Below are 48,537 nucleotides of genomic sequence, written 5' to 3' on the forward strand. Positions count from 1 at the left end.
ATTTTCGAATGGGTTCGGTCCGGAGCACCGGAGAGGTTCTTTACCTCGAATCCGATATATATCTGTTAAGAACGGAAGCTGTACCGCCATGCGCTCGCCCGGCCCGCTTTCGCTTGGCGTGGGGGTTTTCGGGCGCGGCCGCGCTGGGATCGGTCAAGAAAATCCGCGGAAAGCTCTGTCTCGTAGTCGAGATATATTGTTGAATCTGCAATGATATGGGCATGTTGAAGATGGCCATACTCGGATTCCTGCGGGACTTCCCGCTCCACGGCTACGACCTCAAGAACCGGGTCGCCGCCCTGGCCGGCCACGTCCGGCCCATCGCCGACGGCACGCTCTATCCGACCATCAAGAAGCTCGAAGAGGCCGGCTGCCTCACCAGGCGCACCGCGCCCGGCTCGGTGGCCGCGCCCCGCCACATGCTCGAGATCACCCAGGAGGGCACCGACCAGCTGCGCCGCTGGCTGCGCAACCCCGAACCGGTCTTCATCACCGACGACAACAAGTGGTACGTGCTCCTGGCGTTCCTCCACCACCTGGACAACCCGCGCGAGCAGTCGATCGTGCTGGCCCGCAGGCGCGAATACCTCGACCAGCCGACGCAGCTGTTCTACGACGAGCAGGGGCGCCCCGTGCCGCCCGAACAGCTCGACTCACCGTTCCGCAAGGGCCTCATGCAGATCCACCGCTCGGTCAACCTGAACGAGATCGACTGGCTCGACGGCCAGATCGCCGAACTCGACCGCCGCGCCGGCTACACCGTCGCCCACGGCGCGGCGGAGCGGTCTTGAACCGGTCTGGCGGCACGGCGCCGGTCAGTTGAGGATGTTGGCGAGCAGCACGAAGAAGACCACGAACAGGACCACCACCGCCGTGCCGGTCACCAGCACCGCCGGCTCCTGGTGCAGCGGGCGCTTGCCCGCCGCGGGCTGCTGCTGCGCCGAGGGCTGGGGGTGGAGGATCGGGTTCTGCGGAGGCAGCATCTGCGGCGCCTGCACCGGAGGCCGGGGGCCCGAGGGCATCCCGCCCGACGGCGAGACGGGGCCGCCCGAGGTCGGGCCGGTCGGCGGCAGCTCGGTCGGGGCCGGCCCGGTCGAGGCGCGCACGGCGCCCTCGACGACGACGGTCTCGGGCTGCTCGAAGGTCTGCGGCGGCACCCCCAGCTTGGTGTGGATGAGCTGGGAGATCATCGGGATGCGCGAAGAGCCGCCGACGAGGAAGATCCCCACCAGGTCGGCCGGGTTCAGCCGCGCCGAGCCGATGGCCTTCTGCAGGCAGTCGACGGTGCGCTCCAGCGGCGGGCGGGCGATGTCCTCGAACTCCGCCCGCGTCAGGTGCGCGTCGACCTCGAGCGCCGGCAGGTGGATGTCGGCGCTGGCGGTGCGCGAGAGCGTCTCCTTGGCGCCGCGGACGTCCTCGTACAGCATGCGCCGGTAGCGGCGGTCGCGGTCGTCTGAGGGATTGAGCAGCCGCCGCCAGTCCTCGGGGTGGGAGACGCCGTAGGTCTTGCCGAGATGCTCGACGATGCCGTGGTCGAAGTCGAGGCCGCCGACGTCGCCGACGCCTTCCTCGGCGAGCACTTCGAAGCCGGTCTGGGTGCGGCGCACCACGGTCGCGTCGAAGGTGCCGCCGCCGAGGTCGTAGATCGCCAGGCTGCGCCCGGGCGGGACGGCGGTGCCGAGCACGGAGGTGAAGTAGGACGCCGCCGCCACCGGTTCGGGGATGAGCTGGGGCGCGGGCAGCCCGGCCAGGCGGGCCGCGTCGACCAGGATCGAGCGCCGCCGCTCGCCCCACCGCGCCGGGTGGGTCAGGCGGACCTGTCCGGGCATCTGACCGGCCTGCCGCTGGGCTTCGAGGGCGACCTGCTGGAGGACATAGGCGAACACCTGCGGCACCGGGATCTCGGAGGTGCCGAGGAACACCGAGCCGTCGTCGATGCGGCGCTTCGGGTTCGGCTCGAAGCGGGCGGGGTCCATGCGGGCGTTGCGCTCGGCGTCGCGTCCGACGAGCATGCGGCCGTCGGAGTTGTAGTAGACCGCCGAGGGCAGGATCGGGGCGCCGTCGAACAGCAGCGGGCGGACTCGGCCGTCGGCCGAGCGCAGCACGGCGACGGTGTTCGAGGTTCCGAAATCGATTCCAAGCACGTGCATGTGAGAACTCCTTGTCTGACCACACCTTACTAAGCTCGCCCACCCCGGCTGTGACCCTGGGGGCGCTTTCACCGGGCGTCGGCGAGCGTTTGCGCCGCGGCCGGCGTCGGCCGTCCGAGAGGAGGCGTCCGAGCTCGGCGCCGTCTCCCCCGTCCGCCCGAGCGCGAACGCATCGGATGCTACCTGCGGGCGGATGCGGCGGCTGCGGCGGCGCTGGCCGCGGTCGAGTATGGTGCTGTTGGCCTTCACGGGAGCGGCGGGCCTCCAGGAGCCGCGGCGGCGGTGCGCACTCGGCCGTGGCGGAATTGTGACGGTGTTGTGTCACACTTCAAGGGGAGGTCCGTGGCATCCGGACGCCCGTCGCGTCACACTTGGGGGTCGACGTCGGGAAACATTCAGCCGGGCCACGGTGTTGAGAACAGTGGAACTCCGCAATTCGGCGTGATCGGCGGAGAGCGCTGACTGGCCGGTCAAGCGTTGTTCAGGGCAAGTGCTCAAGAAAGTGCAGGGGAACATGGGCGACAGAATGCTGAGGGGCTCTCGTCTCGGCGCCGTCAGCTACGAATCCGACCGGAACACGGAGCTGGCCCCGCGCCAGACCCGCGATTACGTGTGCCCGCAGGGCCACCGCTTCGAGGTGCCCTTCGCCGTCGAGGCCGAGATCCCGCTGACGTGGGAGTGCCGGCTCGACGGGTCGACGGCCAAGCTCGTCGACGGCGAAGAGCCCGAGACGAAGAAGACGAAGCCGCCGCGCACGCACTGGGACATGCTGCTGGAGCGCCGCTCGATGGAGGAGCTCGAGGACATCCTCGACGAGCGTCTCCAGGAGATGCGCGCCCGCCGCGGCGAGAGCTGACCCACGGCTCGCGAATCGCTTCGACGCGTCTCGCGCACGAGAAAGGCTCGCACGCCTCGCTTGAGAGGCCTGCGAGCCGTATTTTTTGCCTTCTTGCGGGTGTTTCAGCACTGTTCGCGCGGTGTGGGGGCTTCGGGTCATTCGATGGGGCGGGGGCCATCGCCGTCGCGTCGGGGCTCGGGGCCGTCCTCGTCGAGCACCTCCCCTTCGATGACGTCGCCGCCGCTCCCGAACCGCACCGGAGGTGTCCTGGAGGCGATGGTGCGGCCCAGGCCGCGGAACAGCAGCCTCGAGGGCGGGAAGAGCAGGAGCAGGCCGATCAGGTCGGTCACGAAGCCGGGGGCGATGAGGCACACCGCTCCGGCCACCGCGTAGCCGTTCGGCATCTCGCGCGAGGGGTCGCCGCCGGAGTTGAGGTAGTCGCGCGCGGCCCGGAAGGACTTGGCGCCGACGTACTGGATGAGCACCACGCCGATGACGCTGGTGCCGAAGAAGATCAGCAGCGTGTAGAGGATGCCGATGAGGTAGACCAGTCCGATGAACGCCGCGGCCTCGGCGATGATCCAGGCCGCCAGGGCGACCCGGAGGGGATAGGGGGCCCTGGCGGGCGCGTTCGGCTCTCGGCGTTGCGTCACGCCTCAATCCTGCCACGCCGGAACGCGTTCCGCAGTTGCCGCGAACGGTGGACGAGGCCCCAGCGGGTCACATTGCGCAGCGCCTCGACGGTGATCGACCGGTTCATCTTGGAGGCCCCGGCGCGCCGCTCGGTGAAGGTGATGGGCACTTCGGTGATAGTGAACCCCGCCTTGACCGCCCGCCAGGTCAGGTCGATCTGGAAGCAGTAGCCGACCGAGGTGACCGTGCCCAGGTCGAGTTTGTCGAGCGCGTCCAGGCGGTAGGCGCGGTAGCCGGCGGTGACGTCCTGGACGTCGAGGCCGAGCATGAGGCGGGTGTACATGCCCGCGCCGCGGGAGAGCGCGAGCCGGTGGAGGGGCCAGTTGCGGACCCGGCCGCCGGGGATGTAGCGCGAGCCGATGGCGACCTCGGCGTCTCCGAGGGCGGCCAGGAGGCGCGGCAGGTCGGCCGGGTCGTGGGAGCCGTCGGCGTCCATCTCGACGACGGTCCGGTAGCCGCGCTCCGCGGCCCAGTCGAACGCGGCGAGATAGGCCGCGCCCAGGCCCCGCTTCTCGGGCCTGTGGAGGACGTGGACGCGGTCGTCGCCCGCCGCGAGGGCGTCGGCGAGCTCGCCGGTGCCGTCGGGCGAGTTGTCGTCGACGACGAGGATGTCGATCTCCGGGCACGAGCGGCGGGCGGCCTCGACGGTGTGCTCGAGGTTGTCGCGTTCGTTGAAGGTGGGGACGGCGACGAGCGCCGGGCCGGGCGCGGAGGGGCCTGGCCGGTCCGGTGTGGTGCTCATGACGTGCTTTCTGTGCTAATCCGCGGGTGTCGCCGTGGCCTCGGCCCGGCGGCTGCGGAGGTTGAGCGCGATCGCGGCGGCCAGGGCCACCAGCGCGGCGGCGGTGAGGACCGCTTCGGGCAGGATACCGGCCCGGGTGGCCGGAGTGGACTCCGTGGAACGAGTGAGTTCCTTCTGGATGACGGCGGCGGTGTTGTACTCGGTCGCCTGGGAGGTCGCTCCCGTGTGGTCGGTGAAGGCGGAGATGCCGACGGTGGAGGCCATCAGGCCGTCCCTGCCGTGCTCGATGGAGCGCAGCTGGACCATGGCGAGCTGCTGGGCGGCCTCCTTCTCGTCGAAGGTCGCGTTGTTGGTCTGGACGGCGAGGATCTCCGCGCCGTCGCGGACCGAGTCGGCCGTCTCGGCGTCGAAGGCGATCTCGAAGCAGATCAGACCGGCGAGGGTGACGTCCCCGACGGGGACGATGCCGGGCTCGGTACCGGCCTCGAAGCCGGCGACGGAGTCGATGCCCTCGGCCATGCGCGGGTCGATCCATCCGGCGACGGTGCGGAAGAAGTCCTTATAGGGCACGTATTCGGCGAAGGGCACGGGGTGGCGCTTGGCGTACATGAAGACCGGCCCGTCCTCGGGGTCCCACACGATGACCATGTTGTAGCGGGTGCCGTCGTCCTCGTGGACGATGCCGCCCAAGGCGATGGGCGCGCCGACGGCGGCGGCGGCCTGGCTGATGAGCGCGTGGGCGTCGGCGTTGTTGAGCGGGTCGATGTCGGAGGCGTTCTCGGGCCACACGACGATGTCGGGCCGTTCGGCGGTGCCCTCGTTGACGGCGTCGGCGAGGTCGAGGGTGGCCTGGACGTGGTTGTCGAGGACGGCGCGGCGCTGCTCGTTGAAATCGAGGCCGAGGCGGGGCACGTTGCCTTGGACGACGGCGACGTTGACCGTCTGCCCGGCCGGGGCGGTGGCGTCGATCGGCAGGGCGGCCGGGGCGACGGTGAGGACGGCCGCGGCGGCGACGAACGCGGCGCCCTTGCGCCAGTCGGGCCTGCGGTACAGGGCGGTCAGCAGCAGGCCGCCGGCGAGGGCGACGACGAAGGAGACCAGGGGCGCGCCGCCGAGCCAGGCGGCGGCCGCGGCGGGCGACTCGGCCTGGCTGAAGGCCAGGCGGCCCCAGGTGAAGCCGCCGAAGGGCTGGCGGGAGCGCAGGGCCTCCTGGGCGACCCAGGCGACGCCGGTCAGCGGCGCCCAGGCCCAGCGGTAGCGGTCGATCAGGCGCGAGCAGACGGCGAGGCCGGCGCCGAGGATGCCGGTGGCGAGCGCTTGGAGCGCGGACAGGAAGAGCCACGGCCACTGGCCGACCTGCGTCGAGGACCAGGCCAGGAGCGGCATGAAGAACGCCAGGCCGTAGACGAAGCCGATGCCCAGGCCGCCGCGCAGGCGCCTGCGGTGGACGGCGGTGCCGAGGCCGGCGACGGAGACCGCGGCCAGCGGCCACCAGCCGTAGGGCGGGAACGCGAGCACGGCCAAGCCGCCGGAGGCGAGGGCGAGGACCAGCGCGGCGGGGAGGGACAGGCGTCGGCCGCACGGCGAGTCGGCGAAGACGGCGAGCCTTCGCCGCTCGCGCCGGTCGGCCGGGGTCGGCTGCTCGTCCGCTTCGCGGTCCATGACGGTGCTCAAGAGGCGCTCCTTGTCAGTGGGGCTCGTCGGCCCTCAGGGCGGCGCCGGCGAGCCTTGAGCGGGCACTGCCGCGAGGGGGTCGCTCAAGCCTACCCGCGGGCATGGCAAAGGGGCGTAGCCGTGTCTTGCTACGCCCCTCGCACGGGTTTCTCCCAGTCCCTGTACGGCCGGTGTCCCCGGCGGCGTCGGCTGGTGATCTTCGGACCAACTGGCAGCCCTCTGGCTGAGCGGCGGCGAGTTGTTGTCTAGGGATCACCTACGTCTGCTGCGGGTCCACCACCGGCGACCGGCTCGCCTTCCTCCGCCGACCCCCGCGATCTGGACCTGGCCGCCGACGGCAATGCGGCCGCGTTGCCGTCTTGTCCAGTCTGCGTGGGAGCAAAGCAAGTCGAGTCGCCCCCGACGTTCGGCGAGCTTCCCTCTCGGGTCGTTCGCCGAGGACCAGACCACCGTAAGCCAATCAGTGCCGCTGGCGTCAACCGGGTCGGAATATTGATCGAGTATTTTTTCTCGCATTCGCGGAGGCGGTCTCGTCGGCGCTGGTCAGCCGCGTCGGTAGATCAGGTGTCCTGCGGCGACGGTCATGTCGCACTGCGGATCGGGCGCCTCGGGGTCGCCCAGATCGGGCAGGCCCGGGTCCGTGCGGTCCCACACGGCGAAGTCGGCGCTCATGCCGGGGCTGAGCGCTCCGGCGTCGTCGACGCCCAGGGCTCGCCAGCCGCCTCTGGTGGCGGCGGTGAACGCCGTGGTGGGTGCCAGCCGCATGGCGGGGTTGTGGTGGTGCACGGCGGCTCTGACGCCGCCCCAGGGGTCGAGCGGGGTCACCGGCGCGTCGGAGCCGAACGCGAGGGGCACGCCGACGCCGGACAGGCGGGCGAAGGGGTTGGCCGCCAGGGCGGCCTCGCGGCCGAGGCGGGCGTTGTACATGCCGTCGGGCCCGCCCCAGGCGGCGTCGAAGGCGGGCTGGACGGAGGCGTGGACGCCGTGGTGGACCATGCGGGCGATCATGGCGGCGTCGAGCAGTTCGGCGTGCTCGATGCGGTGGCGGGCGTGGCGGATCTCATCGATGCCGACGGTCCGCTCGGCGAGGTCGAGGCCGTCGAGGACGGTGGCGATGGCGGCGTCGCCGATGGCGTGGAACGCGGCGCTCAGGCCGACGCGGTGGCAGTCGGCGAGGTGGTCGCGGACCTGGTCGGCGGTGAGGTACGGGGTGCCGCGGGTGGACTCGTCGTCGCGGTAGGGGCCGCTGAGGTAGGCGGTGCGGGCGCCGAGGGAGCCGTCGGCGGACAGGTCGCCGCCGCAGCCGTGGGCGCCGAGGTCGCGGGCCCGTTCGGCGGCGCACAGCTCGCCCCACCAGCCGTGGACGGCGGGGTTGCCCGGCCGGGAGCCGAGCTCGATCAGGCCGGTGAACTCGGCTTCGGTGCGGGAGTCGGAGGCGACGGGGACGGTGTGCTCGACGACGGCGGCGATGCCCAGGCTCGCGGCGCGGTCCAGGGCGGCCTGGGCGAGGGCGAGGCGCTGGCTCACAGGGGCGGCCGCGGCCAGGTAGCCGCGGGCGGCGCGGTGGGCCATGCGCTTGAGCGGGCCGTCGCCGACGGCGTGGTCGAGGGTGTAGAGCTCGGGGTAGGCGTCGAGCACGCGGGGCCCGGCGATGCCGACGTGCCCGCAGGCGCGCGAGAGGTAGGCGAGCCGCCCTCCGGCGGCGCGCTCGACCTCCTCGCCGGTGGGCGGGGTCGGATCGTCCCAGGCGGTCTCGTCCCAGCCGCCGGCGAGGACGATCGCGTCGGGCGGGAGCGAGGCCGCGAAGCTCGCGACCTTGTCGAGCACCGCCCGGGCCGAGCCGAGCCCGGCCAGGTGGAGGCCGACCAGGGACGAGCCGGTGCCGGTGAGGTGGACGTGGGAGTCGACGAAGGCCGGGGTCACCAGGGCCCCGTCGAGGTCGACGGTCTCGTCGGCGCGGGGGGCTTCGGCGTCGGGGCCGACCCAGGCGATCCGGGCGCCCTCGACGAGCACCGCGGTCGCGTCCGGGCTGGTCGGGCTCAGGACGCGACCGCCGCGCCACAATGTGGTCAGGAGACTCATGCCTCCCAGTGTCTCAGTCGACCGGGTGCAGCACGCGGTGGAGGAAGCCCTGGGCGCGTTCGGTCTTGGGTTCGGAGAGCATCTGGGCGGGCGGGCCCTGCTCGACGATGACGCCGCCGTCGAGGAAGACGACGCGGTCGGCGACCTCGCGGGCGAAGCTCATCTCGTGGGTGACCACGAGCATCGTCATGCCGTCGGCGGCCAGGCCCTTCATGACCGACAGGACCTCGCCGACCAGTTCGGGGTCGAGCGCGGAGGTCGGTTCGTCGAACAGCATCAGGGCCGGGCCCATGGCCAGGGCGCGGGCGATGGCGACGCGCTGCTGCTGCCCGCCCGACAGCTGCGAGGGCCTGGCCCGCTCCTTGCCTTCGACGCCGACCTGGGCCAGCAGGCGGCGCGCCTCGGCTTCGGCCTCGGCCTTGGGGCGGCCGAGGACGCGCCGCTGCGCGATGGCGATGTTGTCGAGGATGGACAGGTGGCTGAAGAGGTTGAACTGCTGGAAGACCATGCCGATGTCGCGCCTGGCGGCGTCGAGGTCGACGTCGGGGTGGGTCATGTCGTGCCCGGCGGCGTGGACGGTGCCGGCGGTGGGCTCCTCGAGCAGGTTGACGCAGCGCAGGAGCGTGGACTTGCCCGAGCCGGAGGGCCCGATGAGGCACACCACTTCGCCTTCGTCGATGTCGAGGTCGATGCCGCGCAGGACTTCGTTGTCGCCGAAGCGCTTGTGGAGTCCGCTGATGGTCACGAGACGGTTGCTCAACGGTGGTCCCCCTTGTTCTCGAGGCGGCGGGCCAGTGCCGAGAGCGGCACGGTCAGCAGCAGATAGAGCAGGCCGCCGACGAGCAGCGGGGTGGCGTTGGCGGTGTCGGTCAGCTCGGAGCGGGCGAACTTCGTCAGCTCCATGGTGGAGGCGGTGACGCCCAGGACGTACACCAGGGAGGAGTCCTTGGTGAGCATGACCAGTTCATTGGTCAGGGGCGGGATGACGATGCGCAGCGCCTGCGGGAGCACGACGCTGACCATGGTGCGGGTGTGGCTCATGCCGAGGGACCTGGCGGCCTCGACCTGGCCGCGCGGTACGGCCTGGATGCCGGCGCGGACGCTCTCGGCGATGTAGGCCGAGGAGGTCAGGCCGAGGCCGATGGCGACCTGCCCGTAGACGCCGCCGGGCCAGGTGATGCCGGGGAACGCCTGCGGGACGGCGAAGCCGACCAGGAACAGCACGAGCAGGGCGGGCAGGCCGCGGAAGATCTCGACGTATACGGCGGCGAACCACCGGTAGGGGCCGAAGCCGGAGACGCGCATGAGCGCGATGAGGACGCCGACGATCATGCCGAACACGAACGCGAGGAGCGTGTAGGCGATGGTGTTGCCGAAGGAGGCCCACACTTCGGGGAACATGTCGGCGGCGATGTCGAGCCGGAGGAAGGAGTCGGCGATGCGGCCCCAGTCGGCCAGCGCCGCGACGAGGGCGACGACGGCGATGGCGACGGCGTACTGGACGGCGCGGGAGAGACGGCGCTTCTGGCGCACCGTCATCCCGCTGCGTTCGGTGGCGGCCACTACTCGATGTCGCCTTCGGTGTAGGGCTCGTGGAACCACTTCTCGTAGAGCTCGGCGTAGGTGTCGTCGGCGAAGGCCTCGTCGATCATGGCGTTGACCTCGTCGAGCAGTTCGGTGTCGTCCTTCTGGACGGCGAAGCCGTAGTACTCGTCGGTCTCGATGGACTCGGTGAGCTCGAGGTTGTCGGCGACCTTGATCATCTCGGTCCAGGTGGCGAGGTCGGCGATGGAGGCCTGGGCGGCGCCGGAGGTCAGGGACGAGACGATGTCGCCCATGGTCTCGAAGGACTTGACCTCGAAGCCGTACTGGTCCTTGATGGAGTCGGCGTAGGCCTCGCCGGTGGTGGCCGACTGGACGGCGACGGTGGCGCCGTCGAGGTCGTCGAGGCTGGCGACGCCGGAGCCGGCGACGGTCACGAAGGCCTGGTCGGCGCGGAAGTAGGGCTGGGACAGGCCGAGGGCTTCCTCGCGTTCGGGCGTGATGGAGATGCCGGCGGCGGCGATGTCGCAGGTGCCGGCGTTGAGCGCGGAACCGGACTGGATCGAGTCGAAGTCGATCTCGACGACCTCGACGGTCTGGTCGAGGCGCTCGGCGAGCAGGTTCATCAGGTCGATGTCGAAGCCGACGACGTTCCCCTCGTCGTCGCGGAACTCGAACGGTTCGAACGGGACGTTCGTGCAGACGGTGAGGGTGTCGTCGTTCTCGCCGCCACCGCCGCCGGTGCCGGACGAGCATGCGGCGGCGAGGCCGGTCCCGATCAGGGCCAGGGCCGCGGCGGCGCTGCGAGCAATGGTGTTCACCAGGATGCTCCTTCATATGTGTTGTGGACGGGTGCCGATCTTCCAGGGCAGGTACTTCCATGGTTGTGCCACCTGACCGGAATTGTGGCAGGTTTCGCATTGTGGGGCGACGCGAAACGGTGTTCGCGTTCATCGTCGCAGGGCCGTGAGACAGTGTGTGGATGCTGATGCTCATCGACGCCGCGTCCCTTTGGTATCGGGCGTATTACGGACTGCCTTCTTCGATCAAGTCGCCCGGCGGGGCGCGCTCGGGGGCGGTGCGCGGCTTCTTCGACGGCCTGTCCACGCTGGTCAGGCGATTCTCCCCCACTGAGCTGGTGTGCTGCCTGGAGGGCAATTGGCGGCCCGAGTGGCGCACGGACCTGATCGGCGGCTACAAGGCGGCCAGGGCTCGCGAGGACGGCTCGGAGGACACGCCGGAGGGGCTGGACGCGCAGGTGGCGGCGATCGAGGCGCTGCTGCCGGCGCTGGGCTTGGCCACGGCGGTCCACCCGGAGTTCGAGGCCGACGACGTGATCGCGACGCTGGCCGCCCGCACGGCCGAGCCGGTGCTGGTGGTGACCGGTGACCGGGATCTGTTCCAACTCGTCGACGACGAGCGGGACCGCAAAGTCGTATACCTCGCTCGCGGGATATCCAAGGCGGAATTGTTCGGCGGCGAGGCGGTGGCGACGAAGTTCGGCGTCGCCCCCGACCACTACGTGGACTTCGCGGTGCTGCGCGGCGACCCTTCGGACGGCTTGCCCGGCGTCAAGGGCATCGGCGCGAAGACGGCGATCAGCCTCGTGAACACCTACGGCGGCATCAGCGGCATCCGCGCCGCCGCCCTGGAGGACGGCTCGGAGCTGCCGGCCCGCCAGCGGCAGGCGATCCTCGACGCCGCCGACTACCTGGAGCGGGCCCTGAAGGTCTCCACGGTCGCCGCCGACGTCGAGCTGCCGCTGATCGACTCGGGCCTCCCGGCCGGACCGGCCGACGCGGCCGCGGTCGAGGCGCTGACGGCCGAGTGGGGCATCGCCTCGGCGATGCGCCGCTTGGGCGAGGCCCTGGCGTGGCAGGACCGGGTGCCGTAGCCCGTCCGGCTCAGATGTCGGCGACGACGCCGCGCCTGATGGCGTCGACCGCCTCGAACGCGGCGTCGGCCAGCTTGTGCGAGGAGTCGGTGCCGATCTGACGCGCGGCCGTGCCCATCTGGTGCAGCAGGTCGGCGGTGCGCCGCGCCCAGCGCACGAAGTCGCCGCCGGGCATCGGCCACGGCCCGTCGGAGGCGGCCAGGGCCTTGGACAGCTCCTCGCCCCTGGTCCAGCGGTAGATCGGCCAGGCCAGGCCCAGCTGCGGCTTCGCCGTCAGCGACAGGCCGCGCTGGTTCTCGGCGCGCCTGATGGCCTCCCAGCGACGGCCGGTCTTCGCCACGGGCTCGCTGATCGGGCCGGGCACGGCCACGAAGAACTCGTCCTCCTCGAAGCGGGAGTCGTAGATGACCGTGGAGGCGATCGCCGCCAGCGCGGGCGCGTCCAGGCCCTCCCAGATCCCGTCCCGCAGGCACTGGGCGACGAGCAGATCGGTCTCCACGAACAGGTTCCGCAGCAGCCGGCCCGATTCGGTGACGGTCTCGCCGTCGAGGTAGCCGAACTCGGTGAGGACTTCGCGGACGGCGGCGAACTGGCGGGCCAGGGAGTGCTCGCGTCGGCCGGCGCGGCGCCTCAGCTGCTCCTCCTCGCGGTGCAGGCGCATCCACCGGGAGGCGTGCACGGTGTGCTGGTGGGCGTCGGGGCACGAGCGGCACGGGTGCGCCTTGGCCTCCTCGCGCAGCTTCGCGATCTCGGGGGTCTCCGGGGCCCCGCCGCGCCGCACGGGCCTCGGCATGTCGCGGGTGGCCTCGCGCAGCCTCGAGGCCATGTCGGCCCGCTCCCTGGCGTCCTTGCGGTTGAAGTGCTTGGGGATGCGGATGCGGGTGGCGACCTCGACGCCGCCGTCGAACGCGGAGGTGTCCAGGCTCCCGGTCCAGGCGTCGGCGGTGACCACGGCCCAGCGCGGATCGTGCCCGGCCTTGCGGTGGCTGGTGGGGCGCAGGAACACCGCCCATCCGGCGTGCTTGCCGCGCGTGATCCACACGACGTCGCCGCCGCGCAGCTCCCCCAGCGTGGTGCGGGCGGCGTCGCGGCGGGCGCCCTTGCGGCGCTTCTGGGCGCCGCGCTCGGCCTGCGAGAGCCGCTGGGTGAGCTCGTAGTACTCCAGGAAGTCGCCGAAGTCGCAGGCGGCGGCCTCGGCCGACTCGGCGGCCTTGCGGCCGAGGGCGCGGGCCTGCTCGGCGATGTGGACGGCCTCAGTGTCGGACTGGAACTGCGCGAACGAGGAGGCCAGGACCTCGGAGGCGCGGTCGACGCCGGCGGCGCCGATGAGGTTGACGGCCATGTTGTAGGAGGGCGCGAACGAGGAGTTCAGCGGGTAGGTGCGCTTCGAGGCGAGCCCGGCGACCTCCTTGGGGCGCACGTCCTCGGCCCAGACGGTGACCGCGTGGCCCTCGACGTCGATGCCGCGCCGCCCGGCGCGGCCGGTCAGCTGCGTGTACTGGCCGGGGGTGAGCATGACGTGGTCGGAGCCGTCGTATTTGATGAGCCGTTCGAGCACGACCGAGCGGGCGGGCATGTTGATGCCCAGCGCGAGCGTCTCGGTGGCGAACACGGCCTTGAGCAGGCCGCGCTCGAACAGCTTCTCGACGACCTCCTTGAACACCGGCAGCAGCCCCGCGTGGTGGGCGGCGATCCCGGCGGCGAGCCCGTCGAGCCACCGCTCGAAGCCGACCGCCTCCAGGTCGCGGGCGTCGATGTGGGCGGTGGCGGCCGTGGCGTGGTCGATGATGAGCTGCCGCTCGGCGGAGCCGGTCAACTGGAGGCCGGCGCGGACGCACTCGTCGACGGCGGCGTCGCATCCGGCGCGGGAGAAGATGAAGTAGATCGCCGGGAGCAGCGCGGCCCGGTCGAGGCGCTCGACGACCCGGCCGCGGTCGACGTGCGGCCTGCCGCGCCGTCGGCCGCCGCCGCGTTCGGAGCGCTCGCGGGCGCGGGCGTCCTTCTTGAGCAGTTCCTTGGAGACGTGGTCGCCGTCGGGTTCGAACAGGTCGAGCAGGGCGCCGCCGACCATCATGTGCTGCCACAGCGGCACCGGGCGGGTCTCGGAGACGACGACCTCGGTGGAGCCGCGCACGCTCTTGAGCCAGTCGCCGAACTCCTCGGCGTTGGAGACCGTCGCCGACAGGCTCACCACCCGCACCTGCTGGGGCAGTTCGATGATGATCTCCTCCCACACCGCGCCGCGGAAGCGGTCGGCGAGGTAGTGGACCTCGTCCATGACCACATAGCGCAGTCCCTTGAGGGTGGGAGAGCCGGCGTAGATCATGTTGCGCAGGACCTCGGTGGTCATGACCACGATGGGGGCCTCGCCGTTGATGACGGTGTCGCCGGTCAGGAGCCCGACGTTCTCGGCGCCGTGCGTCTCGACCAGGTCGTTGAACTTCTGGTTCGACAGCGCCTTGATCGGGGTGGTGTAGAAGCATTTGGCGTCCTCGGCGAGCGCGAGGTGGACGGCGAACTCCCCCACCACGGTCTTGCCGGCGCCGGTGGGCGCGCACACCAGGACGCCGTGGCCGTCCTCCAGGACGCGGCAGGCCTGGATCTGGAAGTCGTCGAGGTCGAACGGGTACTCCTCCGCGAAGGAGGCCAGTTCGGGCCACGTCCGTCGTGCCTTGGCGGCGGCGTGGCGCCTGGCCGGGGAGCGGTCGTCGGCGTAGTGCACGTCGCCGGTGGAAGACACCATGTCCCCAAGGGTAGTGCCCTTCTGTGACAGCGGCAGCGGCATGCCCCGGGCGGGCCGCCGATGCTCACCCGGTTGTGACGACGCCTACACGGCCAGGTATCGTCCGGTTGTGCACCAGGATTCCTCACCAGGCGACGATGAGGGGGGCCGTGGCAGTATCGAAGCGGTCCTGTTCGATTTCCACGGCACGTTGGCGCAGCTCGAACCCCTGACACGATCGGTGTCCCTCGCCGCGGAGGCGTGCGGGCGGAGCCTGTCGCCGCTGAGCGTCACCGCACTCGCCGACGCGATCGGCGCGCAGGGCTGGCTGGGCTCGGGCATGGAGCCACGGGTGCGCCCGCATTTCGCCGACGCCTGGGCCGACCGCGATCTCGACGAGGAGTCCCACCGCGAGGCGTTCACCGCGCTCGCCGCGCAGGCGCACGGCGTGTTCGAGGGCCTCGCCGAGGCCCTGTACGACCGGCTGGCCTCTCCGCAGGGGTGGGTGGCCTTCGCCGACACGCTCTCGACGCTGGTCGCGCTCAAGGCGCAGGGCTACCCGATCGCGCTGGTCAGCAACATCGGCTTCGACGCCCGCCCGGTGCTGCGGCACCTTGGCATCGACCGGTTCATCGACGAGTGGGTCCTGTCCTACGAGGTCGGTTTCTGCAAACCGGACGAGAAGATCTTCTACGCCGCCTGCCACGCGCTCGACGTCGAGCCGTCCAGGGTGCTCATGGTCGGCGACTCGATAGCCGACGCCGGCGCCGGCCGGATCGGGGCGCGCTGCTACCTGCTGCCGCACTCCGAGGCCGGGCGCACCGTGGGCCTCGAGGCGGTCCTGAGACTGGTGCGGGCCGGAGTCTGAGACCCCGGCCCGTCTTGTCCGCGCATCCGTCGTCCCCTGGCGGGGATCAGGTGATGTCGTCGAATCCGTCGACGCGGCGGCCCAGGCGGTTGCGCCGCTCGGGCTGGGAGTCGTCGTCGACGTCGTCGACGCCGACCGCGGTCGCGGCGCCCACGTCGCTCGCCTCGCCGATGTCGCCGGCCTCGTCGTCGGACCACTCGTCCTCGTCGAGGTAGCCGCGCCGTTTGTCGTTCATGTGCGCGATGACGAGCGCCACGCCGTACAGCAGGAGCATGCACGCCGCGAGAGCGGTCATGCCGAACGGGTCGGGCGTGGGCGTGAAGATCGCGGTGAACAGGAAGCTGACGAACACCACGATTCGCCACCAGCCGCGCATGCGCTTGGCCCTGACCAGGCCCATGACATTCAGCATGAGCAGGATCAGCGGGAACTCGAAGCCGATGCCGAACACCAACATCACGGAGATGTAGAAGTTGATGTACGACTCCAAGTTCAAGGCGATTGAAATGCCTTCTTCTTGGAGGATCATGATGAACTGCATGCCGTGGCTGACCACGAAGTAAGCCAGCACGGCACCGGCCAGGAACAGTGGCGCGGCGATCCCGATGAACAGGTAGGCGTAGCGGCGCTCGTTGCGGTGCAGGCCCGGGGCGATGAACGCCCACAGCTGGTAGAGCCAGATCGGTGAAGTGCCGATCAGCGCCATGTAGAGCGAGACCTTCAGGTACAGCCCGATGTGCGAAATGGGCGATTCCAGGGTGAAGCCGCAGTTCGCGCCGTCGTCAGTCTCGACGATGACGGCTTCGCAGTAGGGTTCTTGCAGGACGTGGATGATGTCCCTGGAGAAGACCATGGCGATCGCGGTGCCGGCCAGGATGACCAGGACCGCGATGAGCAGGCGGGTCCGCAGGTCCTGGAGGTGCTCCATGAGGGTCATGGAGCCGTCGGCGGCGCGCTGGAACTTGGTCTTGCGTTTGCCTTCGCGCCGGGGTTTGACAGCCATATTCGTGTGCGGCGGCGTCCGGCCTAGCGCGTCTTCTTGCGGTCGGAATTCACCGACTCGCCGTCGATGACCGTCTCATCGACCGACTGCGGCGGCTCGAGCGGCTCACGCGAGTGCCTGGGCTCGGCGCGGTCGTCACCGTCGGCCTCGGGGTTCGAGCCTTCCTTCTTCATCTGCTCGGTCTCGGACTTGAGGATGCGCATGGAGCGGCCCAGACCCCTGGCCATGTCCGGAAGCTTCCTGGAGCCGAACAGCAGCAGGATCACAATGACGAGAACGATGATGTGCCAGGGTTTCAATGCGCCCATTGTTCGGTCCCTCCGGATGTATGTCAGTGACGTTAACCATCGTATGCCCATCGATCGCCATCGGCCACGGAGCCTGGTGCACGGCGATCGGCCGGTGGGCCGGGAGGCCCGCAGATGGGTGTGCAAGCCGTTTCCAATGTTGGCGAGCCGGACAAGCATGACCGACGGTTGACACTTCCGTCAACACAGGAGGCTTCGAGTTCGCTGATCTTTATCAGAATGTGGCTCCCAGGAGGGGGGAGCGTCACTTCTTGGGCATGGATTCCGCGACGCGCTGGGCCTCGGCCATGGTCGCGTTCAGGCGTTCTTGCAGCTCCCCCGCCTGCGAGGCCCGTTCTTGGAGGCGGCTGACGCCGACGTCGAGTTCGCGGACCCCGCTCAGCAGCTTCACGGCGGCCACCGCCAGGAGCACGAGCCCGGCGAGCGCCAGAGCGCCCGATATCGCCCAGATCATGGCGACAGTCTAGCGATCGGCCCGCTTCGCCGCCGGGCGGCGTCAGCGCCCGTCGGCCCCAGCGGCCTCGCCGTAGCGGTCGAGGGCGGCCCGGGCGGCGGACCTGACGGACTCGCGCAGCTCCGCAGGGGCGATGACCTGGGCTTCTCCCCCGAGGCTGAGGACGAAGCGCCGCGCCCACTCCAGGTCGCGGGCGCGCATCTTGACCCTGCGGTAGCCGTCGGCCTCGCCGATGATCTCCTCGCACGGGTGGGAGTCGGTGATCGCCTGCCCGACGGGGCTCAGGCGCAGCTCGATGAGCGGCAGCTCACGTTCCAGGAACGCGGTCGGGGCGGGCTCGGCGGCGCCGGTCAGGGAGCGACCCGCCGAGCCCGCGACGGCCGGGGGCCGGGCGGGCTCGTCGATGGGCGCGCAGGCGTCGATGCGGTCGAGCCGGAACTGGCGGACCTCGTTCGCGGTGCGGCACCAGGCGCGCAGGTAGGCGTGGCCGTCGGCGGCGACGACCTCGATGGGGTCGATGACCCGTTCGGAGGTGGTGTCGCGGCTGGCCGAGTAGTAGGTGATGCGGGCGGCGTTGCCGGATTCGACCAAGGCCGCGTACCGCTCGACGTCGCTTTCGACGACGGTGTCGCGGACGGGCACCTCAGCGGCCTCCACTCCGGCGGCCGCGGCGAGCTTGTCGAGCGCCGAGGCGATCGCGGCGCGGTCGCCGACGCCGGGGGTGTCGGCCAGGACCCGCAGGGCCACCGACAGAGCCAGCGCCTCGTGGCCGGCCAGGCGCACCGGCCGGTCCATGCCGGCGGCGAAGTTGACGCGGACGGTGTCGGCGTCGAAGGCGATGTCGATGAGGTCGCCGGGCCCGTAGCCGGGCAGGCCGCACATCCACAGCAGCGTCAGGTCGGCGCGCACCTGCGCGATCGAGACGCCGAAGTCGTCGGCGAGCTCGCGGATCGGCACGCCTTCGGGGCGGGCGACCAGGTAGGGCACCAGGTTCAGCAGTCTGGCCAGGCGGACGCTCATCGGGGGGCCTCCGCGAGGTTCTGGAGGCACGCGACGGTCTCCTTGACCAGTTCGGGGGGTTCGAGGACGATGACGTCGGCGCCGAAGGAGGCGAGCCAGGAGGCGGTGACGGGGGTGTCGGTGTACGAGAAGCAGACCTCGTCGCCTTCGGCGCGGCGGGGCCCGATCTGGTCGGCGCGGCGGCGCACGCCCCAGGCGGCGCGCGGGCGGACGAGGACCCTGGCGCGGGAGGGCGGCTGCTGTGCTTCGGCTTCGGAGGCGAAGGCGAGCACGTCGACGTCCTCGGGGATGGTGTAGGCGTCCTCGGGGCCGACCAGGCGCACCCGGCTGGTGATGCGGGTGAGCCTGAAGCAGCGCTGCGCGTCCCTGTCGAGGTCCTGGCCGGCGACGTACCAGCGGCCGCGCCAGGCGGCGCAGCCCCACGGCTGGAGGCGGCGGCGCTGCGCGGTCTCGTCGCGGGAGCCGAGGTAGTCGAAGGCGACCGCGCGGCGGGAGGCGATGGCCTCCAGCAGCGGCGAGAGCGCCGCCTCGGTGCCGGGCAGGGCCTTGACCGGGAAGGCGGCGGCGTGGGACTCGACGTCGATGCCCGCGGCGCGGAGCTTGCGCAGGGCCTGGGCGGTGCCGGACTGGAGCTCGGGCTGGTGCCAGAGGCGGGCCGCGGCGGCGACGGCGGCGGCCTCGGCGTCGGTGAACTCGATCTGGGGCAGTTCGAAGTCGGATCTGGCGATGCGGTAGCCGGGCTCGGTGTCGAAGTAGGGGTCGGTGCCGGACTGGAGGGGGACGCCGATGCGGCGCAGCTCGGCCTTGTCGCGCTCGAACTTGCGCTGGAACGCCTCGTGGGCGCGCTTGTCGTCCGGGTCGTGCTCGTAGCCGGGGACGGTCCTGGCGATCTTGCTCGCCGTCTGGAAGCGCCGCGACGACAGCAGGCACAACACCAGGTTCACCAACCGTTCAGTGCGATCGTTCGACACCCGCCAAGATTATGCCCTCGGGTGAGTGCCCGCCACGCAGGCCGCCCCTTCCCGGCGGATGCCTTCGGGCCGTGAGCAGGCCGGTCGAGCCTGCCGGGCGCGAATGCGGTTCTGCTACTGTCCGGTCGTGATCAGATGGCGATACGGTACCGTTCGCGCAGTTCGCGGCGGCTGGAGCGGCTGCACCGAGTTCGAGGTCGACGTCGAGGCCCGCGAGGGCGAGGAGGCGTTCTCGTGCCGGGGCCTGGCCTATGACGAGCTCGTCGGCGTCCCTGAAGAGGGCGACCGGGTCCTGCTCAACTGCAACGCCATCGCGAAGGGCCTGGGGACCGGCGGGTACGCGCTGGTCGTGGCCGTGCCGGAGCGGCTGCCTGCCGACGTCGACGGGCCGGGGCACATCGTCAAGGCCCGCTACACGCCGATGCAGGCGATGCGTCTGGCCGTCGACGAGGACGACTCGCCCCACCGGGCCGCGGTCGAGGCGTGCGAGGACCTCGAAGGCATGCCGGTGGTGGTCGCCGATCTGCACTCGGCGCTCGCGCCGATCCTCGCGGGCGTCCACGCCACCGTCCCGGGCGCGAAGGTCGCCTACGTCATGACCGACGGCGGCTCGCTACCGGCGTGGTTCTCCCGCCAGCTCGACCTGCTCTCCGACCGGCTGTGCACGGTCGTCACCGCCGGGCAGTGCTTCGGCGGCGACCTGGAGGCCACGAACGTGCACAACGCGCTCATCGCCGCGAAGGTCGTCGGCGGCGCCGACATCGCCGTCGTCGCGCAGGGGCCGGGGAACCTCGGCACGGGCACGGTGTGGGGCTTCTCGGGCACCGCCGCGGGGGAGGCGGTCAACGCCGCCGCGGTCCTGGGCGGCAGGCCAGTCGCTTCCCTGCGGATCTCCGAGGGCGACGCGCGCGAGCGGCACCGCGGGATCTCGCACCATTCGATGACGGCCTACGGGAAGGTCGCGCTGGCCTCGGCCGATGTTCCAGTGCCGGACGAGCTGCCGGCCGAGCTGGAGGGCAGGATCGCCGCGCAGCTGGCCGAGCTGCCCGAGCGGCACCGGCAGGTGCGGGTGGACTCCTCCGGGCTGGTCGAGGCGATGGAGGCGCTGCCGGTGCGGCTGTCGACGATGGGCCGGGGTCTGGACAGCGACCGGGTGTACTTCGTGGCCGAGGCCGTGGCCGGCCGCCATGCCGCGTTCCTGGCGAAGCGGCCGGGCAGCGCCCCGAGCTGATCGGGGCGGGTGCCGAGTCGCGCTCAGAGCACGAACAGGACGAGGATCCACAGGGCGATGACGGCCGCCAGGGCGAGCGCGAGCACCCAGGTGGGCACGGTGTACTCGCCGCGGCGGTTGCGGGCGATCTCCTCGCGGATCCGCTCGGTCCTGCGGTAGTAGGCCTCGACCGGGTCGAAGCGGCGGCGTGCGGGTTCGCGGCCCGGGGTCTGCTGGGAGTCCTCGTGACTCAAGGGTGTCCTCACATGCTGGCGATGAGCTTGTCGACTCGCTCGTCGCGGGAGCGGAACGGGTCTTTGCAGAGCACCGTACGCTGCGCCTGGTCGTTGAGTTTCAGGTGGACCCAGTCGACGGTGAAGTCGCGGCGCCGCTCCTGGGCCTTGCGGATGAACTCGCCGCGCAGGCGGGCCCTGGTGGTCTGCGGCGGGACCTCTTTGGCCTCGAAGACCTCGATGTCGTGGGTGAGGCGCTCGGCCTCGCCGCGCTGCTCCATCAGGTGGTGCAGGCCGCGGCCGCGGCGGATGTCGTGGTAGGCCAGGTCGAGCTGGGCGACGCGCGGGCTGGACAGGGCCAGGCCGCGCTTCTCGCGGTAGCGCTCGATGAGTTTGAGTTTGGCGACCCAGTCGATCTCGCGGGCCACCGATTCGAGGTCGCCGGTCTCGACGGCCTGGAGGACGCGGCCCCACAGTTCGATGACGCGCTTGGTGACCGCGTCGGCGCCCCGCTGGTCGACGAAGTCGATGGCCTTCTCGAGGTACTCGCGCTGGATGTCCAGGGCGGAGGCCTCGCGGCCCGAGGCCAGGCGCACCAGGCGCTTGCCGGTGGTGTCGTGGCTGATCTCGCGGATGGCCCGGATCGGGTTCTCCAGGGTGAGGTCCCGCATCGTCACGCCGGTCTCGATCATGCGCAGCACGAGGTCGGCCGAGCCGAGCTTGAGCATCGTGGTGATCTCGTTGATGTTGGAGTCGCCGACGATGACGTGGAGGCGCCGGTAGCGTTCGGCGTCGGCGTGCGGCTCGTCGCGGGTGTTGATGATGGGCCTCGAGCGCGTGGTGGCCGAGGAGACGCCCTCCCAGATGTGCTCGGCGCGCTGGGACAGGCAGTAGCGCGCGCCTCTGGGGGTCTGGAGGACCTTTCCGGCGCCGCAGATGAGCTGGCGCGTCACCAGGAACGGGATGAGGACCTCGGCGAGGCGCCCGAATTCGCCGTGGCGGCTGACCAGGTAGTTCTCGTGGCAGCCGTAGGAGTTGCCGGCGGAGTCGGTGTTGTTCTTGAACAGGTAGATGTCGCCGGCGATGCCTTCGTCGTGGAGGCGCTTCTCGGCGTCGATCATGAGGCCTTCGAGGATCCGCTCCCCGGCGCGGTCGTGCTTGACGAGGTCTTCGACCGAGTCGCATTCGGGGGTGGCGTACTCGGGGTGGGAGCCCACGTCCAGGTACAGGCGGGCGCCGTTGCGGAGGAAGACGTTCGAGGAGCGCCCCCAGCTGACCACGCGCCTGAAGAGATAACGGGCCACCTCGTCCGGGGAGAGGCGGCGCTGTCCCCTAAAAGTACAAGTGACCCCGTATTCGGTCTCTAGTCCGAAAATGCGCCTGTCCATGTCGAAACCCTACCCCGATTCGATTGAGGAGAACACCCCTCGCGATCAAACGATTCCAGAACGCGATGGGCACTATGGAAATGTGCTGTGTCGGTTCGGCGGTGTTCGCGCTCCGCCGCTCGGGCGGGGCCCGTGCGGGGCCGCGGCCCGGTTCGGCGTCGGCGATTGCGGGCCGCCGCCTGGTTCGGCGGGGTCTGCGGTGTCGTGTGCCGCCGCCACGGGCGGGCCGTGTCGGCGGGCCGCACGAAACGGCGACGACCGTCCACTTGAGTGGGAGCGATCCGCGTCGTGCCGGGATCGGCTCGGCCGTCCGAAGACGGTGACCGCGCCTTTCCCGGCTCCCATGGCGGCCGTCGCCGCCCTCCAGTGGTTCCCCGTCGCCGGGCCCGGAAACCCCGGTCCGGCGGTGGAGTCCGGTGTCGTCGGCCGCGGCCGCTCGGCGTCTGCCGCCGGGCCGGTTCGCGGCTCGGCGGCGGCGCCTCGCGGCGCGGCTGCGCGTCGAACTGAAGCTACCGCCCGGCGGGCGGCGTTTCGCGTCGACGTGCCGGTCGGGGAGCCTCGCTCTCGCGTGGCCCGCGGCGCCGTGTGCGGGCCTGGTCGACCCGCACACGGCGTCTTCTTGTCAGGACTCGGTCGAGTCGGGGCCCTCCTCGTCGGCCCCCGCCTCTTCGGTTTCGTCACTCGAGGCGCTCGGCATGAGCGCCTCGAGCGCGGTGCCCCTGATGCGGCGGAACACCCGCCCGGGGCGGGCCCGCTCGAGCATCGCGACCTCCAGCACGTCGGTGGTCAGCTCCCGCTGCGAGCCGTTCTCACCGCCGGAGGTGAGCGCCCTGAGCGCCAGAGCGAAGGCGTCGGCCAGGGGCGCTTCGAAGTCGTGCCCGTCGCGGAGGATCTCGACCAGCTGCTCGGCCTGACCGCCCATGGCCAGGTAGCCGGGCTCGTCGTAGATCGAGCCGTCGAAGGTGAGCCGGTAGAGCTCGTCGCCCTTCGCGTCCCCTCCGACGCCGGCGACGCAGATCTCGACCTCGAACGGCTTGGTCTGCTCCGAGAAGATCGCCCCGAGCGTCTGGGCGTAGGCCTTGGCGAGGCTGGCGGCGGTGACGTCGCGGCGGTCGTAGGAGTAGCCGCGGAGGTCGGCCATCCGGACGCCGGCGGTGCGCAGGTTCTCCAGCTCGTTGTACTTGCCGACCGCGGCGAAGCCGATGCGGTCGTAGAGTTCGTAGAGCTTGTGCAGCGCGGTGGAGACGTTCTCCGCGACGAAGAGGACGCCGTCGGCGCAGGACAGCACGACGACATTGCGGCCGCGCGCGATGTTCTTGCGGGCGTACTCGGCCCGGTCCCGCATGATCTGCTCGGGACTGGTGTAGAACTGCATACCCATGTCCGTGCTCCTCTCAGCCGTAGGGGTTCTCGGTGCGGGATCCGATGACCTCGCGGGCCACCTCGGCCACTGTGGCCTCGTCGACGCGTCTGGAGCCGTCGGCCGTGGCGGTCATGACCACCGGGTAGAGGTCGCGGGTGGGGTCGGGTCCGCCGGTGGCGGAGTCGTCGTCCGCGGCGTCGTAGAGCGATTCGACGGCGAGCTTGACGGCGTCCTCGGTGGAGACGCCCCGCTGGAAGCGCTTCTTCAAGGCGCTCTTGGCGAAGATCGAGCCCGAGCCGATCGAGTCGAAGTCGCGTTCCTCGTAGATGCCGCCCACGACGTCGAAGCTGTAGATCTTGCCGGCCTGGGAGAGCTCGGGGGCGTCTTCGTCGAATCCGGCGAACAGCGGGACGACGGCGAGCCCCTGGAGCGCGATGCCGAGGTTGCCCCTGAGCATCGTGGCGAGGCGGTTGGCCTTGCCGCTCAAGGTCAGCGGTTCGCCTTCGATCTTCTCGTAGTGTTCGAGTTCGAGCTGGTAGAGCTTGACCAGCTCGATGCCGAGCCCGGCCGTTCCCGCGATGCCGATGAGCGAGTAGCCGTCGGCGGGGAAGACCTTCTCGATGTCCCGGCTGGAGATGTAATTGCCCATTGTGGCCCGGCGGTCGCCCGCCATCACGACGCCGTCGGCGGTCTTCAGCGCGACGATCGTGGTGGCGTGGGCACTGACCTGGGCGAAATCCCCCGGGGGCAGTGGACGCCGCCCCGGGAGCAGTTCCGGGGCGACCTGTGTCAGGAACTCCGAGAATGAGGAGGTTCCAGCCGTCATATACGCGTTCGGTAGCTTGCCTGGGAATCCTTCACCTGTCACGACTTGACCTCCCTATTTCTATTTCAATAGCGCGGCCCGCACTGCGGGGCCTCTCGGGCCGCAGGGCCGTCGATGGTTATAGAGCACCTGGTGCGCCGCACCTGACCGTGGGCCGCGGATCCGCTCGTCGAGACTCGCGGGGCGTCCACTGGTTCAGCCGGTGCCGCACACCAGGTAACCCTATGTCCATTGGCAGGGGGCCTTCTACTGGCCGCCCTTTTGCACGAACGAACGAACGAATTCCTCGGAGTTGGTCTCCAGGACTTCGTCAATCTCGTCGAGCAGGTCGTCTACTTCCTCGGTGATCTCTTCGTGACGCTCGGCAATCTCGGGGTCGACAGCGGCCTCGGTGGCCTCGGCATCGGCGTCCTGCCGTGACCGCTGTGACTGCGACTGCCCGCCGGAGTCCTTCGCTGCCATCGCTTTTCCCTTCTACCTTCGACCGACGGTGCCTAAACGGTACCGCGTAGGTACGACACCATGCCAGATACGACGCTGTACTGCCCCGTAATATTCCGTTTCCGGCATGGCCGCCCCCATGTCCCATCCGGCACGGAGTGCGACCGGAAGACTACGGTTGACCAGGCGCGCGGGCGCGGACGGTCGCCTCATGCGACTCGTGGGCCGCAGGGGCAACGCGGTGGAGACGTGCGGCGCTACGCCCAGGGCGAACAAGCGGGACGCGGACGATGGGCGGTGAAAGCGCGTTCGGCGGTTCGGGCGCGGCGGCCACGGGCTGCTCGAGCGCCGCGGGATCCCGCCGCTGTCGGCCGCGTCGGCGTCGGACTTCGCACAGGAGGCCTGATTCCGTTCGGACGTCGCGGGCCCGCCTCACTCGGCGGTGATGACGTCGAGCAGGTCCTTGGCGGCCTCGCAGCGGTCGAACAGCTCCCCCACGTGCGCCTTGGTGCCCTTCTCCGGTTCCATCATGGGCACCCGCACCAGCGAGTCCGCGCCGACGTCGAAGATGACCGAGTCCCACGACGCCGCAACGACCTCGGAGGGGTATCGGGCCAGGCACCGCCCCCTGAAGAACGCCCTGGTGTCCGCCGGCGGCTCCACCATGGCGTCCATGACCTCGGCGTCGGTCAGCAGCCGCTGCATCTTGCCTCGGGCCACCAGGCGGTGGTACAGGCCCTTCTCGGGCCGCACGTCGTGGTACTGGAGGTCGATGGCCTGGAGCTTCGCCGAACCCCAGTCGAGGTTCTCGCGGTCCCGGTAGCGTTCGAGCAGCGCCAGCTTCGCGGGCCAGTCGAGCATGTCGTCCAGCTCGGACGGATCGCGCGCCAGAGCGTCGAGCACGAACGCCCATTTGTCGAGCACTTCGCGCGTGTCGGGGTCGCAGTCGCTGCCGCAGTAGTCCTCGGCCTGCTCCAGGATCGACTGTTGCAACTCGACGGCGGTCATCCGCTTGCCGCCGCGCAGCTCGATCTTGTGCGTCAGGCTCGGGTCGTGGCTGACCGCGCGCAGCTCGGCGACCGGCTCGCTGATGGCCAGGGAGCCGTCGAAGACGCCGGCCTCGATCATCGCCAGCACGATCGAGGCGGTCCCGACCTTGAGGAACGTGGCGTTCTCGGCGAGGTTGGCGTCGCCGATGATGACGTGGAGGCGCCTGTACCGCTCGGCGTCGGCGTGCGGCTCGTCGCGGGTGTTGATGATCGGACGCTTCAAGGTGGTCTCCAGGCCCACCTCGACTTCGAAGAAGTCGGCGCGCTGCGAGACCTGGAAGCCCGACTCGGCGGCGTCCTGGCCGATGCCGATGCGCCCGGCTCCGCAGAAGACCTGGCGGGTGACCAGGAACGGCGTGAAATGGGCGACGATGTCGGCGAACGGCGTCTGGCGCGACATGAGGTAGTTCTCGTGCGCACCGTACGAGGCGCCCTTGTTGTCGGTGTTGTTCTTGTACAGGTTGATCGGCCCGATGCCCGGCGTGTGGGCGGCCCGGTGGGCGGCCTCGGCCATGGTCATCTCGCCGGCCTTGTCGAACAGGACGGCCTCGCGCGGGTTGGTGACCTCGGGCGTGGAGTACTCGGGGTGGGCGTGGTCGACGTACAGCCGGGCGCCGTTGGTGAGGATGACGTTGGCGAGGCCGGTGTCCTCGTCGGCCAGGTTCTCGGCCGGGTCGTACAGCGCCCCGGTGTAGGTGAAGCCGCGCGCGTCGCGCAGGGGCGTCTCCTCCTCGTAGTCCCACCGCGCCCGTCCGCCTTTCGACAGCTCCGGGCGGGCGGCGTAGGCGTTGACGATCTGGGAGGAGGTCACCATCGGGTTGGCCCCCGGCTGGCCGGGCACGCTGATCCCGTATTCGATCTCAGTGCCCATGATGCGGCGTACGGTCATATCTTCGAGCGTAGTCGGTTCTTCGGCGCATCCGCCCCTTCCAGCGGCTTCCAATCGAATTTGTGCCCTCCATGCGGGCCCGCAGTGCCTGCGAACTGCGGTATTCCCGTTCCGGCCATTCGATCCTCCTATGCCGCATACGATCAGCCCGATGGGCAGAAGTGGCGAACCGCAGGCGGACCAGGGGGCGACCAGGTCCTACCTGAAGAGCGGAAACCTGTTGAACCGCATGACCGGCGGCGACCCGAGCGCAGTGCTCTGGCTGCGGCTGCTGCCCCTGGTCGCGCTCGTGCCGGTGCCGCTGATGCTGCTCGATCCGGTCTTGCTGCGCTACGCCTACCTGATCTTCGCGTTCCCGGCGCTGACGGCGCTGGTCAACGGGCCGGTCCCGACCGCGGTGGCCGCTGTCGCGGTGTGCCTGTTCGTCGCCTCGGGCGCGGAAGCGCTCGGCCTACTGCCGATCACGGCCAGCGGCTGGCCGGACGTCGGCGCGGCGGTCGCCGTGGGCGGCCTGTCGGTGGGACTGGCGTGGATCAGGGACCGGGTCGTCCTGCGCCTGCTGGACATGACCAGCGTCGCCGAGACGACGCAGCGCGCGATCATGCCGGAGCTGCCCGAGCGGATCGGGACCTTCGAGGTCGCCTCGGTCTACCGGACGCCTGAGGGCAGTCCGGGCCTGGTCGGCGGGGACTTCTTCGACGTCCAGTGCACCGAGTACGGCCTCAGGGCGGTCGTCGGCGACGTCCAGGGGCACGATCTGACCACAGTGAGGGTCACCGAGGCGCTGCTGGGGAGCTTCCGCGAGGGCGTCCTCGACGACGCCGACCTGTGGTCGCTGTCGGGCCGCCTGGAGCGACGGGTCGGCCTGGACAACCGGGACCGCGGCGAGTGGGACCAGACCTTCGCCACGGCCGCGCTCATCGAGATCCCGCCTGGCGAGGCGGTGGTGCGGGTCGTGCTGTGCGGGCACCCGGCCCCGCTGCTGGTCCACCACACGGCGAAGCCGCTGGAGGTCAAGCCGCGACCGCCGCTGGGGCTGGCGACGCTCGGGCCCCCCTCGGCGGAGGTACTGGAGGTGCCGCTGTCCCCCGGCGACCTGGTCGTGGCCTTCACCGACGGGCTGGTCGAGGCCCGCGACAAGGGCGGCCGGGCGTTCCCGCTGACGTCGTACCTCAACGGGCACGTCGCCGCCGGGCACCGCGAGCCGCACCGGCTCCGGGCGCTGCTGCGCGCGGACTTCAACAAGGGCGGCTTCCAGCGCGTCGACGACCTGTCCCTGGTGATCCTGCGGGTCCCCGGGGACGCCGACGGGGCGGCGGGATAGCCCGCCGCCCCGTCGGCTCACTCGGTCGGTGCTTACAGGTACTGCCCCGTGTTCGACACGGTGTCGATGCTGCGTCCGGAGTCGGAGCCCTTGCCGGAGACGAGCGTGCGGATGTAGACGATCCGCTCGCCCTTCTTGCCGGAGATCCGCGCCCAGTCGTCGGGGTTGGTGGTGTTCGGCAGGTCCTCGTTCTCGCGGAACTCGTCGACGGTGGCGTCGATCAGGTGGGTGAGCCGCAGGCCCTTGGACTGCGAGGTCAGGAAGTCCTTGATCGCCATCTTCTTGGCCCGGGCCACGATGTTCTCGATCATGGCGCCGGAGTTGAAGTCCTTGAAGTACAGGACCTCCTTGTCGCCGTCGGCGTAGGTGACCTCCAGGAAGCGGTTCTCCTCGACCTCGGAGTACATCCGCTCGACCACCGCCTGGATCATCGACGAGACCGTCGCGTCGCGGTCCTTGTCGTGCTCGGCGAGGTCGTCGGCGTGCAGCGGCAGCTTGGCGGTGATGTACTTCGAGAAGATGTCCTTGGCCGACTCGGCGTCGGGCCGCTCGATCTTGATCTTGACGTCGAGGCGGCCGGGCCGCAGGATCGCCGGGTCGATCATGTCCTCGCGGTTCGAGGCCCCGATGACGATGACGTTCTCCAGGCCCTCGACGCCGTCGATCTCCGAGAGCAGCTGCGGGACGATGGTGTTCTCCACGTCCGAGGAGACCCCGGATCCGCGGGTGCGGAAGATGGAGTCCATCTCGTCGAAGAACACGATGACCGGCATGCCCTCGGAGGCCTTCTCGCGGGCGCGCTGGAAGACCAGGCGGATGTGCCGCTCGGTCTCGCCGACGTACTTGTTCAGCAGCTCGGGGCCCTTGATGTTGAGGAAGTAGCTCTTCGTCGAGGCCTCCTCGCCGCGCATCTCGGCGACCTTCTTGGCCAGCGAGTTGGCGACGGCCTTGGCGATGAGCGTCTTGCCGCAGCCGGGGGGGCCGTACAGCAGCACGCCCTTGGGGGCGCGCAGCTCGTGCTCGCGGAACAGGTCGGCGTGCAGGAACGGCAGCTCGACGGCGTCCCGGATGAGCTCGATCTGGCCGTCGAGGCCGCCGATGTCGTAGTAGTCGACGTCGGGGACCTCTTCGAGTACGAGCTCTTCGACCTCGCTCTTCTGGATGCGCTCGTAGGCGTAGCCGGCGCGCGGCTCGATCATGATCGAGTCGCCGGCGCGCAGCGGCTGGTTCATCAGCGCGTCCGACAGGAGCACGACCCGCTCCTCGTCGGCGTGGCTGGTCACCAGCGCCCGGTCCGGCGGACCGCCGTCGGCGGTCTCGATCAGCTCCTTGAGCGTCACGACCTCGCCGATGCGCTCGTACTGGAGCACCTCGACGACGTTCATGGCGTCGTTGAGCAGGACTTCCTGCCCGCGTTCGAGCTCGTCGGCGTCGATGGACGGAGCGAGCGCCACACGGAACTTCCTCCCGGACGTGAAGACGTCGACGGTGCCGTCCTCACGGGCTCCCAAGAACACGCCGTAACCGGACGGCGGCTGTGCGAGCCGGTCGATTTCCTCTTTCAGCGAGACGATCTGCTCGCGGGCCTCTTTGAGGGTCGCCACGAGCCGCTCGTTCTGCTCCGACAGCCGGTCGATCTGGGATTGGGCGGCTGCGAGCCGCTCTTCCAGAATGTGGACGTGTCGGGGCGTTTCGGTGAGTCGACGGCGAGCCGCGGCCAGTTCCTCTTGGAGCTCTTCGACCTGTCCTGACAGTTCGTCGTGCTCTGAGTCCCGGCCCAGTCCCTGTCGACGGTCATCATTGCTTCGTGCCACGGATCACACCTCCCGAGTGAGGTTCCTACTCCAACCGTAGCTGGCTGGGGACGCCAATAGTAAGACTCGACACCGACATTGCGCCAGGTTCTTCGCGGCAATTAATGTGGGGGACATGGCTGAGGCTGAACACATCGACGCTTCCGCAGGCGTCAGCGAAAGTGAACTCGAGGTGTCGATCGACCAGGATGCCTGCACAGGCGACGGTTTGTGCGTCCAGTACGCGCCCGACGTCTTCGAATTCGACATCGACGGCCTGGCTTATGTGAAGAACGCTCAGGGTGACCTGTTGACCACGGAGGGTTCGCAAGCGGCCGTGCCGGAGCACCGCCGTCTGGACATTGTGAACGCGGCTCACGACTGCCCCGGTGAGTGCATCTACGTTCGCGACCGCGCCGACCGGACGCCCGTGGCCGGGCCGGGCGCCGAATAGGACCGGTCTCAGACTCCGGGAGCGTCGCCCTCGGTCCCGGCGCGGCGGGCGTTGCGCTCGCGCAGGGCCTGCTGGCCCTTGGAGGGCTTGTACTTCCGCGCCGGGGCGACGGTGCCGGGCGCGAGCCTCCTGGCGCAGACCAGGAACGCGGTGTGGGCGACCATGCGGTGGTCCGGGCGCACGGCCAGGCCCTCGAGGTGCCATCCGCGCAGGAGCGTCTCCCAGGCCTCGGGCTCGGTGAAGGTCTTGCGTTCGCGCAGGGCCTCGACGAGCTCCGACATCTGCGTGGTGGTCGCGATGTAGCCGACGAACACGCCGCCGGGCCGCAGAATCCGCTCCACAGTGTCCAGTGCTTCCCACGGGCTGAGCATGTCGAGCACGACGCGGTCGACCGGCTCGACGTCGGCCTCGGCGACGTCGCCGACGGTCAGCGTCCAGTTGTCGGGCTGCTTCCCGTACCAGCCGGCGACGTTCTGGCGGGCGATCTCGGCGAAGTCCTCGCGCAGCTCCCAGGAGTGGACGTGGCCCTCGGGGCCCACCGAGCGCAGCAGCCAGTTGGTCAGCGCGCCGGAGCCCGCGCCGGCCTCGACGACGCGCGCGCCGGGGTAGATGTCGCCGAAGGTGATGATCTGGGCGATGTCCTTGGGGTAGATGACCTGCGCCCCGCGCCGCATCGAGAGCCCGTAGTCGGGCAGGAGCGGGCGCAGCGCCAGGTAGGAGGTGCCGCCCGAGGAGGTCGCGGTGACGCCGTCGGGCCGGCCGATGAGGTCGTCGTGGAGGATCTGGCCCCGATGGGTGTGGTATACGCCACCTTCGGCGAGGGTGATGGTGGCCTTGCGGCCCTTCGCGTCGGTCAGTTGGACGCGGTCGCCCGCCTTGAGCACGTCTTGCACAGTCTCTCCTTCGGATAGGCCCGAAGCATCTTAGCGAAGGGCCCGGACCACGTCGGCGGTGTAGAGCAGTCCTGTCAGGCGGCCCTCGTCGAGGACGAAGTACTCCTCGGCGCGGCCTCGCCCGATGGCGTCGACCAGGGCCTGGCCGCGCAGGCCCGCGTCGATGGCGGGGACGCCCCCCGCCGAGCGCAGCAGCCCCGCCAGCGGCATCGAGGGGATCTTGTCCTCGGGGACGGCCTCGGCTGCGGCGCGGTCGAGGACGCCGACCGGCTGCTCGGCGACGGCCACGACCTCGCGGCCCGCGGCGGCGGCGAGGGCCGCGCCGAGAGTGGCGTCGGCGGGCACGACGGCCACCGGGCGGGCCAGCGCGGCGGCGTCGAGGCCGCTGATCTTCGGGCCCATGGCGCCGGCCCGGATCGCCGCCGTGGCGCCCCGCCACAGCTCGAAGGCGACCAGGGCGAGCAGGATGAGACCGAGCCAGCTGAACCAGCGGCCCGCGAAGAGCCAGAGCCCGACGCCGGCGGTGGCGACGGCGACGCCCCGCCCGGCCCACCCGGCGAAGCGGTAGCCGGTCCACCTGTCGCCGGTGGCCGCCCAGATGGCCGCCTGGAGGGCCTTGCCGCCGTCGAGCGGCAGGCCGGGCAGGAGGTTGTAGGCGGCGACCAGGAGGTTGGCGACGCACACCTGGAAGGCCAGCTGCCAGGGCAGGGAACCGGGCTCGGTCACGGCGAGGGCGGCCAGGCCGGCGAGGCCGAGGACGGCCGAGACGGCCGGTCCGGCCAGGGCGATGGCCGCGGCGGTGCCCGGGCGATGGGACTCGCGGTCCATCTCGGTGAAGCCGCCGAGGGCGTCGAGGTTGATCTGGCGCACCCCTATCCCCGAGCGCAGGCTCACCAGGGCGTGGCCGAGCTCGTGGAGGAAGACCGAGGCGAGCAGCGTGAGCGCGAAGAGCGCGGCGACGAGGTAGGAGGTGCCCTCGCCGATGCCGGGGACCGAGCGGCGCACGATCGGCGCGTAGACGGCGATGACCATGGCGGCGAGCAGCAGCCAGGTGTAGCCGAGCACGATGGGGATGCCGCGGAGGCGGCACAGGGTGAACCCGGAGCGGCGGAACGGCGGCACGCCTTGCTTGGAACGCATGAATCCCCTGGTCGACCCGATGACGTCGTGATGAGCGCTATGAAGGCTACCGGGGAGGCCGGCCCCGCCGGGCCCGGGACGATGCCGCGTCGCTCACAGGCGGCCGCCGTCGGCGCTCAGACGGCGCGGACCTGGCCGTGCGGCCTCCGACCGGCTTGAGGCGCTGGGCATGCGGGGTGCGCCGAGGCCCTCGGTCGTGACGAGACGCAAGGCCGTGTTCCCATCATGCAGGAATTCCTATTATTCCGATGGGAATACTGCTATCGTTGTCCCCATGAAGCCCGCCAGCGAACTCACGCGGCGGCGCGAGATCGATCAGATGCGCGCCGCGAGCGCCATCTGTCGTCGCCGTTCCATGCGCTAGCCCGGCCGCCTCGCGGCATCGCCGCCGCTCCGAGCCGTCGACGCGCCTTCGCAGCCCAGGCCAGGGCCGCCTTCTCCGATTCCCCGCCGCCGCGGCAGGTCCGCACCTGCCGCGTGGACGCCGCACGTGAATCCGAACACACACCGCAAGGGCACCAACGTGAACGCCATCATCACAGTGACCACATTGGTCGGCAATCCGCGACGCCTCTCCAGGACGCTCTCAGCATCCGAGACGCTTGCGGGGGCGATCGCCGACGGACTCGACACCCCGAGGGACGCCTCCTCGATCGACCTCGCCGAGCTCTACCGCCACGGCATCGAACCGCCGCACGACGGCCTCGAGCGCGCCGTCGTCCAGGTCGGCGCCAGCGACATCCTCGTCGTCGGCACACCGGTCTACAAGGCCAGCTACACCGGCCTGCTCAAGCTCTTCCTCGACCAGCTGCCGCCCGCCTCCCTGGCGGGCACCGCGGTCGTCCCGGTGACGATCGCCGGCTCGGCCCCGCACCGGCTGCTGGCCGATCTGCATCTGCGGCCCGTCCTGGCCGAACTGGGCGGGCGACTGCCCGTCCCCTCCCTCGTGCTCGAGGAGTCGCAGTACGGCGACCTGCCGCGGCTGGTCCGGCAGTGGGTCGAGCGCCACCTGCCCGACCTGGCCCTCGCGCTCGGCCGCTCGTCGGTGGAGGCACGGGTATGACCGCGCCGACCGAGACCGCGCCGCTCCCCGAGGCACCGGGTGTCGCCGCCGACGACTTCCGCGCGCTCTTCCGCACCCACCCTGCGGGCGTCGCCGTCGTGTGCGCCGACGCCGGAGCGGGCCCCGCCGGCTTCACCGCCACGTCCCTGACATCGCTGTCGATGCGGCCGCCGCTGATCTCCTTCGCGATCGCCACCGGCTCGTCGGCCTGGCCGACCTTCCGCGAGGCCTCCAGCGTCACGGTCAACCTCCTGGCCGCCGGGCAGCACGCCATCGCCGACCGGTTCGCCACCAGCGGCATCGACCGCTTCGCCCACCCGACACTGTGGTCGCGGCTGGAGACCGGGGAGCCGGTCCTGGACGAGGCCCCGGCGCACCTGCGGGCACTCGTCCGCGAGCGCATCGAGGCCGGTGACCACCGCCTGATCATCGCGCTGGTCACCGACGTCGAAGCAGGTATCCGCGACCCGCTGGTCTACCACGCGGGCGCCTACTGCGCCGCCGCCCCCATCGACTGACACCCCACCCCGCCTCCACGAAAGGCCGTATCCAATGCAAGCCGAACTGAGCCGCCGAACGCTGCTCACCGTCCCACCCGTCCTCGCCGCGGCGTCCTTGGCCGCATGCGCCGAGGAGGACACCGGGCCGACGCTCGCGCTCGACGCGGCGCTGCCGCAAGAGGTCCCCGACGGGACGCGCCTTATCGTCGGCGACCCGCAGACGCAGGTCGCCCTCGAGCTGTCGGGGCTGATCGACGAACTCACCTTCGAAGTCCAGTTCGCCAACATCTCCGGCGGACCCAAGACGCAGGAGGCGTTCCGGGCCGGAGCGCTCGACCTCGGCGCGGTGGCCGACATCCCGCCGCTCCAGGCGAACTGGACCGGACTGCCGAGCAAGATCGTCGCCACCTCGTACCGCGTCGACCCCCTCGAGCACCCGGTCTACGACCTGGGCATCGCCCCCGGCGTCGACGTCACCGAACTGGCCGACCTGGAGGGCAAGCGGATCGCGTTCTCCCCCGGCCAGGCGCAGGGGGCGCTGATCCTGCGAGTGCTGGACAAGGCCGGGCTCACCCAGGACGACGTCGAACTGGTCGAGCTGCCCTCCAACAGCGACGCGTACTCCAACGCGCTGGCCGGCGGCGAGATCGACGTCGCCCCCATCGGCGGCACCCAGGTGCGGTCCTACCTCAACAAGTTCGCCTCCGACGGCGCGAGCACGATCCCGCACGGCCTGCGAGACGACCCGTGGCTGCTCTACTCCGAGACCGAGACGCTCCAGAACGCCGACAAAGCCGCCGCGATCGCCGAGTACGTCTCGCTGTGGGGCGTCGCCAAGGTCTGGGCCTGGGAGCACCGCGAGGAGTGGATCCAGGGCTACTACGTCGAGCGCGAGGGGCTGCCCTACGAGGACGGCGAATACCTCTTCGACCGCACCGGCGAACCCGACGTCCCCGCCGACTGGACCGAGGGCATCGCGCGCCACGAGGAGACGATCGCCATCGTCGCCGAGGGCACCGACCGGCCCGTGCTGGACACCGACGAGCTCTACGACCGCCGCTTCGAGACGCTCGCGGCCGACGGCATCGCATCGCGAGCCGGTGCGGAGGCCGCGCAATGACCGCACTGAAACCCGCGGAGACGGAGCACCGCGGAGCCGGAGCCGAGGCGGAGCCGGGGGACGTCGGGCGCCCGCGGCCCGCGGAAGGACGGGCCCGCGCCCGGCGCCGCCTCGGTCCCGGCACACCGATCCCGGCCGGATTCCTCATCGGGCCGCTGCTGCTGCTCGGCATCTGGTTCCTCGGTTCGGCCCAGGGCTGGATCGATCCGCGATTCCTGCCCGCGCCGTGGACCATCGCCCAGACCGCCGCCGAGCTGATCTCCTCCGGGCGGCTCGGCGCCGATCTGCTGGTCTCGGCCCAGCGCTTCGCGATCGGCCTGGTCTTCGGCGTCGCCGCCGGAGTGGCGCTGGCCCTCGTGTCGGGCCTGAGCCGTATCGGCGAGGCGATCGTCGACGGCCCCGTCCAGATCAAGCGGTCCATCCCCAACCTCGCGCTCCTGCCGCTGCTGCTGCTGTGGTTCGGCATCGACGAGCGCATGAAGATCATCACCATCGCCTTGGGCGTGCTCATCCCGATCTACATCCACACGCACAACGGCCTGCGCAGTATCGACAGCCGCTACGCCGAGCTGTCGGAGACCGTGCGGCTGGGCCACGGCGCGTTCATCGGCAGGGTGATCCTGCCCGGGGCGCTCCCGGGATTCCTGCTGGGCATGCGATTCGCCGTCACCTCCGCCTGGCTGTCGCTGGTCGTGGTCGAACAGGTCAACGCCACCAACGGCATCGGCTACATGATGCAGCTGGCCGGCTCCTACGGACAGACCGACGTCATCATCGTCGGCCTGGTCCTGTACGGCCTGCTCGGCCTGATATCCGACGGCATCGTCCGCATCGTGCAGAGGAGGGCCCTGTCATGGCGACGCACACTCGAGGACTGACCGAGACGACCAGCGTGCGCACCAGGGGCCTGACGCGCTCCTTCGAGGGCCGCGCGGTGCTCGACGGCCTCGATCTGGAGGTCGAGCCGGGCGAGTTCGTGGTCCTGCTGGGCCGCAGCGGCTCGGGGAAGTCCACCCTGCTGCGCGCGCTCGCCGGGCTCGACGACGGCGTCGCCGGCTCGGGCGAGATCGACGTGCCCGAGCAGATCTCGGTCGTCTTCCAGGACTCGCGGCTGCTGCCGTGGCAGCGCGTCCTCACCAATGTCGTCCTCGGCCTGCGCGGCGGCGGCGCTCGCACCAAGGGCCGTGAAGCGCTGGCCGAGGTCGGCCTGGCCGGGCGTGAGCGCGCCTGGCCGGGCCGGCTCTCCGGCGGCGAGCAGCAGCGGGTCGCACTGGCCCGCTCGCTGGTCAGGGAGCCGCAGCTGCTGCTCGCCGACGAGCCGTTCGGCGCGCTCGACGCGCTGACCCGCATCAGGATGCACGGCCTGCTGCGGGCCCTGCACGAACGGCACCGGCCCGCGATCGTGCTGGTCACCCACGACGTCGACGAGGCCGTCGTGCTCGCCGACCGCGTCCTGGTCCTCGACGCCGGACGCATCGGCACCGAACTGCGGATCGACATCGAGGCCCCCAGGGACCCGTCCGATCCGCGCTTCGCCGCGATCCGAACCGAACTGCTCGCCGCGCTCGGCGTCGGCGGGCCGCGATCCGATGAGGAGGCAGCATGAGCCGCCCACGTCAACTGCATCTCAACGCGTTCTTGATGAGCACCGGCCACCACGAGGCGTCGTGGCGGCTGCCCGAGTCCGACCCGTACGCGACGACCTCGATCGAGCACTACCGGAACCTGGCGCGCATCGCCGAGCGCGGCCGGCTCGACTCGGTGTTCTTCGCCGACTCGCCCGCGCTGTGGGGCGACATCGGCAGGCGGCCCTCCGGTTCGCTGGAGCCGACCGTGGTGCTCACCGCGCTCGCCGCCGCCACGACGCGCATCGGCCTGATCGCGACGGCGTCGACGACGTACAACGACCCCTACAACCTCGCGCGACGCTTCGCCTCGGTCGACCACGTCTCGGGCGGCCGGGCGGGGTGGAACATCGTCACCACCGCCACGCTGGCCGCGGCGCAGAACTTCAACCGCGACACGCTGCCGAGCCACGCCGAGCGCTACGCGCGGGCCGAGGAGTTCCTGGAGGTGTCCAAGAAGCTCTGGGACTCCTGGGACGACGAGGCCGTCCTGGCCGACAAGGCCTCCGGCACGTGGGGCGACCAGCGCCTGCTCTATCCGGCGGCGCACGAGGGTGAGCACTTCCAGGTGGCGGGGGCGCTCAACGTGCCCCGCTCGCCGCAGGGCCACCCGGTCCTGGTCCAGGCGGGCTCCTCGGAGGACGGCAGGGCGTTCGCGGCCGCGCACGCCGAGGCGGTCTTCACCGCCCAGCAGACCCTCGCGGACGCGAAGGCGTTCTACGCCGACGTCAAGCAGCGGGCGCGCCGGGCCGGAAGGGACCCCGGCGGTGTGCTGGTCCTGCCGGGAATCGTCCCGGTCCTGGGCGCCACCGAGGCGGAGGCTCGGGAGCTGGAGGCCGAGCTCGACCGGCTCATCGTCCCCGAGTACGCCAAGGACCAGCTGGCCCGGCAGCTCGGCCTCGACCCCTCGGAACTGCGGCTCGACGCCGAGCTGCCGGAGCACCTGCCGAGCGAGGACGAGATCGAGGGCGCCAAGAGCCGCTTCACGCTGATCGTGGAGCTGGCCCGACGCGAGCGCCTGACCGTCCGCGAGCTGATCGGGCGCCTCGGCGGCGGGCGGGGCCACCGGACCTTCACCGGCACCGCCGAGCAGGTCGCCGACGCCGTCGTCGAGTGGTTCGACGCGGGCGCGGCCGACGGGTTCAACATCATGCCCGCGGTCCTGCCGTCGGGCCTGGCGGCCTTCGTCGACCAGGTCGTGCCGATCCTGCAGGCGCGCGGCCTGTTCCGCACCGAGTACACCGGTACGACCCTGCGCGACCACTACGGGCTGGCCCGGCCGGCGAACCGGCACGGGCGCTCGCGGGTGGACGTGTAGGGCGCCGCGGAGGAATGTCGCGGCTCGTGATGCGCCGGCGGCTCGCCACGCTCAGTCGAGCGGAGGCGGGCCGCCGGCGCCTGTCCGTCAGGAGGAGAGGCGGACGCGGAAGGCCTGGGTCTCGTACGGCATCGCGAAGACGTCCCGGCCGGCGAGCTGCGGGTGGTTCGCGATGAGGTCTTCGATCCCGGCGAGCAGCTCGCGGCGGCGCCGGTCGTCGGCGGTGAGGTAGTAGGAGCGGGACTGGACGAGGCGGATGAGGCCGGGGCCGTCGAAGGGCTTCTCGTAGCGGAAGGTCCGGGTCTCCGGCTCGGCGAAGAGCGGACCGAAGTAGTCCGGATCGGCGGGTCCCCGCGCGGCGATCTCGCCTTTGGAGGAGCCGACGATCTCCGAGAGCGCCGCCACCCACGGGACCGACTCGTCGCGGACGTTCCAGATCGGGGCGAGCACGCCGCCGGGCCGCAGGACGCGGCGGAGCTCGGGCAGAGCCCGTTCGCGGTCGAACCAGTGGAAGGACTGCCCGGCCGTGATCGCGTCGGCCGAGGCGTCGGGGAGCGGGAGGGCCTCGGCCTCGCCGCGGTGCCCGGCGGCGAGGCCGAGGCTGGCGGCGATGAGCTTGTCGAGCATCTGCGGGTCGGGTTCGACGGCGGTGACGCGGTGCCCGGCGGCGATGAGGCCCCTGGTGAGCAGTCCGGTGCCGGCGCCGACGTCGACGACGTCGCGGGGCCGGTCGCCGAGCATCCACTCGATCGCGTCGGCGGGATAGGAGGGGCGGATGGAATCGTAGAGATCGGCGGCCTGACCGAAGGACCTGGACGGCTCGGTCGGCGATGCGGAGTCGGCGGTCATGAATCAAACAGTACACGCGTTATGTTTCTTGTCTGCGGCGGGACGCCGCCTCGCGGCGCCGAGTGCGCGCGACCTATGCTCGAAAGATGCCGCAGGCCACTCGCCCGACCCAGTTGTCGCCCTCGCGCGCCCTCGACTTCCAGCAGTGTCCGCTGCTGTACCGGTTCCGCGCGGTCGACCGGTTGCCCGAGCCGCCCTCGAAGGCGCAGGTGCAGGGGACGCTGGTCCACTCGGTCCTGGAGCGCCTCTACGAGGTCGAGGCGGGCAGGCGCACCCCCGAGGAGGCGCTGGCCCTGATCGAGCCCGAATGGGCGAAGCTCCAGGCCGGCGAGGACGTCTCCGAGCTGTTCAGCGGTCTGGACGACGAGTCGTCGTGGCTGCGGGGCGTGCGGCGCCTGGTCGAGACCTACTTCAGCATGGAGGACCCGACCCGGCTGGAGCCACACCGCACCGAGTGCCTGGTGACGACCACGCTCGACGACGGCACCCAGCTCAAGGGCTTCATCGACCGCGCCGACGTCAACGGGGACGGCCTGGTGCGCCTGGTCGACTACAAGACCGGTCGGCGCCCGCCCGAGCGGTACTCCGAGAAGCCGATCTTCCAGATGAAGTTCTACGCGCTGGTGTGGTGGCGCACGCGGGGGACGATCCCGAAGCTGCTGCGGCTGATGTACCTCGGCGACGGCCGCTTCCTCGACTACTCCCCCACGCAGGACGAGCTCGAGGGCTTCGAGAAGGGCCTCAAGGCGCTGTGGGCGACGATGCGCGAGGCGATCGCCACCGGTCAGTTCCGGCCCCAGCAGTCGAAGCTGTGCGGCTGGTGCGCCCACCAGAAGCTGTGCCCCGAGTTCGGCGGCGAGCCGCCGAACTATCCGCTGCCGACGGTCCTGCCCGGCCTGGAGATGCCTCCTACTTGAGGCGGAGACGGTTGTCGTCCTCGCGTTCGATGAGGACGGGGCGCTGAGCCGATACCGTGGGAACGTGCAAGTCGCCACTCGATTCCAACGTCTGCGTCGCTGGCTCCAGCAGCGCCCGCTGCTCGCCGACTCACTGTTCGCGGCGGCCCTGGCCGTCACCTACATCATGTCGTACGGGGTCGGCACGCAGATCACTCCGGAGCTTCACTTCCGCTGGATCGACGCGGCGCTGCTGGCGGTTCCCTTCTCCCCGATCGCGATCCGGCGCAAATGGCCGTGGGGCGCCATCCTGCTGTCCCTGGCGATCTTGTTGGCCGCGGTCGTCACCGACCAGTGGATACTGACGGCCGACGCCGGGATCGGCTTCTTCGTCCTGACCTACACCGTCGCGGCCCACCTGCCCTTCCATCGCGCGGTCGCGGCCGCCGCGGCCATGTGGTTTCCGGTGCACCTGCTCGTCTACTTCGTCTCGGCCGCCGACGCCGCCCCGGCGACCCGCTCGATCCTGGTCCTGCTGAACACGGTCATGGCCGCCACGGTGTTCTGGATCGGATTCGTGATGCGCAACCGGCGGCTGAAGTTCGAGGAGCTCGCCGACCGGGCCCGCGTCGCGGAGGAGAGCCGGGAGGCGCTCGCGGCGCAGGCCGTGGCCGACGAGCAGCGCCGGATCGCCCGCGAGCTGCATGACGTGGTGGCCCATCACATCTCGGTCATCGGCGTCATGTCCGAGGGCGCCAAGCGGGTCCTGCGCACGAACCCCGACGCGGCAGAGGAGGCGCTGGCGACGGTCAACCAGACCGCCCGCACCGCCCTGCGGGAGATGCGCGACATCCTCACCGTGCTGCGCAGCGGCCAGGAGGAGCCCGACAGCGCCGATCTCGAGCCGCAGCCGACGGTCGACTCGCTGCGGGCGCTGGTCGCGCAGACCAAGGACGCCGGGCTGCCGGTGCGCTACAGCGTCCGCGGCGAGGAGTACCCGCTGCCGACCGGGGTGAGCCTGGCGGTCTACCGGATCGTGCAGGAGGCGCTGACCAACACGATCAAGCACGCCGGACCGAAGGCGAAGGCGGGCGTCGTGGTCGACTACGGGCAGGAGGAGTTCCGCGTCTCGATCGGCGACTCCGGCCGGGGGGCGCCGGTGATCACGCACTTCAGCGGCGGGCACGGACTGATCGGCATGCGCGAGCGCGCCACGCTGTACGGGGGCTCGCTCCAGGCGGGGCCGCAACCGGGCGGAGGCTACCTTGTGGAGGCCAGATTCCCCAAGAACGCCCATCTGCAGGGAGCGAGTCAATGAGCGAACGTCCCATCCGACTGCTGCTGGTCGACGACCAGCAGCTGCTGCGCGCCGGATTCAAGATGGTGCTCGGCGCCGAGCCGGACATCGACATCGTCGGGGAGGCCTCCGACGGGGTCGAGGCGTTCGAGCTCACGCGGCGCCTGGTGCCCGACGTCGTGCTCATGGACATCCGCATGCCGCGGCGCGACGGCGTGGCCGCCACATCCGACATCGTCGAGGCGTCACTCAAGACCAGAGTGCTGGTATTGACCACATTCGACCTTGACGAGTACGTGGTCGGGGCGCTCCGTGCGGGTGCGGCCGGGTTCCTCACCAAGGACGCTCCGGCGGCCGACCTGGTCGAGGCCATCCGCACCGTCCACCGCGGCGGGGCCGTGGTGGCACCCCACATCCTCTCGACCCTGCTCGGCCGCTTCGCCGAGCACCACCGGCCGGAGAACGACGGGACTCCCGCGGTGCTCGAGGCGCTGACCGCCCGCGAGCGCGAGGTGCTGATGCTGCTGGCCAAGGGGCTCACCAACGCCGAGATCGCCGACTCCCTCACCGTCGGCGAGACGACCGTCAAGACCCACGTGGGGCACCTGCTGACGAAGCTGGGCGTGCGCGACCGGGTCCAGGCGGTCGTGCTGGCCTACGAGAGCGGCCTGGTCAGACCGGGGCAGTAAGGGATCCGGGGTTCCTCGCCGGTGCGCCGCTCGCCGAGCGGCGCACCGGCTTTTCCGATTGCCGCCCTTCGGCCTCGTCCGACGGGTCGTACTCGGGTACCCCTGCCTCCGACTCAGGTCGGAGAACAAGACCGTTCTCAAAGCGGATGCACGGGTTCGGCCGGTCCCATAGGGTCGAGCCATGATCAGATGAGTACCACGATGCTATTTGACATCATGTATGATGTCATAATCTGATGCATCGATGTCACTTAACTTCATCCTACGGAACACCGCCACCATCATCGAAAGAGAGAGCGTCGTGTCCACCGCATCCCCTGTCAAGACCACCGCCGTCTCAGCCCAAGGCGTCTGGAAAGCCTACGGTTCGGGCGAGGCGCAGGTCGTCGCGCTCCGCGACGTCTCAGTCGAGTTCAGCTCCGGCGCGTTCACCGCCATCATGGGCCCCTCGGGCTCGGGCAAGTCGACGCTCATGCACTGCCTGGCCGGCCTCGACACCACCGACCGCGGCACCGTCGCCATCGGCGGCACCACCATCACCGGCCTGGGCGACAAGGCCCTCACCAAGCTCCGCCGCGACAAGATCGGCTTCATCTTCCAGCAGTTCAACCTGCTGCCGACGCTGACGGCCGAGGAGAACATCACGCTCCCGGCGGCCATCGCCGGCACCAAGGCCGACCCGGAGTGGCTGCGCCGCATCATCGACGTGCTGAACCTGCGTGACCGGCTCGGCCACAAGCCGACCGAGCTGTCCGGCGGCCAGCAGCAGCGCGTCGCCTGCGCCCGCGCCCTGGCCTCCCGGCCCGAGGTCGTCTTCGCCGACGAGCCCACCGGCAACCTCGACACGCGGTCGAGCGCCGAGGTGCTGCGCTTCCTGCGCACCAGCGTCGACGACTTCGGTCAGACGATCGTCATGGTCACCCACGACCCGAATGCCGCCGCCTACGCCGACCGCGTCGTCTTCCTGGCCGACGGCCAGATCGTCGACGACCTTCCCGCGCCCACCGCGGACGCCGTCATCGACAAGATGCGCGGCTTCGAGAAGCTCGCCTACGACCTGGGCGGGATCGCCTGACCATGCTGCGCGCCACCCTCAAGGGCATGGCCGCCCGCAAGGCCCGCCTCGCCCTCACCAGCCTGGCCGTCGTGCTCGGATCGGCGTTCATCGCCGCCGCGCTGGTGCTCACCGCCTCGATCGAGGCCACGGTCAACGATCTCAGCGGGGACTCCTACGACGGCGTCGACGTCCTCGTCCAGCCTCTCGAACCCGAGACCCGCGGCGAGCGGCTGGTGCGCGAGGGCGTCACGGCCGAGACGCTCGCGGCCGTCGAAGACGTCGACGGCGTCGCCTCGACCAGCACCACCGTCTCGTGGATGATCAACGCCATCGGCGAGAACGGGAAGATCGTCGGCGCCCTCGCCCCGACCATGGCCGTCAACTGGAGCGACGAATCGGCCGCCCGGGAGCTGCGCGAAGGCCGCGAGCCGTCCGCCGACGGCGAGGTCGCCGTCTCGGCCAAGTTCGTCACCGACTCCGGGCTCGGCCTCGGCGACACCGTCACCGCCTACTCCCTGACCACCGACCAGACCGAATACGAGATCGTCGGCGTCTACGGCTACGCGGGCGGGCGCGACTCGAACAACGGCAACACCGAGCTGGCCTTCACCACCGCCGAGGCCCAACGGCTCGTCTTCGAGGGCCAGGACGTGTACTCCGCGGTCGCCGTCCACGCCGCCGTCGGCGTCGACGCCGACGAGCTCCTCGCCGAGGTGGAAGCCGTCGTCGGCGCCGAAGCCCAGGTGATCACCAAGGCCGAGTACGACGAGGAGACCAGTGCCGAGACCGCCGAGGCGACGAGCCTCATCGGGAACTTCCTGCTCGGCTTCGGCGGGGTCGCCGTGTTCGTCTCGGTCTTCCTCATCGCCAACACGTTCACGATCGTGATCGCCGGACGCCTCAAGGAGATCGCGATGATGCGGGCCATCGGCGCCGGGCGCGACCAGATCGTCCGCTCCGTGCTGACCGAGGCGCTCGTCCTAGGGTCGATCGGCGCCGTCGTCGGCACCGCGGTCGGCATCGGCGGCGGCGCCGCGCTGACCAGCGCGGCCTCGAACTTCATGCTCGACACCGCCGATGTCGCCGTGTCGGTGCCGATCACCGCCGTCATCGCCGCGCTCGCGGTCGGCATCGGCGTGACGATCCTGTCGGCACTCGTCCCGGCCGTCCGGGCCTCGCGGATCCCGCCGGTGGAGGCGATGCGCGAGGCGGCCAAGGCGGACAAGCCGATCACCGGCCTCACCGTCACCGGCGCGGTCCTCACGCTCATCGGTGCGGCGCTGATCGCCCTCGGCCTCACCGAGAACCTCGGCGAGCAGAACCTGCTGGGCGCGGGCGTCGGGGCCGGGCTGGTCTTCATCGGGGTGACGCTCCTGACCGCGTGGCTCGCGCGGCCGCTCGTGGCGGCCCTGGGCCTGCTGTGGTCGGGGTCGTTCGCGGGCAGGCTCGGACGGCGCAACGCGGCCCGCAACCCGCGGCGCACGGCCGTCACCGCCGCCGCGCTCATGATCGGCGTGGCCCTGGTGACCGCGACGGCCACGCTGCTGACGAGCGTCAAGGCGAGCCTGTCCCAGGTCTATGAGGACACCGTGGCGGCCGAGCTGTTCGTGACCGGGCCGGTGACCTCGGCGGTCCCCGCCTCGTTCGACCCGGCGCTCATGGACGAGATCCGAGGCGTCGACGGCGTCGAGGCCGCCGCCGAGCTGTACTACGACGTCGCCGACATCGACGGCACCGAGCAGCGGGTCAACGCTTCCACCGATCTCACCGGCGTCGTCGAGCTGTTCGGCGGCGAAGTCGCCGAGGGATCGATCGCGGATCTCGCCGGCGACGAGATCGCCATGAACGCGACGGCCGCGTCATCGGTCGGCGTCGCGGTGGGCGATACGGTCGCCGTGACGTTCAGCCGCGGCACCGAGGCGCACGAGTTCACGGTCGCGGCGATCCTGGAGGACAACGAGAACACCGACGGCTGGTACGTCTCCCCGGCCTACGCCGAGGAGTTCTACACGCCGAAGCCGACGACGGCGCTGGTCGACGTGGTCGACGGCGGCGACGTCGACGCGGTCGCCTCGGAGGTGGAGACGATCCTCGCCGACGAGCCGACGGTGAGCGTCCAGAACCACGAGGAGTTCACCGCGCAGGTGACGGTGTTCTACGACTTCGCGATCATCGCGATCCAGCTGCTGCTGGGCCTGGCGATGGTGGTGGCGGTCATCGGGGTGATCAACACGCTGGTCCTGTCGGTCCTCGAACGCACCAGGGAGCTGGGCATGCTCCGCGCGATCGGCATGACCAGGGGCCAGACGACCAGGATGGTCACCGTCGAGAGCGTCACGATCGCCCTGTTCGGCGCGCTGCTGGGCATCGGCGTCGGCCTGGGCCTGGGCTGGGCGCTCCAGCAGGCGCTCGCCGAGACCGGAGTGGACGTCTTCGCGGTGCCGACGTGGCTGATCATCGGCTACCTCGCGGCGGCCGTGCTCGTGGGCCTGCTGGCGGCCATCGCTCCGGCGGTGCGGGCCTCCAAGGTCGACATCCTTGGCGCGATCGCCTACGACTAGGGGGACCGGGGAAGGCGGAGGGGCGGCCCGGCCGGGCCGCCCCTCCGCGTCGCGTCAGGAGGACGGTTTCTCCGCGCCGAGCGCTTCGAGCCGTTCCATGTCCTCGAGCTCGACGTTCTTGGTCTCGGGGACCGCTCGGTACACGAAGAGGATCGATATCAGCGCGAACAGCGCGTAGAGCCCGTACGCCAGGCCGAGGCCGGCCTCGGCGAGCTCGGGGAAGGTGGTCGTGATGAGCCAGTTCGATATCCACTGCGCGGCCGCCGCCACGCCCAGTGCCGAGGCGCGGATCCGGTTGGGGAACATCTCCCCCAGCAGCACCCACACCACCGGGCCCCAGGTGAAGGCGAAGCCGAACACGTACAGGTTCGCGGCGATGAGCGCCAGGACGCCGGCGCTGTCGCTCAGGAGCGGGCCGCCCTCGGCGTCGCGCGGCGCGGTGGCGAAGATGATGGACATCGTGCCGAGCGTGATGAGCATGACCGTCGAGCCCCAGAGCAGGAGCTTTTTGCGGCCGAGCCGGTCGATCAGCACGATGGCGAGGATGGTGCCGGCGATGTTGACGGCCGAGTTGAGGACGCTGGTGCCGAAGGCGTTGTTCTCGCTGAAGCCGACCGACCGCCACAGGCTCGTGGAGTAGTAGAAGATGACGTTGATGCCGACGAACTGCTGGAACATCGACAGCAGGATGCCGATCCACACGATCGGCAAGAGACCGAACTTCGGTCCCCGCACATCGGAGAACCGGAGGGGCTTGTCGGAGTGCAGGGACTCCTCGATCTCGTGGACGCGGTGGTCGACGTCTCCGCCGACGTACTTCCTCAGGACGGCCTTGGCCGTCTTGGTCTGATGCTTGGCGACGAGGTACCGCGGGGATTCGGGAATCTGCAAGGCGACGATGAAGTAGGCGAACGCGGGGATCGCTTCGGCGGCGAACATCCACCGCCACGCGGTGCCGCCCCAGGGGGCCGCCTCACTGGCGCCTCCCGAGATGTCCTGGAGGATGTAGTTCACCACCAGCGAGGTGAAGATGCCGAGCACGATCGCGAACTGCTGCAACGAACCGAGCCGTCCACGCAGATGCGCGGGAGCCATCTCGGCGATATAGGCGGGCGCGATGACGCTCGCCGCGCCGACGGCGAGGCCGCCGAGCACGCGCCACACGGTCAGGTCGAAGGGGCCGACCGCCATGGCGCTGCCGAGCGCGGAGACGAAGAAGAAGCCCGCGGCCAGCATCATGACCCTGACCCGTCCGAAGCGGTCCGCGAGCGCCCCGCCGAACCAGGCGCCGACCGCGCAGCCGAGCAGCGCCGAGGAGACGACGAAGCCGATCGCGATCGAGGAGATCCCGAACTGGGTCTGGAGGGCGTCCACGGCGCCGTTGATGACGGCGGTGTCGTATCCGAACAGGAACCCGCCGAGAGCCGCCGCGACAGAGACGAAGATGACGGCCCGGGAGCCCGTGTCGGCGTCGCCGTTCAGCAGAGGTTCCTTGTCCGCTTCCATACCTTCTCCCCTACCCGACCGAACGAAACCGCAGGTGCGCAGATCGTAAGCCTGTATTGCATTGGTACGTCACCGAATGGCGCAAACACTCGATATGCGGAGAAGGTTGTCCCGTACGACGTTCGCCAAACCCGAGGCGGGCGCGGGTTTCTCAGGAGCAGTGCTCGTCGATTTCGACATCAAGGGCGCGAAGGATTCTCGCTACTGCTATGTAGGCGGCGCCGGCGACGGTGAGCTCGGCCTGCTCGGCGGGGCTGAAGTGTGCGGCGAGCGCTTCGTCGTCGCGTTCGACGCCGGCGCCGAGGTGTTCGGCGTACCCGAGCACCGCCTGCTCGACCGGCGTGAAGCAGTCGGCTTCCCGCCAGTGCTCGAGCCGGTCGAGCTGCTCTTGGCGCACGCCTGCGGCCAGGGCCATCGGCAGGTGGTGGGCGAGCTCGTAGGCCGACCGTTCGAGCTGGGCGATCCTGCAGATGAGCAGCTCTCGCAGCGCGCGTGGCACCTCGGACTCGTAGCGGACGGCATGGATGAGGTCGAGCATCGGTGCGAGCATCGCGGGGGCGTGCGCGAGCGAGCGGTGCAGGTTGATCGGATCGCGGTCGACGGCCCGCAGCCGCCGCAGAGCGGACTCGGGCAGCGGGACGGACGGGAGGCGAGCGATTGATTCACTGTTCACTAATGTGACCTGTCTAACTTGTGATGCGGATTACGAGCTATGCATCGATGTGCGACAATCCTTGTAAGGACAAACCCGTCCACCGAGCCTGCAACGGAGGAGGCCAAGTGAGCACGTTCTTCAGTGTCGCTGGAGCTGTCGGAGTCGCGATCCTACTCGTCAGTGTGTCCCTGATGGCATTCCTGGTGGTGGGCGCCATCTTCGGAGTCGGCGCCGGCATCTACAAGCTCAGAGACGCTCTGTCCTCATCCTCTTAACACCCGCAAAGGCAAACGCCAAGGGCCGCAACCTTAACCGGTTGCGGCCCTTGGCGTTCGAGTCAAAATGCCAGCCCGTTCGAATACATGAGGTTGCCTCAGGCTCACGGACGGGGCGTGGCTGGTGCACGATTGCCTCTGCCATTGGCGGCGAATGAAGCGAGTGCGCCGACGAGGGCAGCGACCAACAGCGCCGATACAGCCGGATTGACCCATGCGGGCACAAGTTGGATCGTTCGGTCGGTGCACTCGAGGGCGCCGCTGACCGGGAAAAGGCTCTCGTGGAAGTCGATGAACTCACCGGCGCCACGGCTCAGACACTGTTCCTCGACCATGAAGTCGAACATGGTCATCTGGCCATAGGAGTGGACGAGAATCGCCAGGCTGAGTGACCCGAGTGCCGCCGCGGAGCAGACGAGGTGTCCTGCAGGCCGACTCTGGCAGCGGGCGCGCGCAGCCGCATGCACCACCATCACACAGGCGGTCAATACCGCTGAAGTGATGATGAGAGAGAGGACGAACACGGAGCGACTGTAGCCGACGGCATCGCCTCGCAGGATACGGCGAAGGGCCCGCCGGTGTGGCCGGCGGGCCCTTGCGTCATGTCAATGTTTGGCGGTGTCCTGCTCTCCCACACCCCCTCGGGTGCAGTACCATCGGCGCTGGAAGCCGTAACGACCGGGTTCGGAATGGGACCGGGTGTGCCACTTCCGCTCTCACCACCAAACAAACCAGTGAGACCACATACACAAGCCCGCAGAACCTCGACCAGACCCTCGATGACGAAGGCCGACCGGATTCTGGGCGTGTTGCCTCAGAATCGCATAGCGTGCGTGAATGTCATTCGCTTCTGCTCGACCGGCAGGAAAATCTTGTGGTTGTTGTTGTGTTAAGTTCTCGGCGGTTAGTACCCGTCCACTCCACGCATTGCTGCGCTTCCATGTCAGGCCTATCAACCCGGTCATCTCCCGGGCGCCTCACCAGCATCACTGCTGACGGAGATCTCATCTCGGAGCACGCTTCCCGCTTAGATGCTTTCAGCGGTTATCGCTCCCGAACGTAGCCAACCAGCCATGCCCCTGGCGGGACAACTGGCACACCAGCGGTTCGTCCATCCCGGTCCTCTCGTACTAGGGACAGCCCTCCACCAAATCTCCTACGC

45 protein-coding genes and 2 rRNA genes are annotated in these 48,537 nt (G+C 70.3%); 18 read left to right on the forward strand and 29 right to left on the reverse strand.

Annotation, left to right across the window (positions count from 1 at the left end; genetic code table 11):
- Positions 1–221 precede the first annotated feature (221 nt).
- The gene (locus YWW_RS32075; protein WP_081687641.1) at positions 222–791 is read left to right on the forward strand and encodes a PadR family transcriptional regulator; all 570 of its coding nucleotides are present in this window, start codon (positions 222–224) and stop codon (positions 789–791) included.
- Between the two features lie 24 nt (positions 792–815).
- Here the strand turns inward: YWW_RS32075 and YWW_RS32080 are convergent, their stop codons facing one another.
- Positions 816–2,150, reverse strand: coding sequence for an Hsp70 family protein (locus YWW_RS32080; RefSeq protein ID WP_051326136.1), 1,335 nt, complete (start codon positions 2,148–2,150; stop codon positions 816–818).
- A gap of 514 nt (positions 2,151–2,664) precedes the next feature.
- Here YWW_RS32080 and YWW_RS0121210 point away from each other — a divergent pair.
- A complete protein-coding gene (locus YWW_RS0121210) occupies positions 2,665–3,006 on the forward strand; it encodes an RNA polymerase-binding protein RbpA (RefSeq protein WP_026931681.1) in 342 nt (113 codons plus the stop codon).
- 137 nt (positions 3,007–3,143) lie between these two features.
- Here YWW_RS0121210 and YWW_RS34410 read toward each other — a convergent pair whose 3' ends face one another.
- From YWW_RS34410 to YWW_RS0121245, 7 genes are all read right to left on the reverse strand, one after another.
- A complete protein-coding gene (locus tag YWW_RS34410) occupies positions 3,144–3,641 on the reverse strand; it encodes an FxsA family protein (protein ID WP_051326137.1) in 498 nt (165 codons plus the stop codon).
- Positions 3,638–4,423, reverse strand: coding sequence for a polyprenol monophosphomannose synthase (locus tag YWW_RS0121220; protein ID WP_026931682.1), 786 nt, complete (start codon positions 4,421–4,423; stop codon positions 3,638–3,640). Before YWW_RS0121220 ends, YWW_RS34410 begins: the two co-directional genes overlap by 4 nt.
- Positions 4,424–4,438: 15 nt before the next feature.
- Positions 4,439–6,085, reverse strand: a complete 1,647-nt coding sequence (gene lnt / locus YWW_RS0121225; RefSeq protein WP_081687656.1) for an apolipoprotein N-acyltransferase — start codon at positions 6,083–6,085, stop codon at positions 4,439–4,441.
- Between the two features lie 555 nt (positions 6,086–6,640).
- Positions 6,641–8,179 (reverse strand): amidohydrolase, encoded by a 1,539-nt coding sequence (locus YWW_RS0121230; protein ID WP_026931684.1) that lies wholly within the window; start codon positions 8,177–8,179, stop codon positions 6,641–6,643.
- A gap of 13 nt (positions 8,180–8,192) precedes the next feature.
- Positions 8,193–8,939 carry an amino acid ABC transporter ATP-binding protein gene (locus tag YWW_RS0121235; protein ID WP_026931685.1) on the reverse strand — a complete coding sequence of 249 codons (747 nt, stop codon included), beginning with the start codon at positions 8,937–8,939 and terminating at the stop codon, positions 8,193–8,195.
- On the reverse strand, positions 8,936–9,718 hold the full coding sequence (locus tag YWW_RS0121240; RefSeq protein ID WP_051326155.1) for an ABC transporter permease subunit: 783 nt from the start codon (positions 9,716–9,718) through the stop codon (positions 8,936–8,938). Before YWW_RS0121240 ends, YWW_RS0121235 begins: the two co-directional genes overlap by 4 nt.
- Positions 9,719–9,741: 23 nt before the next feature.
- On the reverse strand, positions 9,742–10,542 hold the full coding sequence (locus YWW_RS0121245; RefSeq protein ID WP_051326138.1) for a transporter substrate-binding domain-containing protein: 801 nt from the start codon (positions 10,540–10,542) through the stop codon (positions 9,742–9,744).
- A gap of 161 nt (positions 10,543–10,703) precedes the next feature.
- Here YWW_RS0121245 and YWW_RS0121250 point away from each other — a divergent pair, with 161 nt between their 5' ends.
- Positions 10,704–11,615: a 5'-3' exonuclease gene (locus tag YWW_RS0121250; RefSeq protein WP_026931688.1), complete on the forward strand. Its 912-nt coding sequence runs from the start codon at positions 10,704–10,706 to the stop codon at positions 11,613–11,615.
- A gap of 10 nt (positions 11,616–11,625) precedes the next feature.
- Here the strand turns inward: YWW_RS0121250 and YWW_RS0121255 are convergent, their stop codons facing one another.
- Positions 11,626–14,358 carry a DEAD/DEAH box helicase gene (locus YWW_RS0121255; protein WP_051326139.1) on the reverse strand — a complete coding sequence of 911 codons (2,733 nt, stop codon included), beginning with the start codon at positions 14,356–14,358 and terminating at the stop codon, positions 11,626–11,628.
- Between the two features lie 157 nt (positions 14,359–14,515).
- Here YWW_RS0121255 and YWW_RS0121260 point away from each other — a divergent pair, with 157 nt between their 5' ends.
- Positions 14,516–15,205 carry an HAD family hydrolase gene (locus tag YWW_RS0121260; RefSeq protein WP_026931690.1) on the forward strand — a complete coding sequence of 230 codons (690 nt, stop codon included), beginning with the start codon at positions 14,516–14,518 and terminating at the stop codon, positions 15,203–15,205.
- 46 nt (positions 15,206–15,251) lie between these two features.
- On the opposite strand, the gene tatC is transcribed toward YWW_RS0121260, so the two are convergent.
- From tatC to YWW_RS0121285, 5 genes are all read right to left on the reverse strand, one after another.
- Positions 15,252–16,208: a twin-arginine translocase subunit TatC gene (gene tatC, locus YWW_RS0121265; RefSeq protein ID WP_026931691.1), complete on the reverse strand. Its 957-nt coding sequence runs from the start codon at positions 16,206–16,208 to the stop codon at positions 15,252–15,254.
- 23 nt (positions 16,209–16,231) lie between these two features.
- The gene (tatA, locus tag YWW_RS32095) at positions 16,232–16,516 is read right to left on the reverse strand and encodes a Sec-independent protein translocase subunit TatA (protein WP_035699639.1); all 285 of its coding nucleotides are present in this window, start codon (positions 16,514–16,516) and stop codon (positions 16,232–16,234) included.
- A 244-nt stretch (positions 16,517–16,760) separates the two neighbouring features.
- On the reverse strand, positions 16,761–16,970 hold the full coding sequence (locus YWW_RS0121275; protein ID WP_026931692.1) for a hypothetical protein: 210 nt from the start codon (positions 16,968–16,970) through the stop codon (positions 16,761–16,763).
- Between the two features lie 42 nt (positions 16,971–17,012).
- Positions 17,013–17,990: a helix-turn-helix transcriptional regulator gene (locus YWW_RS0121280; protein WP_026931693.1), complete on the reverse strand. Its 978-nt coding sequence runs from the start codon at positions 17,988–17,990 to the stop codon at positions 17,013–17,015.
- Positions 17,987–18,961 carry a helix-turn-helix transcriptional regulator gene (locus YWW_RS0121285; protein ID WP_026931694.1) on the reverse strand — a complete coding sequence of 325 codons (975 nt, stop codon included), beginning with the start codon at positions 18,959–18,961 and terminating at the stop codon, positions 17,987–17,989. The genes YWW_RS0121280 and YWW_RS0121285 overlap by 4 nt, the downstream gene beginning before the upstream one ends.
- 127 nt (positions 18,962–19,088) lie before the next feature.
- Here YWW_RS0121285 and YWW_RS0121290 point away from each other — a divergent pair, with 127 nt between their 5' ends.
- Positions 19,089–20,192: a DUF3866 family protein gene (locus YWW_RS0121290; protein ID WP_026931695.1), complete on the forward strand. Its 1,104-nt coding sequence runs from the start codon at positions 19,089–19,091 to the stop codon at positions 20,190–20,192.
- 23 nt (positions 20,193–20,215) lie between these two features.
- Here YWW_RS0121290 and YWW_RS32100 read toward each other — a convergent pair whose 3' ends face one another.
- The 6 genes from YWW_RS32100 to dop all read right to left on the reverse strand — a co-directional run bounded on the left by YWW_RS32100 (position 20,216) and on the right by dop (position 26,360).
- Positions 20,216–20,425, reverse strand: coding sequence for a hypothetical protein (locus YWW_RS32100; RefSeq protein WP_035699637.1), 210 nt, complete (start codon positions 20,423–20,425; stop codon positions 20,216–20,218).
- Between the two features lie 8 nt (positions 20,426–20,433).
- Positions 20,434–21,792: a Pup--protein ligase gene (gene pafA, locus YWW_RS0121300; protein WP_026931696.1), complete on the reverse strand. Its 1,359-nt coding sequence runs from the start codon at positions 21,790–21,792 to the stop codon at positions 20,434–20,436.
- Positions 21,793–22,414: 622 nt separating this feature from the next.
- The gene (gene prcA, locus YWW_RS0121305) at positions 22,415–23,173 is read right to left on the reverse strand and encodes a proteasome subunit alpha (RefSeq protein WP_026931697.1); all 759 of its coding nucleotides are present in this window, start codon (positions 23,171–23,173) and stop codon (positions 22,415–22,417) included.
- Between the two features lie 13 nt (positions 23,174–23,186).
- Complete coding sequence (gene prcB / locus YWW_RS0121310; protein ID WP_051326140.1) at positions 23,187–23,981, reverse strand: proteasome subunit beta; 795 nt, start codon at positions 23,979–23,981, stop codon at positions 23,187–23,189.
- 246 nt (positions 23,982–24,227) lie between these two features.
- Positions 24,228–24,443: a ubiquitin-like protein Pup gene (locus YWW_RS0121315; protein WP_026931699.1), complete on the reverse strand. Its 216-nt coding sequence runs from the start codon at positions 24,441–24,443 to the stop codon at positions 24,228–24,230.
- Between the two features lie 411 nt (positions 24,444–24,854).
- Positions 24,855–26,360: a depupylase/deamidase Dop gene (gene dop / locus YWW_RS0121320; protein WP_035699634.1), complete on the reverse strand. Its 1,506-nt coding sequence runs from the start codon at positions 26,358–26,360 to the stop codon at positions 24,855–24,857.
- Between the two features lie 151 nt (positions 26,361–26,511).
- On the opposite strand from dop, the gene YWW_RS32105 reads away from it, so the two are divergent.
- Positions 26,512–27,684: a PP2C family protein-serine/threonine phosphatase gene (locus tag YWW_RS32105; protein WP_051326141.1), complete on the forward strand. Its 1,173-nt coding sequence runs from the start codon at positions 26,512–26,514 to the stop codon at positions 27,682–27,684.
- Between the two features lie 32 nt (positions 27,685–27,716).
- On the opposite strand, the gene arc is transcribed toward YWW_RS32105, so the two are convergent.
- Complete coding sequence (gene arc, locus YWW_RS0121330) at positions 27,717–29,498, reverse strand: proteasome ATPase (RefSeq protein ID WP_026931701.1); 1,782 nt, start codon at positions 29,496–29,498, stop codon at positions 27,717–27,719.
- A gap of 115 nt (positions 29,499–29,613) precedes the next feature.
- Between arc and YWW_RS0121335 the strand changes: the two genes are divergently transcribed.
- A complete protein-coding gene (locus YWW_RS0121335) occupies positions 29,614–29,931 on the forward strand; it encodes a ferredoxin (protein WP_051326142.1) in 318 nt (105 codons plus the stop codon).
- A gap of 8 nt (positions 29,932–29,939) precedes the next feature.
- On the opposite strand, the gene YWW_RS32110 is transcribed toward YWW_RS0121335, so the two are convergent.
- Positions 29,940–30,824, reverse strand: coding sequence for a tRNA (adenine-N1)-methyltransferase (locus tag YWW_RS32110; protein WP_035699628.1), 885 nt, complete (start codon positions 30,822–30,824; stop codon positions 29,940–29,942).
- 30 nt (positions 30,825–30,854) lie between these two features.
- Entirely contained in the window at positions 30,855–31,964 is a 1,110-nt protein-coding gene (locus YWW_RS0121345; RefSeq protein WP_026931703.1) for a M50 family metallopeptidase, read from the reverse strand.
- 490 nt (positions 31,965–32,454) lie between these two features.
- Between YWW_RS0121345 and YWW_RS32115 the strand changes: the two genes are divergently transcribed.
- Genes YWW_RS32115 through YWW_RS0121375 form a run of 6 tightly spaced genes read left to right on the forward strand, consistent with a single transcriptional unit; the run spans position 32,455 to position 37,590 of the window.
- Positions 32,455–33,027 (forward strand): NADPH-dependent FMN reductase, encoded by a 573-nt coding sequence (locus YWW_RS32115; RefSeq protein WP_051326143.1) that lies wholly within the window; start codon positions 32,455–32,457, stop codon positions 33,025–33,027.
- A complete protein-coding gene (locus YWW_RS0121355; RefSeq protein WP_026931704.1) occupies positions 33,024–33,545 on the forward strand; it encodes a flavin reductase family protein in 522 nt (173 codons plus the stop codon). The genes YWW_RS32115 and YWW_RS0121355 overlap by 4 nt, the downstream gene beginning before the upstream one ends.
- Positions 33,546–33,579: 34 nt before the next feature.
- Positions 33,580–34,647, forward strand: a complete 1,068-nt coding sequence (locus tag YWW_RS32120) for an ABC transporter substrate-binding protein (RefSeq protein WP_035699621.1) — start codon at positions 33,580–33,582, stop codon at positions 34,645–34,647.
- Entirely contained in the window at positions 34,644–35,525 is an 882-nt protein-coding gene (locus YWW_RS32125) for an ABC transporter permease (protein WP_081687646.1), read from the forward strand. Before YWW_RS32120 ends, YWW_RS32125 begins: the two co-directional genes overlap by 4 nt.
- On the forward strand, positions 35,501–36,253 hold the full coding sequence (locus tag YWW_RS0121370) for an ABC transporter ATP-binding protein (protein ID WP_026931705.1): 753 nt from the start codon (positions 35,501–35,503) through the stop codon (positions 36,251–36,253). Before YWW_RS32125 ends, YWW_RS0121370 begins: the two co-directional genes overlap by 25 nt.
- Positions 36,250–37,590: an LLM class flavin-dependent oxidoreductase gene (locus tag YWW_RS0121375; RefSeq protein WP_026931706.1), complete on the forward strand. Its 1,341-nt coding sequence runs from the start codon at positions 36,250–36,252 to the stop codon at positions 37,588–37,590. The genes YWW_RS0121370 and YWW_RS0121375 overlap by 4 nt, the downstream gene beginning before the upstream one ends.
- Positions 37,591–37,677: 87 nt before the next feature.
- Here YWW_RS0121375 and YWW_RS0121380 read toward each other — a convergent pair whose 3' ends face one another.
- Entirely contained in the window at positions 37,678–38,439 is a 762-nt protein-coding gene (locus tag YWW_RS0121380) for a class I SAM-dependent methyltransferase (protein WP_026931707.1), read from the reverse strand.
- Positions 38,440–38,525: 86 nt separating this feature from the next.
- Here YWW_RS0121380 and YWW_RS32130 point away from each other — a divergent pair, with 86 nt between their 5' ends.
- The 5 genes from YWW_RS32130 (at position 38,526) to YWW_RS0121405 (ending at position 44,939) form a co-directional block, all read left to right on the forward strand.
- The gene (locus YWW_RS32130) at positions 38,526–39,356 is read left to right on the forward strand and encodes a RecB family exonuclease (protein WP_051815729.1); all 831 of its coding nucleotides are present in this window, start codon (positions 38,526–38,528) and stop codon (positions 39,354–39,356) included.
- A gap of 64 nt (positions 39,357–39,420) precedes the next feature.
- Complete coding sequence (locus YWW_RS32135) at positions 39,421–40,653, forward strand: sensor histidine kinase (protein ID WP_051326144.1); 1,233 nt, start codon at positions 39,421–39,423, stop codon at positions 40,651–40,653.
- Positions 40,650–41,321, forward strand: coding sequence for a response regulator (locus YWW_RS0121395; RefSeq protein ID WP_026931708.1), 672 nt, complete (start codon positions 40,650–40,652; stop codon positions 41,319–41,321). The genes YWW_RS32135 and YWW_RS0121395 overlap by 4 nt, the downstream gene beginning before the upstream one ends.
- 301 nt (positions 41,322–41,622) lie before the next feature.
- Complete coding sequence (locus tag YWW_RS0121400; protein ID WP_026931709.1) at positions 41,623–42,396, forward strand: ABC transporter ATP-binding protein; 774 nt, start codon at positions 41,623–41,625, stop codon at positions 42,394–42,396.
- A 2-nt stretch (positions 42,397–42,398) separates the two neighbouring features.
- Positions 42,399–44,939 (forward strand): ABC transporter permease, encoded by a 2,541-nt coding sequence (locus YWW_RS0121405; RefSeq protein ID WP_026931710.1) that lies wholly within the window; start codon positions 42,399–42,401, stop codon positions 44,937–44,939.
- A gap of 54 nt (positions 44,940–44,993) precedes the next feature.
- Here YWW_RS0121405 and YWW_RS32140 read toward each other — a convergent pair whose 3' ends face one another.
- From YWW_RS32140 to YWW_RS0121435, 5 genes are all read right to left on the reverse strand, one after another.
- Positions 44,994–46,445 (reverse strand): sugar porter family MFS transporter, encoded by a 1,452-nt coding sequence (locus tag YWW_RS32140; RefSeq protein ID WP_051326145.1) that lies wholly within the window; start codon positions 46,443–46,445, stop codon positions 44,994–44,996.
- 151 nt (positions 46,446–46,596) lie between these two features.
- Positions 46,597–47,118, reverse strand: a complete 522-nt coding sequence (locus YWW_RS34415) for a carboxymuconolactone decarboxylase family protein (RefSeq protein ID WP_051326146.1) — start codon at positions 47,116–47,118, stop codon at positions 46,597–46,599.
- A gap of 361 nt (positions 47,119–47,479) precedes the next feature.
- Positions 47,480–47,899: a hypothetical protein gene (locus YWW_RS0121425; protein ID WP_026931711.1), complete on the reverse strand. Its 420-nt coding sequence runs from the start codon at positions 47,897–47,899 to the stop codon at positions 47,480–47,482.
- 86 nt (positions 47,900–47,985) lie between these two features.
- Positions 47,986–48,102 (reverse strand): 5S ribosomal RNA (gene rrf, locus YWW_RS0121430).
- Positions 48,103–48,259: 157 nt separating this feature from the next.
- Positions 48,260–48,537, reverse strand: a 23S ribosomal RNA gene (locus tag YWW_RS0121435); the annotation flags it as partial.

It is taken from the genome of Glycomyces tenuis DSM 44171, from assembly GCF_000427885.1.
Taxonomy (GTDB): domain Bacteria; phylum Actinomycetota; class Actinomycetes; order Mycobacteriales; family Micromonosporaceae; genus Glycomyces; species Glycomyces tenuis.

What these genes read in the sequence shown, in the direction of transcription:
- YWW_RS32075 (WP_081687641.1), top strand. Translation starts at nt 222, where the DNA reads ATGTTGAAGATGGCCATACTCGGATTCCTGCGGGACTTCCCGCTCCAC.
- YWW_RS32080 (WP_051326136.1), bottom strand. Translation starts at nt 2,150, where the DNA reads ATGCACGTGCTTGGAATCGATTTCGGAACCTCGAACACCGTCGCCGTG.
- YWW_RS0121210 (WP_026931681.1), top strand. Translation starts at nt 2,665, where the DNA reads ATGGGCGACAGAATGCTGAGGGGCTCTCGTCTCGGCGCCGTCAGCTAC.
- YWW_RS0121220 (WP_026931682.1), bottom strand. Translation starts at nt 4,423, where the DNA reads ATGAGCACCACACCGGACCGGCCAGGCCCCTCCGCGCCCGGCCCGGCG.
- lnt (WP_081687656.1), bottom strand. Translation starts at nt 6,085, where the DNA reads ATGGACCGCGAAGCGGACGAGCAGCCGACCCCGGCCGACCGGCGCGAG.
- YWW_RS0121230 (WP_026931684.1), bottom strand. Translation starts at nt 8,179, where the DNA reads ATGAGTCTCCTGACCACATTGTGGCGCGGCGGTCGCGTCCTGAGCCCG.
- YWW_RS0121240 (WP_051326155.1), bottom strand. Translation starts at nt 9,718, where the DNA reads ATGACGGTGCGCCAGAAGCGCCGTCTCTCCCGCGCCGTCCAGTACGCC.
- YWW_RS0121250 (WP_026931688.1), top strand. Translation starts at nt 10,704, where the DNA reads ATGCTGATGCTCATCGACGCCGCGTCCCTTTGGTATCGGGCGTATTAC.
- YWW_RS0121255 (WP_051326139.1), bottom strand. Translation starts at nt 14,358, where the DNA reads ATGGTGTCTTCCACCGGCGACGTGCACTACGCCGACGACCGCTCCCCG.
- tatC (WP_026931691.1), bottom strand. Translation starts at nt 16,208, where the DNA reads ATGGCTGTCAAACCCCGGCGCGAAGGCAAACGCAAGACCAAGTTCCAG.
- tatA (WP_035699639.1), bottom strand. Translation starts at nt 16,516, where the DNA reads ATGGGCGCATTGAAACCCTGGCACATCATCGTTCTCGTCATTGTGATC.
- YWW_RS0121275 (WP_026931692.1), bottom strand. Translation starts at nt 16,970, where the DNA reads ATGATCTGGGCGATATCGGGCGCTCTGGCGCTCGCCGGGCTCGTGCTC.
- YWW_RS0121280 (WP_026931693.1), bottom strand. Translation starts at nt 17,990, where the DNA reads ATGAGCGTCCGCCTGGCCAGACTGCTGAACCTGGTGCCCTACCTGGTC.
- pafA (WP_026931696.1), bottom strand. Translation starts at nt 21,792, where the DNA reads ATGGACAGGCGCATTTTCGGACTAGAGACCGAATACGGGGTCACTTGT.
- prcA (WP_026931697.1), bottom strand. Translation starts at nt 23,173, where the DNA reads ATGGGTATGCAGTTCTACACCAGTCCCGAGCAGATCATGCGGGACCGG.
- prcB (WP_051326140.1), bottom strand. Translation starts at nt 23,981, where the DNA reads ATGACGGCTGGAACCTCCTCATTCTCGGAGTTCCTGACACAGGTCGCC.
- YWW_RS0121315 (WP_026931699.1), bottom strand. Translation starts at nt 24,443, where the DNA reads ATGGCAGCGAAGGACTCCGGCGGGCAGTCGCAGTCACAGCGGTCACGG.
- dop (WP_035699634.1), bottom strand. Translation starts at nt 26,360, where the DNA reads ATGACCGTACGCCGCATCATGGGCACTGAGATCGAATACGGGATCAGC.
- YWW_RS32105 (WP_051326141.1), top strand. Translation starts at nt 26,512, where the DNA reads ATGGGCAGAAGTGGCGAACCGCAGGCGGACCAGGGGGCGACCAGGTCC.
- YWW_RS0121335 (WP_051326142.1), top strand. Translation starts at nt 29,614, where the DNA reads ATGGCTGAGGCTGAACACATCGACGCTTCCGCAGGCGTCAGCGAAAGT.
- YWW_RS0121345 (WP_026931703.1), bottom strand. Translation starts at nt 31,964, where the DNA reads ATGCGTTCCAAGCAAGGCGTGCCGCCGTTCCGCCGCTCCGGGTTCACC.
- YWW_RS0121355 (WP_026931704.1), top strand. Translation starts at nt 33,024, where the DNA reads ATGACCGCGCCGACCGAGACCGCGCCGCTCCCCGAGGCACCGGGTGTC.
- YWW_RS32120 (WP_035699621.1), top strand. Translation starts at nt 33,580, where the DNA reads ATGCAAGCCGAACTGAGCCGCCGAACGCTGCTCACCGTCCCACCCGTC.
- YWW_RS32125 (WP_081687646.1), top strand. Translation starts at nt 34,644, where the DNA reads ATGACCGCACTGAAACCCGCGGAGACGGAGCACCGCGGAGCCGGAGCC.
- YWW_RS0121370 (WP_026931705.1), top strand. Translation starts at nt 35,501, where the DNA reads ATGGCGACGCACACTCGAGGACTGACCGAGACGACCAGCGTGCGCACC.
- YWW_RS0121375 (WP_026931706.1), top strand. Translation starts at nt 36,250, where the DNA reads ATGAGCCGCCCACGTCAACTGCATCTCAACGCGTTCTTGATGAGCACC.
- YWW_RS0121380 (WP_026931707.1), bottom strand. Translation starts at nt 38,439, where the DNA reads ATGACCGCCGACTCCGCATCGCCGACCGAGCCGTCCAGGTCCTTCGGT.
- YWW_RS32130 (WP_051815729.1), top strand. Translation starts at nt 38,526, where the DNA reads ATGCCGCAGGCCACTCGCCCGACCCAGTTGTCGCCCTCGCGCGCCCTC.
- YWW_RS0121395 (WP_026931708.1), top strand. Translation starts at nt 40,650, where the DNA reads ATGAGCGAACGTCCCATCCGACTGCTGCTGGTCGACGACCAGCAGCTG.
- YWW_RS0121405 (WP_026931710.1), top strand. Translation starts at nt 42,399, where the DNA reads ATGCTGCGCGCCACCCTCAAGGGCATGGCCGCCCGCAAGGCCCGCCTC.
- YWW_RS32140 (WP_051326145.1), bottom strand. Translation starts at nt 46,445, where the DNA reads ATGGAAGCGGACAAGGAACCTCTGCTGAACGGCGACGCCGACACGGGC.